48 protein-coding genes and 2 tRNA genes (1 of these 50 only partly in view) are annotated in these 57,330 nt (G+C 69.3%); 25 read left to right on the top strand and 25 right to left on the bottom strand.

Features of this window, described 5'->3' with window-relative positions:
* The 5 genes from rng to FHR97_RS11800 form a co-directional block, all read right to left on the bottom strand.
* On the bottom strand, positions 1-566 hold the 5' end (the start) of the coding sequence (gene rng / locus FHR97_RS11820; protein WP_183384018.1) for a ribonuclease G. The gene continues 898 nt to the left of window position 1, outside the view; only the first 566 of its 1,464 coding nucleotides appear in the window; it begins with the start codon at positions 564-566; its stop codon lies beyond the left edge, outside the window.
* 33 nt (positions 567-599) lie between these two features.
* Complete coding sequence (locus FHR97_RS11815; RefSeq protein WP_183384017.1) at positions 600-1,208, bottom strand: Maf family protein; 609 nt, start codon at positions 1,206-1,208, stop codon at positions 600-602.
* 13 nt (positions 1,209-1,221) lie between these two features.
* Positions 1,222-1,710 (bottom strand): rod shape-determining protein MreD, encoded by a 489-nt coding sequence (gene mreD, locus FHR97_RS11810; protein WP_183384016.1) that lies wholly within the window; start codon positions 1,708-1,710, stop codon positions 1,222-1,224.
* Entirely contained in the window at positions 1,710-2,588 is an 879-nt protein-coding gene (gene mreC / locus FHR97_RS11805; RefSeq protein ID WP_183384015.1) for a rod shape-determining protein MreC, read from the bottom strand. Before mreC ends, mreD begins: the two co-directional genes overlap by 1 nt.
* A 279-nt stretch (positions 2,589-2,867) precedes the next feature.
* Positions 2,868-3,905 carry a rod shape-determining protein gene (locus FHR97_RS11800; protein ID WP_016854442.1) on the bottom strand — a complete coding sequence of 346 codons (1,038 nt, stop codon included), beginning with the start codon at positions 3,903-3,905 and terminating at the stop codon, positions 2,868-2,870.
* Between the two features lie 172 nt (positions 3,906-4,077).
* On the opposite strand from FHR97_RS11800, the gene gatC reads away from it, so the two are divergent.
* The 7 genes from gatC to FHR97_RS11765 all read left to right on the top strand — a co-directional run bounded on the left by gatC (position 4,078) and on the right by FHR97_RS11765 (position 10,912).
* Positions 4,078-4,365: an Asp-tRNA(Asn)/Glu-tRNA(Gln) amidotransferase subunit GatC gene (gatC, locus tag FHR97_RS11795; protein WP_183384014.1), complete on the top strand. Its 288-nt coding sequence runs from the start codon at positions 4,078-4,080 to the stop codon at positions 4,363-4,365.
* A 50-nt stretch (positions 4,366-4,415) separates the two neighbouring features.
* Positions 4,416-5,876 (top strand): Asp-tRNA(Asn)/Glu-tRNA(Gln) amidotransferase subunit GatA, encoded by a 1,461-nt coding sequence (gene gatA, locus FHR97_RS11790; protein ID WP_183384013.1) that lies wholly within the window; start codon positions 4,416-4,418, stop codon positions 5,874-5,876.
* Complete coding sequence (gene gatB / locus FHR97_RS11785) at positions 5,876-7,330, top strand: Asp-tRNA(Asn)/Glu-tRNA(Gln) amidotransferase subunit GatB (RefSeq protein ID WP_183384012.1); 1,455 nt, start codon at positions 5,876-5,878, stop codon at positions 7,328-7,330. The genes gatA and gatB overlap by 1 nt, the downstream gene beginning before the upstream one ends.
* Positions 7,331-7,553: 223 nt before the next feature.
* A complete protein-coding gene (locus FHR97_RS11780) occupies positions 7,554-8,105 on the top strand; it encodes a cupin domain-containing protein (protein WP_183384011.1) in 552 nt (183 codons plus the stop codon).
* Between the two features lie 173 nt (positions 8,106-8,278).
* A complete protein-coding gene (locus FHR97_RS11775) occupies positions 8,279-8,890 on the top strand; it encodes a hypothetical protein (RefSeq protein WP_183384148.1) in 612 nt (203 codons plus the stop codon).
* A gap of 110 nt (positions 8,891-9,000) precedes the next feature.
* Positions 9,001-9,201 (top strand): 2-hydroxymuconate tautomerase, encoded by a 201-nt coding sequence (locus FHR97_RS11770; protein WP_183384010.1) that lies wholly within the window; start codon positions 9,001-9,003, stop codon positions 9,199-9,201.
* Positions 9,202-9,472: 271 nt separating this feature from the next.
* Positions 9,473-10,912 (top strand): FAD-binding oxidoreductase, encoded by a 1,440-nt coding sequence (locus FHR97_RS11765; RefSeq protein ID WP_183384009.1) that lies wholly within the window; start codon positions 9,473-9,475, stop codon positions 10,910-10,912.
* An 83-nt stretch (positions 10,913-10,995) separates the two neighbouring features.
* On the opposite strand, the gene FHR97_RS11760 is transcribed toward FHR97_RS11765, so the two are convergent.
* Genes FHR97_RS11760 through FHR97_RS11750 form a run of 3 tightly spaced genes read right to left on the bottom strand, consistent with a single transcriptional unit; the run spans position 10,996 to position 14,721 of the window.
* Positions 10,996-12,510, bottom strand: a complete 1,515-nt coding sequence (locus FHR97_RS11760) for an aldehyde dehydrogenase (RefSeq protein ID WP_183384008.1) — start codon at positions 12,508-12,510, stop codon at positions 10,996-10,998.
* Positions 12,507-13,928, bottom strand: coding sequence for an aspartate aminotransferase family protein (locus tag FHR97_RS11755; protein WP_183384007.1), 1,422 nt, complete (start codon positions 13,926-13,928; stop codon positions 12,507-12,509). Before FHR97_RS11755 ends, FHR97_RS11760 begins: the two co-directional genes overlap by 4 nt.
* Positions 13,929-13,953: 25 nt before the next feature.
* The gene (locus FHR97_RS11750) at positions 13,954-14,721 is read right to left on the bottom strand and encodes a gamma-glutamyl-gamma-aminobutyrate hydrolase family protein (protein ID WP_183384006.1); all 768 of its coding nucleotides are present in this window, start codon (positions 14,719-14,721) and stop codon (positions 13,954-13,956) included.
* Positions 14,722-14,979: 258 nt separating this feature from the next.
* Here FHR97_RS11750 and FHR97_RS11745 point away from each other — a divergent pair, with 258 nt between their 5' ends.
* Together FHR97_RS11745 and FHR97_RS11740 are read left to right on the top strand one after the other, a co-directional pair.
* On the top strand, positions 14,980-16,356 hold the full coding sequence (locus FHR97_RS11745; RefSeq protein WP_183384005.1) for a glutamine synthetase family protein: 1,377 nt from the start codon (positions 14,980-14,982) through the stop codon (positions 16,354-16,356).
* Positions 16,357-16,567: 211 nt separating this feature from the next.
* On the top strand, positions 16,568-18,052 hold the full coding sequence (locus tag FHR97_RS11740) for a Na+/H+ antiporter NhaC family protein (RefSeq protein ID WP_183384004.1): 1,485 nt from the start codon (positions 16,568-16,570) through the stop codon (positions 18,050-18,052).
* 53 nt (positions 18,053-18,105) lie between these two features.
* Here FHR97_RS11740 and FHR97_RS11735 read toward each other — a convergent pair whose 3' ends face one another.
* Entirely contained in the window at positions 18,106-19,167 is a 1,062-nt protein-coding gene (locus FHR97_RS11735; RefSeq protein ID WP_183384003.1) for a substrate-binding domain-containing protein, read from the bottom strand.
* Between the two features lie 129 nt (positions 19,168-19,296).
* Between FHR97_RS11735 and FHR97_RS11730 the strand changes: the two genes are divergently transcribed.
* Genes FHR97_RS11730 through fdhD form a run of 4 tightly spaced genes read left to right on the top strand, consistent with a single transcriptional unit; the run spans position 19,297 to position 25,344 of the window.
* Positions 19,297-19,791 carry a formate dehydrogenase subunit gamma gene (locus FHR97_RS11730; RefSeq protein ID WP_183384002.1) on the top strand — a complete coding sequence of 165 codons (495 nt, stop codon included), beginning with the start codon at positions 19,297-19,299 and terminating at the stop codon, positions 19,789-19,791.
* Positions 19,788-21,344, top strand: coding sequence for a formate dehydrogenase beta subunit (locus tag FHR97_RS11725; RefSeq protein WP_183384001.1), 1,557 nt, complete (start codon positions 19,788-19,790; stop codon positions 21,342-21,344). The genes FHR97_RS11730 and FHR97_RS11725 overlap by 4 nt, the downstream gene beginning before the upstream one ends.
* Positions 21,341-24,223, top strand: coding sequence for a formate dehydrogenase subunit alpha (gene fdhF / locus FHR97_RS11720; protein ID WP_183384000.1), 2,883 nt, complete (start codon positions 21,341-21,343; stop codon positions 24,221-24,223). Before FHR97_RS11725 ends, fdhF begins: the two co-directional genes overlap by 4 nt.
* A 56-nt stretch (positions 24,224-24,279) precedes the next feature.
* Entirely contained in the window at positions 24,280-25,344 is a 1,065-nt protein-coding gene (gene fdhD / locus FHR97_RS11715; protein ID WP_246403969.1) for a formate dehydrogenase accessory sulfurtransferase FdhD, read from the top strand.
* Positions 25,345-25,446: 102 nt separating this feature from the next.
* Here the strand turns inward: fdhD and FHR97_RS11710 are convergent, their stop codons facing one another.
* Positions 25,447-25,989 (bottom strand): glycine zipper 2TM domain-containing protein, encoded by a 543-nt coding sequence (locus tag FHR97_RS11710; RefSeq protein ID WP_183383998.1) that lies wholly within the window; start codon positions 25,987-25,989, stop codon positions 25,447-25,449.
* Between the two features lie 369 nt (positions 25,990-26,358).
* Here FHR97_RS11710 and FHR97_RS11705 point away from each other — a divergent pair, with 369 nt between their 5' ends.
* Complete coding sequence (locus FHR97_RS11705; protein WP_183383997.1) at positions 26,359-28,926, top strand: GcvT family protein; 2,568 nt, start codon at positions 26,359-26,361, stop codon at positions 28,924-28,926.
* 21 nt (positions 28,927-28,947) lie between these two features.
* On the opposite strand, the gene FHR97_RS11700 is transcribed toward FHR97_RS11705, so the two are convergent.
* The 9 genes from FHR97_RS11700 to tdh all read right to left on the bottom strand — a co-directional run bounded on the left by FHR97_RS11700 (position 28,948) and on the right by tdh (position 40,223).
* Positions 28,948-30,240 (bottom strand): NAD(P)/FAD-dependent oxidoreductase, encoded by a 1,293-nt coding sequence (locus tag FHR97_RS11700; RefSeq protein WP_183383996.1) that lies wholly within the window; start codon positions 30,238-30,240, stop codon positions 28,948-28,950.
* A 222-nt stretch (positions 30,241-30,462) separates the two neighbouring features.
* Entirely contained in the window at positions 30,463-31,830 is a 1,368-nt protein-coding gene (locus FHR97_RS11695; RefSeq protein ID WP_183383995.1) for a glutamine synthetase family protein, read from the bottom strand.
* 56 nt (positions 31,831-31,886) lie between these two features.
* Positions 31,887-32,951: an ABC transporter substrate-binding protein gene (locus FHR97_RS11690; RefSeq protein WP_183383994.1), complete on the bottom strand. Its 1,065-nt coding sequence runs from the start codon at positions 32,949-32,951 to the stop codon at positions 31,887-31,889.
* Between the two features lie 38 nt (positions 32,952-32,989).
* A complete protein-coding gene (locus FHR97_RS11685; RefSeq protein ID WP_183383993.1) occupies positions 32,990-33,787 on the bottom strand; it encodes an ABC transporter permease in 798 nt (265 codons plus the stop codon).
* A complete protein-coding gene (locus tag FHR97_RS11680; RefSeq protein ID WP_183383992.1) occupies positions 33,784-34,707 on the bottom strand; it encodes an ABC transporter permease in 924 nt (307 codons plus the stop codon). Before FHR97_RS11680 ends, FHR97_RS11685 begins: the two co-directional genes overlap by 4 nt.
* A gap of 10 nt (positions 34,708-34,717) precedes the next feature.
* Entirely contained in the window at positions 34,718-35,848 is a 1,131-nt protein-coding gene (locus FHR97_RS11675) for an ABC transporter ATP-binding protein (RefSeq protein ID WP_183383991.1), read from the bottom strand.
* Positions 35,849-35,879: 31 nt separating this feature from the next.
* The gene (locus FHR97_RS11670; RefSeq protein ID WP_183383990.1) at positions 35,880-37,169 is read right to left on the bottom strand and encodes an NAD(P)/FAD-dependent oxidoreductase; all 1,290 of its coding nucleotides are present in this window, start codon (positions 37,167-37,169) and stop codon (positions 35,880-35,882) included.
* Positions 37,170-37,694: 525 nt separating this feature from the next.
* On the bottom strand, positions 37,695-38,891 hold the full coding sequence (locus tag FHR97_RS11665; RefSeq protein ID WP_183383989.1) for a glycine C-acetyltransferase: 1,197 nt from the start codon (positions 38,889-38,891) through the stop codon (positions 37,695-37,697).
* 306 nt (positions 38,892-39,197) lie between these two features.
* Positions 39,198-40,223, bottom strand: coding sequence for an L-threonine 3-dehydrogenase (gene tdh / locus FHR97_RS11660; protein ID WP_183383988.1), 1,026 nt, complete (start codon positions 40,221-40,223; stop codon positions 39,198-39,200).
* A 152-nt stretch (positions 40,224-40,375) separates the two neighbouring features.
* Here tdh and FHR97_RS11655 point away from each other — a divergent pair, with 152 nt between their 5' ends.
* Positions 40,376-40,951, top strand: a complete 576-nt coding sequence (locus tag FHR97_RS11655; RefSeq protein ID WP_183383987.1) for a helix-turn-helix domain-containing protein — start codon at positions 40,376-40,378, stop codon at positions 40,949-40,951.
* A 63-nt stretch (positions 40,952-41,014) separates the two neighbouring features.
* On the opposite strand, the gene FHR97_RS11650 is transcribed toward FHR97_RS11655, so the two are convergent.
* The 5 genes from FHR97_RS11650 to hemA form a co-directional block, all read right to left on the bottom strand.
* Positions 41,015-41,761: a HesA/MoeB/ThiF family protein gene (locus tag FHR97_RS11650; RefSeq protein ID WP_183383986.1), complete on the bottom strand. Its 747-nt coding sequence runs from the start codon at positions 41,759-41,761 to the stop codon at positions 41,015-41,017.
* A 5-nt stretch (positions 41,762-41,766) separates the two neighbouring features.
* Entirely contained in the window at positions 41,767-42,267 is a 501-nt protein-coding gene (locus FHR97_RS11645; RefSeq protein ID WP_183383985.1) for an Lrp/AsnC ligand binding domain-containing protein, read from the bottom strand.
* 180 nt (positions 42,268-42,447) lie between these two features.
* Positions 42,448-43,281, bottom strand: coding sequence for a peptide chain release factor N(5)-glutamine methyltransferase (prmC, locus tag FHR97_RS11640; protein ID WP_183383984.1), 834 nt, complete (start codon positions 43,279-43,281; stop codon positions 42,448-42,450).
* Positions 43,281-44,372, bottom strand: coding sequence for a peptide chain release factor 1 (gene prfA, locus FHR97_RS11635; protein ID WP_183383983.1), 1,092 nt, complete (start codon positions 44,370-44,372; stop codon positions 43,281-43,283). Before prfA ends, prmC begins: the two co-directional genes overlap by 1 nt.
* A 114-nt stretch (positions 44,373-44,486) precedes the next feature.
* On the bottom strand, positions 44,487-45,755 hold the full coding sequence (gene hemA / locus FHR97_RS11630) for a glutamyl-tRNA reductase (RefSeq protein ID WP_183383982.1): 1,269 nt from the start codon (positions 45,753-45,755) through the stop codon (positions 44,487-44,489).
* A gap of 217 nt (positions 45,756-45,972) precedes the next feature.
* On the opposite strand from hemA, the gene FHR97_RS11625 reads away from it, so the two are divergent.
* The 9 genes from FHR97_RS11625 to FHR97_RS11585 all read left to right on the top strand — a co-directional run bounded on the left by FHR97_RS11625 (position 45,973) and on the right by FHR97_RS11585 (position 53,327).
* Positions 45,973-47,691: a tetratricopeptide repeat protein gene (locus FHR97_RS11625; protein WP_246403966.1), complete on the top strand. Its 1,719-nt coding sequence runs from the start codon at positions 45,973-45,975 to the stop codon at positions 47,689-47,691.
* Positions 47,692-47,715: 24 nt separating this feature from the next.
* Positions 47,716-48,336 (top strand): lipoprotein insertase outer membrane protein LolB, encoded by a 621-nt coding sequence (gene lolB, locus FHR97_RS11620; protein ID WP_183383980.1) that lies wholly within the window; start codon positions 47,716-47,718, stop codon positions 48,334-48,336.
* On the top strand, positions 48,329-49,183 hold the full coding sequence (gene ispE / locus FHR97_RS11615; protein ID WP_183383979.1) for a 4-(cytidine 5'-diphospho)-2-C-methyl-D-erythritol kinase: 855 nt from the start codon (positions 48,329-48,331) through the stop codon (positions 49,181-49,183). The genes lolB and ispE overlap by 8 nt, the downstream gene beginning before the upstream one ends.
* Positions 49,184-49,241: 58 nt before the next feature.
* A tRNA-Gln gene (locus FHR97_RS11610) sits at positions 49,242-49,316 on the top strand.
* A 63-nt stretch (positions 49,317-49,379) separates the two neighbouring features.
* Positions 49,380-50,321 carry a ribose-phosphate pyrophosphokinase gene (locus FHR97_RS11605; protein WP_183383978.1) on the top strand — a complete coding sequence of 314 codons (942 nt, stop codon included), beginning with the start codon at positions 49,380-49,382 and terminating at the stop codon, positions 50,319-50,321.
* Between the two features lie 255 nt (positions 50,322-50,576).
* Positions 50,577-51,245: a 50S ribosomal protein L25/general stress protein Ctc gene (locus FHR97_RS11600; RefSeq protein ID WP_183383977.1), complete on the top strand. Its 669-nt coding sequence runs from the start codon at positions 50,577-50,579 to the stop codon at positions 51,243-51,245.
* A gap of 115 nt (positions 51,246-51,360) precedes the next feature.
* Positions 51,361-51,945: an aminoacyl-tRNA hydrolase gene (gene pth, locus FHR97_RS11595; protein ID WP_183383976.1), complete on the top strand. Its 585-nt coding sequence runs from the start codon at positions 51,361-51,363 to the stop codon at positions 51,943-51,945.
* A 158-nt stretch (positions 51,946-52,103) separates the two neighbouring features.
* A complete protein-coding gene (gene ychF / locus FHR97_RS11590; RefSeq protein WP_183383975.1) occupies positions 52,104-53,195 on the top strand; it encodes a redox-regulated ATPase YchF in 1,092 nt (363 codons plus the stop codon).
* 55 nt (positions 53,196-53,250) lie between these two features.
* A tRNA-Met gene (locus tag FHR97_RS11585) sits at positions 53,251-53,327 on the top strand.
* Between the two features lie 73 nt (positions 53,328-53,400).
* Here FHR97_RS11585 and FHR97_RS11580 read toward each other — a convergent pair.
* A complete protein-coding gene (locus tag FHR97_RS11580) occupies positions 53,401-54,699 on the bottom strand; it encodes a M18 family aminopeptidase (RefSeq protein WP_183383974.1) in 1,299 nt (432 codons plus the stop codon).
* Between the two features lie 141 nt (positions 54,700-54,840).
* On the opposite strand from FHR97_RS11580, the gene FHR97_RS11575 reads away from it, so the two are divergent.
* Positions 54,841-56,946: a carboxy terminal-processing peptidase gene (locus FHR97_RS11575; protein ID WP_183383973.1), complete on the top strand. Its 2,106-nt coding sequence runs from the start codon at positions 54,841-54,843 to the stop codon at positions 56,944-56,946.
* Positions 56,947-57,330: the final 384 nt, after the last annotated feature.

The raw sequence follows: 57,330 nt of genomic DNA, 5'->3' as shown, positions 1-57,330 counted from the left end.
CGCAGCAGGAAGTGCATGTCGCCGGCCAGCTCCTCGAGGCTGACCCCCTCGGCGGCCGTCCGCACGATGAAGCCCCCGGTGACCTCGAGGCTCTGCTCCCCGGTGGCCGCCTCGACCAGCGCCCGCAGCCGCTCTCGCTCGCCGTCGTCCTCGATGCGCTGGGAGACGCCATGGTGGGGCGAGTCGGGCATGTAGACCAGGTAGCGGGACGGCACCGAGAGGTGGGTGGTCAGCCGGGCGCCCTTGGAGCCGATCGGGTCCTTGGTGACCTGGACCACCAGGGCCTGGCCCTCGTGGAGCAGCTGAGCGATGGAGACCTGCTCGTCGGCGGGGGTGCCCGGCGGCATCACCTCATGGGCATGGATGAAGGCGGCGCGGTCGAGGCCGATGTCGACGAAGGCGGCCTGCATCCCCGGCAGGACGCGCACGACCCGACCCTTGTAGATGTTGCCGACGATGCCCCGGCGGCGGGCCCGCTCGATGAAGGCCTCCTGCAGCACGCCGTTCTCCACCACGGCGACGCGGGTCTCCATCGGCGTCAGGTTGATGAGTACTTCACCGCTCATGCGGAAATCCTTGTCCAGAGGAAACTCGAGCCATTATGACATAGCCGGCGCCGGCCGCGACCGGTTCCACAGGGGCACGCCCTGGCGCGACAGCAGCGCGGCCGTCTCGAACAGCGGCAGCCCCACCACCGCCGAATGACTGCCCTCCAGGCGCGCGACGAACACCGCGCCCCGCCCCTGGATGGCATAGCCGCCGGCCTTGTCGGCGGGCTCGCCGGTGGCCCAGTAGGCGGCGATCTCCTCCTCGGCGATCTCGCGCATGGTCACCCGGGTGACCACGCGGGTCGAGAGCAGCCCCGCCGGACCGGTGACCGCCACGGCGGTCAGCACCTCGTGGCGACGGCCCGACAGCGCGCGCAGCATGGCGGCGGCGTGTTCGCGGTCCCGGGGCTTGCCGAGGATCGTCCCGTCACACACCACGGCGGTGTCGGCCCCCAGGGTCGGCAAGGGGCCCAGGGCGGCGCCCGCCCGGGCCTTGTCCTCGGCCAGGCGCAGCACGTAGGCCTCGACGGCCTCGCCGGGCAACGGCGTCTCGTCGAGGTCCACCGGGCGCACCTCGACGGGCACGTCGATGGATCCCAGCAGCTCGCGACGCCTCGGCGAGGCCGAGGCCAGACAGATCAGCGGGGAAGCGGCGGGCATGGCGTCTCCGGGGTCAGTCGCCGTCGGTGCGGCGACGGAAGACCCGGAACAGCGTGGTCAGCCAGGGCCAGAGCACCGCCCCGATCAGCGAGGGCAAGAGGAAGGAAAGGTGGATCGAGAAGGGCCCGAGCAGGGTCCGCAGCCATTGCTCGACGAGCTGTACCGTGCCCAGCAGCACCAGGATCAGCACCGCCTGCTGGAGCAGGGAGTAGGCCCGGAAGCGGGGATAGACCAGGGCACAGAGGAAGGCCAGCAGCGACAGCAGCAAGGCGTTCTGGCCGAGCGGCGCCCCCTCGATCAGGTCGAGCAGGATCCCCAGCACGAAGCCATGGAAGACCCCCACCCGCTGTGGCGCCTTCATGCACCAGTAGATCAGCATCAGCCCCAGCCAGTCGGGACGCCAGATCTGCCAGCCGTCGGCCAGGGGCATCACCTGCAGGCACAGCGCCAGCAGTAGCGTCAGCCAGATCCACGGCAGGCTGGTGGTCTTCGTGGCGGCCATCAGGGCTCCTCCTCGCGGGGACCGGCGGCCTCCAGCGCGGCGCGGATGGCGACGGAATCGAGCCGTACGCTCCAGCCGCCCCGCCCGGGGGCCTCGGGGGGCTCCGGGGGAAACAGCAGCAGGAAGTGGCGCGAGCGCTGCAGCTGGGCCACGGGGCGCGCGTCGACCCGGGCGAAGGGCTCGCCGGGATCGTGCACCACCTGGGTGACCCGGGCGACCGGGTAGCCGGACGGGAACCGTCCCGCCAGCCCCGAGGTCACCAGCAGGTCCCCCTCGCGGATATCGGCGGTGTCGGGAACATGCAGCACGCTCAGGGCCTCGTACCGGCCGGTGCCCTGGATGATGAAGCGCAGGCCGTTGCGATTGACCTGGACCGGCAGCGCATGGCTGGCATCGGCCACCAGCAGCACCCGGCTGGAATAGGCCGACACGGCCGTGACCTGCCCCACCAGCCCCGCGGCATCCATGACCGGCTGGCCGACGAAGACGCCGTCGCGGCGACCGCGGTCGATCACCATGCGATGGGTGAAGGGGTCCGGATCCAGCGAGAGCAGCTCGGTGGTGATGAAGGGGATATCATGCTCCCGGGTGGCATCCAGCAGCTCGCGCAGGCGGACGTTCTCGGCGGTGAGGCTGGCCATGCGCTGCACCCGGTGGGACAGGGTCAGGATCTGCTCCCGCAGGCGCCGGTTCTCCTCCACCAGCGCTCGCTGGTCGGACAGCGCCAGGGCGCCCCAGTTGAGCACGTCGCTGGGCAGGCTGACGGCCCACTGGATCGGTGCCACCAGGGTGGAGAGCTGGGCCCGCACGGGCTCCATGCGAGTGAAGCGCAGGTCGACGAACATCAGTGCCGCGGCGAGGATCGCACACAGCAGCATGCGATAGCCCGGCACCGATCCGTGCGAGAACAGCGGTTTGATAGCGTTCTCTCCCTATACTCCCTGTGCGGCGGCAACCGCCACCATGCCATAGAACGTCTTTCCAAGCGTCCATGAAGATGAGCGCCGAGGGCCAGGTGACGCGAGGGTCTTTTGCCATGCCGGGCAAGAGTAGCCCCCGGACGGGTCTACGACGCCCTCGCGATGGTCCGACACTTCGGGGCTTGTCGCCGGGAAGCTCATCTCTCCCGCCGGGCTGCAACAGGAACGACTGGTCGCTCAATCGCTGGAGAGCAGCTCGAAGGTATGCTGGTCGATCATCTCCAGGGCCTTGCCGCCGCCGCGGGCCACGCAGGTCAGCGGGTCCTCGGCGACCACCACGGGCAAGCCGGTCTCCTCGGCGATCAGCTTGTCCAGGTCGCGCAGCAGGGCCCCGCCGCCGGTCAGTACCAGGCCGCGCTCGGCGATGTCGGAGGCCAGCTCGGGCGGCGACTGTTCCAGGGCGCTCTTCACCGCGGCGACGATGGAGCCCAGGGTCTCCTGCAGGGCATCGAGGATCTCGTGGGAATTCAGGGTGAAGCTGCGCGGGATGCCCTCGGCGAGGTTGCGGCCACGCACGTCGATCTCGCGCAGTTCGCCGCCGGGGTAGGCACAGCCGATCTCTTCCTTGATGCGCTCGGCGGTGGACTCGCCGATCAGGCTGCCGTAGTGGCGGCGCACGTAGGCGATGATGGCCTCGTCGAAGCGGTCGCCGCCGACGCGGATGGATTCCGAGTAGACCACGCCGTTGAGCGAGATGATGGCGATCTCGCTGGTGCCGCCGCCGATGTCGACGACCATCGAGCCCTGGGCCTCCTCGACCGGCAGCCCGGCGCCGATGGCCGCCGCCATGGGCTCCTCGATCAGGAACACCTCTCGGGCGCCGGCGCCCTCGGCCGACTCCTTGATGGCCCGGCGCTCCACCTGGGTCGACATGCAGGGCACGCACACCAGGACCCGTGGACTGGGTGTCAGGAAGGTGCTCTGATGGACCTTGCGGATGAAGTACTGGAGCATCTGCTCGGTAACGGTGAAGTCGGCGATGACACCGTCCTTCATCGGCCGGATGGCGGTGATGTTGCCGGGCGTGCGTCCCAGCATGCGCTTGGCGTCGGCGCCCACGGCCGCCACGCTGCGCATGTTGCCGGACTGGCGGATCGCCACGACCGACGGCTCGTCGAGCACGATGCCGCGCCCGCGGACGTAGATCAGCGTATTGGCGGTCCCCAGGTCGATCGACAGATCGCTGGAGAACAGCCCCCTCAAACGTTTGAACATGAAGTCGTTACCTAGTGCAGACCGGGAACCCTGTGCGGGGGCAAACGGTATCACTGCACCCCATAAGCGGCAAGCGAAACGCCCCTCGCCTGGATGCAACGGGCCTGCCAGCGCGGGCGCGAATGTGGTACCTTTTGCGGTCTTTTCCCCACCCCTTCGAGGACACCCGATCATGGCGCTTGAACACGCAGACGTTCTCAGGGCCGCCCACCTGGCCCGACTCGGCCTGGACGAGAGTGAGGCCGCCCACTACCTCGACGACCTGGGGCGCATCCTGGAGATGGTCGACCAGTTGCAGGGGCTCGACACCGAGGGCGTCGCCCCGCTGGCCCACCCGCTCGACGCCACCCAGCGCCTGCGCGCCGACGAGGTCACCGAGACCGACCAGCGCGAGACCTTCCAGCGCTGCGCGCCGGCGGTGGAAAACGGCCTCTACCTGGTGCCGCGGGTCGTCGAATGACCCCTTCGTCCCCCAACGTCAACGGCAAGTCTTCACGGAGCCACGGGTCCATGCACGACAAGACACTGACCGAGCTCGCCGCCGGCCTGGCCGCCGGCGAGTTCTCCAGCCGCGAGCTCACCCAGAGCCTGCTGGCACGTATCGAGCGCCTCGACGAACCGCTCAACAGCTTTATCACCGTCACCGCCGAGCAGGCCCTCGCGGCCGCCGATGCCGCCGATGCCGCCCGCGCCAACGGCGAGGCCGGCCCGCTCACCGGCCTGCCGCTGGCCCTCAAGGACATCTTCTGCACCCGTGGGGTGAAGACCAGCTGCGGCTCGCGGATGCTCGACACCTTCACCGCCCCCTACGACGCCACCGTGGTGGAGAAGCTCGCCGCCGCCGGCACCGTCAGCCTCGGCAAGACCAACATGGACGAGTTCGCCATGGGCTCGTCCAACGAGAACAGCTTCTATGGCCCGGTGAGGAACCCCTGGGACCTCGCGGCGGTCCCCGGCGGCTCCTCCGGCGGCAGCGCCGCCGCGGTCGCCGCGGGCCTGGTGCCGGCGGCCATGGGCACCGACACCGGCGGCTCGATCCGCCAGCCCGCCGCCTTCTGCGGCATCACCGGCCTCAAGCCCACCTATGGCCGGGTCTCCCGCTACGGCATGATCGCCTACGCCTCGAGCCTCGACCAGGCGGGGCCCATGGCGCGCTCGGCCGCGGACTGCGCCCACCTGCTCGGCGCCATCGCCGGCCACGACCTGCGCGACTCCACCTCGGTGGCCCGCGGCGTGCCGGACTACGTCGAGGGCCTGGACGCGCCGCTGACCGGCCTCAAGATCGGCCTGCCCCGGGAGTACTTCGGCGACGGCCTGGACGACGGGGTAGAGGCCGCGGTGCGCGAGGCGATCAAGACCTACGAGTCGCTGGGCGCCACGGTGCGCGAGGTCAGCCTGCCGCACACCCACTACGCCATCCCGGCCTACTACGTGATCGCCCCGGCCGAGGCCTCCTCCAACCTGTCGCGCTTCGATGGCGTGCGCTTCGGCCATCGCTGCGAGGCGCCCGCCGACCTCATCGACCTCTACAAGCGCAGCCGCGCCGAGGGCTTCGGCGAGGAGGTCAAGCGGCGTATCCTGATCGGCACCCATACCCTCTCCGAGGGCTTCTTCGATGCCTACTACAAGCAGGCCCAGAAGGTCCGCCGGCTGATCCGCCAGGACTTCCTCGACGCCTTCGAGGAGGTCGACGTGCTGATGGGCCCGGCCTCGCCGACCCCGGCCTTCGACCTGGGCGCCAACAAGGATCCGGTGTCGATGTACCTGCAGGACATCTACACCATCGCCGTCAACCTGGCCGGCATCCCCGGCATCAACGTGCCGGCCGGCTTCGCCGGCGGCCGCCCGGTGGGCCTGCAGATCCTCGGCACCCACTTCGCCGAGGCGCAATTGCTCAACGTCGCCCACCAGTTCCAGCAGGCCACCGACTGGCACCTGCGCCGTCCCGCCCTCGCCGAGGAGACCGCCTGATGCAATGGGAAACCGTGATCGGCCTGGAGGTCCACGTCCAGCTCGCCACCCGTTCCAAGATCTTCTCCGGCGCCTCCACCGCCTTCGGCGCCGAGCCCAACACCCAGGCCTGCGCCGTGGACCTGGGGCTGCCCGGGGTGCTGCCGGTGCTCAACGAGGCCGCGGTGGCCATGGCCGTACAGTTCGGCCTGGGCATCCACGCGGAGATTCCCGAGGTCTCGGTCTTCGATCGCAAGAACTACTTCTACCCGGACCTCCCCAAGGGCTACCAGACCAGCCAGATGTACCAGCCCATCGTCGGGCCCGGCGAGGTGGAGATCACCCTGGAGGACGGCAGCACCAAGCGCATCCGCGTACACCACGCGCACCTGGAGGAGGACGCCGGCAAGTCGCTCCACGAGGACTTCCACGGCATGACCGGCATCGACCTCAACCGTGCCGGCACGCCGCTGCTGGAGATCGTCTCCGAGCCGGACATGCGCTCGGCCAAGGAGGCCGCGGCCTACCTCAAGGCGATCCACTCGCTCGTCACCTACCTCGGCATCAGCGACGGCAACATGGCCGAGGGCTCGATGCGCTGTGACGTCAACGTCTCGGTGCGCCCCGCCGGCCAGGAGACCTTCGGCACCCGCGCCGAGATCAAGAACGTCAACTCCTTCCGCTTCGTCGAGCGCGCCATCGCCTTCGAGGTCGAGCGCCAGATCGAGCTGATCGAGGATGGCGGCGAGGTGGTCCAGGAGACCCGCCTCTTCGATCCCGAGGCCGACGAGACCCGCAGCATGCGGACCAAGGAGGAGGCCAACGACTACCGCTACTTCCCCTGCCCCGACCTGCTGCCGGTGGTGCTCGACCAGGCCTACGTCGATCACCTGCGCGACAACCTGCCGGAGCTGCCCGCCGAGAAGCGCGCCCGCTTCGAGAGCGAGCTGGGGCTGTCCGCCTACGACGCCGGCGTGCTCTCGGCGAGCCGCGCCATGGCCGAGTACTTCGAGGGAGTCAAGGACGTGTGCGGCGATGCCAAGCTGGCCGCCAACTGGGTCCAGGGCGAGCTCTCCGGCGCCCTCAACCGGGAGGGGCTGGCCATCGTCGACAGCCCCGTCTCGGCCGCCCAGCTCGGCGAGCTGGTCGCCCGGGTGAAGGACGAGACCATCAACGGCAAGGCCGCCAAGCAGGTCTTCCAGGCGCTGTGGCACGGCGAGGGCGACTCCGCGGACGCCATCATCGAGGCCAAGGGCCTCAAGCAGGTCACCGACAGCGGCGCCATCGAGGTGATGATCGATCAGGTCATCAATGACAGCCCGGCCCAGGTGGCCCAGTATCGCGACGCCGAACCCGACAAGCGCGGCAAGATGATCGGCTACTTCGTCGGCCAGGTGATGAAGGCCTCGCGGGGCACCGCCAACCCCCAGCAGGTCAACAAGCTACTCAAGGAAAAGCTCGACGCCTTGTGCTGAGCCATAGGCGGGCGCCCCGCGCCTGTCCGTCCAGGGCAATTGCCGTTGGCTATGACGAGAGGCGCCGAGGACAGGTCGAAGAGGAGGTCCTACGCCATGGATGGCATCGGTAGCGCCCAGGGAAGGGTTCACAGCGCCTCCTCGAAGACCTGTCCCCGGTCAGCCCCGAGCGGCCGGTTAACTGCAACAGTCCTGCCGACCCGTCGATTTCAGAGGATGATCCATGGCAGACGATGTCGGCGCGCGCCTGCGCGCCCTGCGTAACCTGAGGGGCATCTCCCAGCGCGAGCTGGCCAAGCGCTGCGGGGTGACCCACTCCAGCCTGTCGCTGATCGAGCAGGGCAAGGTCTCCCCGTCCGTCAGCTCGCTGAAGAAGATCCTCGACGCCATCCCCATGAGCGTTGGCGACTTCTTCACCATGGACCTGGAGAGCCGCGACCAGGTCTTCTATGCGGCGGACGAGCTGGCCGACGTGGGCACCGGTGACGTCATCTACAAGCTGGTCGGCGGCAACCGCGTGAGCCGCGCCCTGAACTTCATGATCGAGACCTACCCCGCCGGCGCCGACACCGGCCGCGAGATGATCGCTCACCAGGGCGAGGAAGCCGGCGTGGTGCTGGAAGGCGAGATCGAGATCACCATCGGCGCCGAGACCCGGGTATTGCAGGCCGGCGAGGCCTACTACTTCGACACCAACGTGCCCCACCGCTTCCGCAACGTCGGCGAGGCCGCCTGCCGACTGATCAGCTGCGCCACCCCCGCCCGCAGCTTCTGAGCCATCTCCTCCGACAGAAGTCGGCTTCTCGAGACACCGCGTCATGCCCGGCGTCGTCGCCGGGCGACGCTTTGTCAACGCTTCGCCTTTGGGCCAGGATGATGACCACGACACCAGGATGATCGCATCAGACCGGATGCGACTCCGATCATCCGAGCCCCAAGGAGACCGCCATGATGTCGCGACTGCTTCCCCTCGCCCTGGCCACCAGCCTGATCGCCCTGCCGACCTTCGCCCAGGAGGAAGACCCCGACGCCACGGCGCCCACCGTCGAGGAGAGCCAGGCCGTCGAAGTCGAGGCCGAAACCGATATCGAGGCGGACACGGAGCGCGAAACCGACGAGGACTCGATCGTCGTGGAGGACAGCGAGGCCTCCACGACCCTGGAAGGCCTCCAGGAGGACGAGACCATGCCGGACACTGCCCAGCCCGGGCTCGGCACCGCCTACGACGCGGTCACGACCGGCGGCGTCGGCGCCGATGGCCAGACCGTCAGCACCGAAGCCAGTGAAGGCCGTAGCCTCGAGGCGGGCGCGACCGCCGATGAGCGCGGCGCCACCGCCAGCGCGACGGGTGCCGACAATGCCGGTGGCGGCGCTGGAGGTGCCGGAGGCGGCGCTGGAGGTGGCGCTGGTGGTGCCGGTGGCGGCGCTGGAGGTGGCGCTGGTGGTGCCGGTGGCGGCGCTGGAGGTGGTGCCGGTGGTGCCGGTGGTGGCGCTGGAGGTGCCGGTGGTGCCGGTGGTGGCGCTGGAGGTGCCGGTGGTGCCGGCGGCGGAGGCCCCTGAGCCTCCCTCTCGAAGGCCGGCGCTCGCCGGCCTTCCTGCGTTGGCCCCTTTGACAGGCTCCTCACCCGATGCAATCATGTGGAAACTTTTTCCATTAACAGGAGCAGCCCATGCCGATCGTCAACATCCAGCTGATCGAAGGGCGCAGCGACGCCCAGAAGGAAGCCCTGATCGAGAAGGTGACCGCCGCCTGCGTGGAGACCGTCGACTGCACGCCGGAGAGTGTGCGGGTCGTGCTGGCCGACATCGCCCCCCAGGACTTCGGCGTCGCCGGCGCCTCGGTCAAGAAGCGCCGCGAGACGACCACCTGATCCCTCACCCCGGCCTCCCCTCGCCGGGCCTGCCGCGTCCCGGCTCCCTCATCGTGATCGCCCGGCCTGCCACCCCCTGGCGGGCCCCTCGCCCCGCCACCCGCCAGGCGCGCCGTCATGACAGCCGCATCGCTACTTTCCCCCTAGGAAATTTGAGCCGCTGCGCCGGCTGCCACCATCCAGACTAAGCAGACAAGGCACCGTGACGACCCGGCGGGATCCTGCCGGGCCCCGAACGCCGGTGATCCCATGGCAGACGAGGGAAAGCATCATGACAGCGCTCACCTATCGCACCCTGGACGGCGACCAGGCCGCCCTGCCGGCCGAGGCCGTCGACGACTTCGCGGCCCGCCTGAGGGGACACTTGATCACCCCGGCCGACGCGGATTACCCGCCGCTGCGACGCGTCTGGAACGGCATGGTCGACCGCCACCCGACCTTGATCGCCTGCTGTCAGGGCAATCAGGACATCGTGCAGGCCATCGACTTCGCCCGCGCCCGGCGCATGTGCCTGAGCGTGCGGGGCGGCGGCCACCATATCGCCGGCAACGCCATCGCCGAGGGCGGCCTGGTGATCGACCTCTCGGCCATGCGCTCGGTGCATGTGGATCCCCGACAAGCCACCGCCCGGGTGGCACCCGGCGCCCTGCTCGGCGACGTCGATGCCGAGACCCAGGCCTTCGGCCTGGCGACTCCCCTGGGCATCAACTCCACCACCGGCGTGGCCGGTCTCACCCTGGGCGGTGGCTTCGGCTGGCTGACCCGCAAGTTCGGCATGACCGCCGATAACCTGCTCTCGGCCGACGTGATCACCGCCGATGGTCAGCGGCACCGCGTCTCGGCCGAGGAGGAACCCGAGCTGTTCTGGGCCCTGCGCGGCGGCGGCGGCAACTTCGGCGTGGTGACCTCCTTCGAGTTCCGCCTTCATCCGGTGGGCCCGGAGGTCCATGCCGGGCTGGTGGTCTACCCCTTTGAGCAGGCCCGCCAGGTGCTGCATGCCTGGCGCGACTTCACCCGCCAGGCGCCCGATGAACTCAGCGTCTGGGCGATCCTGCGCGACGCCCCGCCCCTGCCCTTCCTCCCCGAGGCCGTGCATGGGCAGCGCGTGGTGGTCTTCGCCCTCCTGCATTGCGGCGATCCGGCCAACGCCGAGCGCGACCTGGCCCCGGTGCTGACGTTCGGCGAACCGGTCGGCCAGATGCTGGGCACCCAGCCGTATGCCGGCTTCCAGGCGGCCTTCGACCCCCTGCTCGCCCCGGGGGCCCGCAACTACTGGAAGTCCCACGACTTCGCCGAGCTCACCGACGAGGCCCTGGAGCAGGCCATCACGGCGGCCGAGATACTGCCGGGCCCGGAGTGCGAGATCTTCCTGGCCCAGCTGGGGGGCGCCATGTCGCGGGTCGACCCGACCGCCACCGCCTATGCCGGCCGCGACGCCCACTACGTGATGAACGTGCACGCCCGCTGGCAGGACGCCACCGAGGATGACCGCTGCCGCGACTGGGCACGCGACGTCTTCCGCGCCCTCGCCCCCTTCGCCACGGGCGGCGGCTACGTCAACTTCCTGACCGAGGACGAAGGCGACCGCGTCGCCAGCGCCTATGGCGTCAACTACGAACGCCTGCAGGCGGTGAAGCGCCGCTATGACCCGGACAACCTGTTCCGCGTGAACCTCAATATCCCGCCCGCCGGCGCCGAGGACGCCGCCTGACGTTGCCCCGAACGACGCCCGGCGCCCCTGAGGGGGCGACAGGCCGGCCGGGACCGCGTGGCGCGATCCCGGTCGTGGCGAACTCAAGGCGCGAGCGTCATCCACACGCTCTTGAGATCGGAATACTCCTCCAGCGAGTGGTGGGACTTGTCGCGGCCGTTGCCCGACTGCTTGACCCCGCCGAAGGGCACCGTCTGGTCCATGTCCGCCCAGTTGTTGACGAACACCTGGCCCGAGCGCAGCCGCCGGGTGACGCGCATGATGCGATCGATGTCCTGGCTCCACAGCCCCGCCGCCAGGCCGTAGTCGCTGTCGTTGGCCAGCCGCACGGCCTCCTCCTCGCTGTCGAAGCCGAACACCGACAGCACCGGGCCGAAGATCTCCTCGCGGCCGATGGCCATGGCGTCGGTGACGCCGTCGAACACCGTGGGCGGGATAAACAGCCCCGGGCCGTCCAGGGCGCGCCCGCCGGTGCGCAGGGTCGCGCCCTCCTCCACGCCGCGGCGGATATAGTCCAGGATGCGGGCATGCTGCGTTTCATCCACGATCGCGCCCATAAAGCTGTCCGGATCCAGCGGATCGCCGGGCTGCATGCGCTCGGCGGCGGCCAGCACCTTCTCGACGAAGGCCTCGCGGATCGCGTTCTCGACCAGCAGCCGGGAGCCGGCGATGCACACCTCGCCCTGGTTGTGGAAGATCGCCGCGGCGGCGTGCTCGGCCACCCGCTCCAGGTCCCGGCAATCGGCGAAGACGAGGTTCGGGCTCTTGCCGCCGCACTCCAGGAAGACCTTCTTGAGGTTCGACTGGCCGGCGTACTGCATCAGCTGCTTGCCGACCGCGGTGGAGCCGGTGAAGGCCAGGCAGTCGACACCCATCGACAGCGCCAGCGCCTTGCCCACGCTGTGGCCGAAGCCCGGCAGCACCTGGAAGACGCCCCGCGGCAGGCCGGCCTCGCGGGCCAGGCTCGCCAGACGCAGCGCGGAGAGCGGCGACTTCTCCGAGGGCTTGAGGATGACGCTGTTGCCGGCGGCCAAGGCCGGGGCGATCTTCCAGGCGGTCATCATCAGCGGGAAGTTCCACGGCACGATGGAGGCCACCACCCCCAGCGGCTCGCGCAGCACCAGGCCCAGGGCGTCGTCGCCGGTGGGCGCGACCTCGCCGTAGAGCTTGTCGATGGACTCGGCGTGGTGGCGCAGACAGCCGATGGCGCCGGCCATGTCGCCGAGCGAACTCGACACCGGCTTGCCCATGTCCAGGGTGTCGAGCAGCGCCAGCTCGTGGCGATGCGCCTCCATCAGCTCGGCCAGGCGCAGCAGCACGGCCTTGCGGCCCGCCGGGGCCAGGCGCGACCAGGCGCCGCCGTCGAAGGCGCGCCGCGCGGCCGATACCGCGGCCTCGGCATCGGCGGCGTCGCAGCTCACCACCTCGGCCAGCACCTCGCCGGTGGCCGGGTTGGTGGTGGTCAGGGTCGCGCCACCTTCGGCATCGACGAAGGCGTCGTCGATAAAGGCGCGGGTCTCGAACCCTTGCTCGAATTGCAGCGAGGCGGCCAGTGCCTGCCAGTCGTCGCGGGTCGCTGGATGGCGTGCGAGGCTCATGCGCGAATCTCCTCGGGTTGGGGGACGGCGGACGGGACCAGCGGGCATGGCTCGGCCAGGCGGCGCGCGGTCTCGTCCAGGGCCTGGCGCGCCAGGTGCACCAGTTCGTCGATCTCGTCACGGGTGATCACCAGCGGCGGGGCGATGATCATCGTATCGCCCACCGAGCGCATCACCAATCCGGTGGCGAAGCAGATGTCCCGGCACAGGCTGCCGGCGGCGAGCGACTTGTCGAAGCGCTCACCGGTGGCCTTGTCGGCGACCAGTTCCAGCGCGCCCATCAGGCCCAGCGAGCGTGCCTCGCCGACGATGGGGTGCTCGCCCAGTTCCGACCAGCGCTCGGCCAGGTAGGGCCCCAGGTCCTCGCGGACTCGCTCGACGATGCCCTCGGCCTCCAGCAGCTCCAGGTTCTTCAGGGCCACGGCCGCACAGGTCGGATGCCCCGAGTAGGTGAAGCCGTGGAAGAACTCGCCGCCCTCCTCGATCAGCGTCTCGGCCACGCGATCGCCCACCAGCACGCCGCCGATGGGCAGATAGCCCGAGGACAGCCCCTTGGCGATCGGCATCAGGTCCGGTTCGAGGTCGAAGTGCTGGCTGCCGAACCACTCGCCGAGGCGGCCGAAGCCGCAGATCACCTCGTCGGCCACCAGCAGGATGTCGTACCTGGCCAGCACCGCCTTGACCGCCGGCCAGTAGCTCGCCGGCGGCATGATGGCGCCGCCGGCCCCCTGCACCGGCTCAGCGATGAAGGCCGCCACCTTGTCTTCCCCGAGTTCGAGGATCTTCGCCTCCAGCGCCTCGGCGCAGGCGCGACCGAAGGCCTCCGGCGACGGGTCGTGGCCCTCGCCGAGCCGCCCTTCACCGAACCAGTAGGGCTGGCGGATATGAGTGATGCCCGGCACGCAGGGGCCGCCCTGGTCGTGCATGGGCGCCATGCCGCCCAGGCTCATGCCGGCCACGGTGGAGCCGTGGTAGCCGTTCTCGCGGCCGATGATCCACTGCTTCTCGGGCTTGCCCTCGAGAGACCAGTAGCGGCGCACCATGCGCAGCACGGTGTCGTTGGCCTCGGACCCGGACCCGGTGAAGAACACATGGTTGATGTGCGACGGCGCCAGATCGCAGAGCTTCTCGGCCAGGCGGGCCACGGGCGGGTGGGTGGTCTTGAAGAAGGTGTTGTAGTAGGGCAACTGCTCGAGTTGGGCGGTCGCCGCCTCCACCAGCTCCCGACGACCGTAGCCGAGGTTCACGCACCACAGTCCGGCCATGCCGTCGAGGATGCGATGGCCGTCACTGTCGTGGATATAGACGCCCCGGGCATGGGTGATGACGCGACTGCCCTCCTCGCCCAGCGCCTTGAAGTCGGTGAAGGGATGCAGGTGATGGGCCCGGTCCAGGGCCTGGCACGCTTGGGTCTGCATGAAGAGTCTCCGTTGTCATGGGCCCTCAGGCCGAAAGGGGCGAGATGCTGACCTGGTGCTGGGCGCAGGCCTGGGCGAAGGCGGTGAACAGGGCGTCATACAGCGGATGCGCCCGGGGGCGCCACTCGGGATGCCACTGCACCGCCAGGGTGAAGGCGGGTGCGTCGGTGACCGAGATGGCCTCGATCAGGCCGTCCGGCGCCACCGCCTCGGCGGTGAGGCCCTCGCCGAGGCGCTCGATGCCCTGCTGATGCAGGGAGTTCACCCGGGCCCGGCGCTCGGGGTAGAGCGCCGCCAGCCGCCCGCCCGGCAGGATCTCCAGGTCATGGCTGGGCGCGTACTGGGCCTCCCGGTCGCCGGCCGGCTCCCGGTGGTCGAGCCTGCCCGGCTGGTGCTGCACCGCCTGGTAGAGGCTGCCGCCGAAGGCCACGTTGAGTTCCTGGAAGCCCCGGCAGATGCCCAGCAGCGGCACCCCCTGGTCCAGGGCCACCGGCACCCAGGCCATGGCCGCGGCATCGCGGTCCCGGTCGTCTCGGGTGTTCTCGGGGGCGCGCTCGGCCCCGTAACGCTGTGGCGCCACATTGGTGTAGCTGCCGGTCAGCACCAGGCCGTCCAGGCGAGCCAGCAGGGACTTGATGGCCGCCCCCTCGACAGGCTCCCAGACCGGCAGCACCACCGGCTCGAGGCCATACTCCCGCAGGGCGCTCAGGTACTTGTCGGTGACCATATGGGCGGGATGGCCCTCCACCTCTCGGCGGCAGGCGATCACCCCCACCAGGGGTCGGGTCTGCATGGCAGCCTCCTCGATAAAGCGTGACAGCGTGGTTGTTATGCTTTGCTCAACATAGCGCGGTTGATTAATCTTGCCAACCCGAACATCATCACCAGCCGGCGAATCTTATTCAATTCCATGTTTTATAACGATTTATTGGAGTGATCGTCGAGCATCTACCACCAAGCCCCTCGCCAATAACGTAAAAGATTTGACAACAAGTACCGCTTTCACCAAAGATGGCCACAACGCCAATGTCCCAAGGAAACAGGTGTCATCATGCCGCCCCTCCCCGTCGACGAAGCCCGTGACTTCCTGGAACGTCACCCCGAAATTGCCAGCATCGACCTGCTGATCAGCGACCTCAACGGCGTGCTGCGCGGCAAGCGCATCCCCCGCGAGAACCTGGAGAAGGCCTGCCGCGACGGCGTCAACCTGCCGGCCTCGGTGTTCGCCCTGGACATCCTCGGCAACACCGTCGAGGCGACCGGCCTGGGGCTGTCGAGCGGCGATGGCGACCGGGTCTGCCGCCCCGTGCCGGGCACGCTGATGCCGAGCCCCTGGCTGCGCAACGGTCGCCAGGCCCAGCTGCTGATGACCATGCACGATGTCGACGAGACCCCCTACTTCGCCGATCCGCGCCAGGTGCTGTCCCGGGTCCTCGAGCGCTTCCGCCTGGCGGGCCTGACGCCGGTGGTCGCCGTGGAGATGGAGTTCTACCTGGTCGACCGCCAGCGTGACGCCCTGGGCATGATCCAGCCGCCCTGCTCGCCGGCCAGTGGCGAGCGCGCCAGTCACAGCCAGCTCTACTCGATCAGCGAGCTCGACGAGTACGCCGACTTCCTCGAGGACATCCACGCGGCGGCGCGCACCCAGGGCCTGCCGCTGGACACCGCCCTCAAGGAGTGCGCCCCGGGCCAGTTCGAGATCAACCTGATCCACTGCGACGATGCGCTGGCGGCCTGCGACAGCGCCGTCCTGCTCAAGCGACTGATCAAGGGCGTGGCGCTCCAGCACGGCTTCGAGGCCACCTTCATGGCCAAGCCCTACGGCGACGAGGCCGGCAACGGCACCCACGTGCATATCAGCCTGCTCGACGAGGCGGGCCGCAATGTCTTCGCGGCCGAGGACGGCGACCCCCTGGGCACGCCTCGGCTGAAGCAGGCCGTGGCCGGGCTGCTGGAGCTGATGCCGGCCTCCATGGCGCTGTTCGCGCCCAACCTCAATTCGTTCCGCCGCTTCCAGCCGGGACTCTACGTGCCCATGGCCCCGACCTGGGGCTACGACAACCGCTCGGTGGCGGTGCGCATCCCGTCCGGCCCCAACGAGGCCCGGCGCATCGAGCACCGGGTCGCCGGCGCCGACGCCAACCCCTACCTGCTGATGGCCGCGCTGCTGGCGGCCATCGACCACGGCCTGCAGCGCCGGCCCACGCCGCCCCCGGCGATCACCGGCAATGCCTACGACCAGGTGGCGCCCAGCCTGACCAACAGCTGGCGCCAGGCGCTGGCCCTGTTGGAAGACAGCGACGCCCTCTGCGAGGCCCTCGGACGGGAGTTCATGGGCGTCTTCCTGGCCAATCGCCGCGCCGAGCGCGACCAGGCCATGCAGGCGGTCAGCAAGCTGGAATACGACTGGTACCTGCGCCACGTCTGAGCCGCAGCCGGCGCCGGGCCCCCCGGCCTTGCCCACCCGCGTCACCGATGCCCCCGGCGTCCTCCGCCGGGGGCCGTCCGGGGCGCCCCGTGCCGGTCCGATCCCCCCGTTCATCCATCCGCCACCAAGGGAGCCACGAAATGACAACCACAATCCCCCTTGCCCCGGTTCTTGCCGCCCGACCCACGACAGCGCATAAGGGAGGTCGCCCATGAGCCAGTCCACCCACCCCTTCGCCCCCTCCCTGCCGGCCCGACGCGGCACGGGACGGACCCTCCTGCTGGTGCTGGCCGTGCTGGGCTCGGTCGTCGGCCTGACGCTGGCCCATCGCCCCGGCACGGACTATGGCTGGATCAGCCTGGTGCCGTCGCTGATCGTGCTGGTGGTGGCCATCGCCACCCACCGCACCCTCGAGGCTCTGGCGGTCGGCGTGCTCGCCGGGCTGATCCTGCTCCAGCCCGACGACTTCGTCGGTGAACTCGCCGATATCTCGCTGTCGGTGATGATGAACGAGACCATCGCCTGGCTGATCCTGGTCTGCGGCCTGATGGGCGGCTTCATCGCCATGCTCGAGAAGTCGGGCTGCACCCTGAGCTTCAGCCACTTCATGACGCGGATGGTGAAGACCCGCCGCCAGTCGCTGCTCAGCACCGCCGCCCTGGGCGTGCTGATCTTCATCGACGACTACCTCAATGCCCTGGCCACCTCGGCGGCCATGAAGCGACTCACCGACCGCTTCGGCGTCTCCCGGGAGAAGCTGGCCTACATCGTCGACTCCACCGCGGCGCCGATCTGCATCCTGGTGCCCCTGTCCACCTGGGCGGTGTACTTCGCCGAACTGCTGGAGACCAACGCGGCCACCGACGGCCCCGGCATGTGGCTGTACATCCAGTCGATCCCCTTCATGCTCTACGGCTGGGTGGCCATGGGCCTGGTGCTGCTGGTCGCCGCGGGCAAGCTGCCCGACCTGGGGCCGATGCGGGCCGCCGAGGCTCGCGCCCGCGCCGGCCAGCCGATTCCCGATGGCGCCCCGGACCAGCTCCTCGGCGACGATGACACCCCGGCCATGCACCCCTGGCTCGGCGTGGTCAACTTCCTGGCCCCCATGGCCGTGCTGATCGGCGCCAGCGCCTGGTTCGAGATCGACCTGCTCAAGGGCGTGATCGTCGCCACCCTGTTCACCCTGGTGCTCTACCTGATCCAGCGCCTGGCCACCTTCAATACCCTGATGGACGCCATCATGGACGGCTTTCGCACCATGATGCTGCCGCTGGCCATCGTCGCCGTGGGCTTCGTGCTGCGCGAGGTCAACGACCAGCTGGGCATGACGGCCTTCATGATCGACGCCCTCTCGCCCTACCTGACGGTGGCCCTGCTGCCGGCCCTGGTGTTCGTCTCCATGGCCGTGGTGGTGTTCGCCACCGGCTCGTCCTGGGGCGTGTTCGTGATCTCGATTCCCATCGTGGTGCCCATGGCCCAGCACATGGGGGCCCCGATGCCGCTGGTGGTGGGCGCCCTGCTCTCCGCCTCGAGCTTCGGCAGCCACGCCTGCTTCTTCTCCGACTCCTCGGTGCTGTCCTCCCAGGGCAGCGGCTGCCTGCCGATGCAGCACGGCCTGACCCAGTTCCCCTATGCACTGCTCGGGGCCCTGCTGACCGCCGGCGGCTTCGTGGTGCTGGGCCATGCGATGACCTGACCGCTTTTCTCGTCCCCCGCTTCGCGGCGCCTCCGGGCGCCGCGCTTTTTTCCTCACTCCTGCAGCAGCGACTCCACCCCCTCCACCTCCCCGCAGCGATCCGGCGTATAGCCCGGCAGCGCCGCCACCGCGTCCTGGAAGGCCGCACCGCCCAGCACCTCGAGCAGTCGCTGGAGCTTGGGCTCGGCCAGGCTGCGGCGATGGCAGACCAGCAGGTAGTCCTCCAGCGCCAGCGGCACGAAGTCGAGGCCGAAACGCCGCGCCGCCGCCTCTACCCCGAACCCCGCATCCGCCATGTCGGCGGCGACGTAGGCCGCCACCGCCGAGTGGGTGTATTCCTCGAGTTCGTAGCCGCGGATCCGCCGCGCCGGGAGATCGGCCTCGGCCAGCAGTCCATCCAGCAGCGCCCGGGTGCCCGATGCCGCCTGGCGATTGATGAAACGCGCCTCGCCTCGCGCCAGATCGGCGAGCCCCCCGATGCCCAGTGGATTGCCCGGCGCCACCATCAGCCCCTGGCGCCGGGTGATAAAGCGCAGGACGCGATAGCTCCTGGGCTTCAGCAGATCGCGATACTCCCGGCTCACCCGACGGCCGACCTCGCCATGGGGCAGGTGGAAGCCGGCCAGGTCACAGGCCCCGCGATGCAGGGCGGCCAGCGCCTCCCGGGGACTGCAGTACTGCAGGTCGAGGCGCAGCTCGTCGAGCTGCTGCGGCAGCTGCTCGACGGCGTAGCCATGGCTGGCATGCAGCCGCAGCACCGGCCTGACGCCCTCCAGGGTCTGCTGGATGGCGAGGTTGAGCTCGGACCCCAGGCTCTCCAGTTGGGGGCCCAGCCGCGCGATCACCCGCTGCTCGGCCCACAGCAATTTCTCGCCCAGCGGTGACAGTCGCGCCCCGCGTCCCCGCTCGAGCTCGACCAGGGCGATGCCGAAGAACTCGCCCCACTTGTGGAGCAGGTTCCAGGCATGGCGGTAGGAGATGCCGACGGTCTCGGCGGCTCGGGTGAGCTTGCCGTGCCGATGCACCGCCTCGAGCAGCGCGAACAGCTTGGGGTCGAGCTGGTTGCCGGTCTCGTCGCTGAAGTACCAGGCCGGCGTGATGCGGATCCGCTTCATGTGAAGTAAGTTTCATATTTTGCCATGGAGACACCAATGCTAGCTTTATGGGCACCGTGACGCACGCCCTTTCCTATATATGAACAAGCGTGCATAACTAGCCAGCACCACAACAACCAGGGGGACTCGATGAGCGATTCCCGAGAGTGGACGCCCCAGGCGATCCAGGCCGAGATCGACGCCCTGAAGCACAAGCCCGGCGCCCTGCTGCCGATCCTGCATGCGATCCAGGACCGGGTCGGCTACGTCCCCGAAGGGGCGGTGCCGATCATCGCCGAGTCGCTGGGCCAGACCCGCGCCGAGGTGCACGGCGTGATCAGCTTCTACCATCACTTCCGCACCTCGCCGCCGGGTCGCCACGTGCTCCAGGTCTGCCGGGCCGAGGCCTGTCAGGCGGTGGGCGCCCGCGCCCTGGAGGCCCATGCCAGGGCCCGCCTCGGCGTCGACTACCACCAGACCACCAGGGATCGCGAGATCACCCTGGAGGCGGTCTACTGCCTGGGCAACTGCGCCTGCGGCCCCTCGATTCGCGTCGACGACGAGGTACGGGGCCGGGTCACGCCCGACGCCTTCGATGCCCTGGTCGACGAGCTGCGCACCCAGCCCCTGGAGGTGATCGGATGAGCGTTCGTGTCTTCGTGCCCCGCGATACCACCGCCCTCTCCCTGGGCGCCGACGCCGTCGCCGTCCGGCTCCAGCGCGAGGCCGAAAGCCGCGGCCTCGCGCCGACCCTGGTGCGCAACGGCTCCCGTGGCCTGGCCTGGCTGGAACCTCTGGTCGAGGTCGAGACCCCGACCGGTCGGGTCGCCTACGGCCCGGTGACGCCCGGCGACGTGCCGGCGCTGCTCGACGCCGGCCTGCTCGAGGGCCGCGACACCCATCCGCTGGCCCTGGGGCCGACCGAGGCGATCCCCTACCTGGAGCGCCAGCAGCGCCTGACCTTCGCCCGCATCGGCGTCACCGACCCGTTGTCGATCGCCGACTACCTGGCCCTCGACGGCTTCCGCGGCCTCGAGGCGGCGCTCGCCCGCGGGCCCCAGGACATCGTCGAGGAGGTCAAGGCCTCGGGGCTGCGCGGCCGCGGCGGCGCGGCCTTCCCCACCGGCATCAAGTGGCAGACGGTGCTCGATACCCCGGCGGACCAGAAGTACATCGTCTGCAACGCCGACGAGGGCGACTCCGGCACCTTCGCCGATCGCCTGGTGATGGAATGCGACCCCTACATGCTGATCGAGGGCATGGCCATCGCCGGGCTCGCCGTGGGCGCCACCCAGGGCTACATCTACCTGCGCTCCGAGTACCCGCTGGCCAAGCAGATCCTCGACAACGCCATCGCCCGCGCCGAGGCCGCCGGCTACCTGGGCGGGGATATCCGCGGCAGCGGCCGCGCCTTCCACCTGGAGGTGCGCCTGGGCGCCGGCGCCTACATCTGCGGCGAGGAGACCTCGCTGCTCGAGAGCCTCGAGGGCAAGCGCGGCCTGGTGCGCTTCAAGCCGCCGCTGCCGGCCATCGAGGGGCTGTTCGGCCGCCCCACCGTGGTCAACAACGTGCTGTCGCTGGCCGCCGTGCCCTTCATCCTCGCCGAGGGGGCCGCGGCCTACGCCAACCACGGCATGGGCCGCTCCCGCGGCACCCTGGCGCTGCAGCTGGCCGGCAACGTCAAGCGCGGCGGGCTCATCGAGCTGGCCTTCGGCACCACCCTGCGCACCCTGATGGAGGACTTCGGCGGCGGCACCGCCAGTGGCCGCCCGCTGCGCGCGGTGCAGGTCGGCGGCCCGCTGTGCGCCTACCTGCCCGAGAGCCAGTGGGATATGCCGCTGGACTACGAGACCTTCGCCGAGGTCGGCGCGGGCGTCGGTCACGGCGGCGTGGTGATGTTCGACGACAGCGTCGACATGGCCGAGCAGGCGCGCTTCTCGATGGAGTTCTGCAAGGTGGAATCCTGCGGCAAGTGCACGCCCTGCCGCATCGGCTCGACCCGCGGCGTGGAGGTCATCGACCGCATCCGCGCGAACGACAACCGCGAGGCCAATCTCGAACTGCTCGGCGAGCTCTGCGAGACCATGGAGGACGGCTCGCTGTGCGCCATGGGCGGCATGACCCCCTTCCCGGTACAGAGTGCCCTGAAACACTTCCCCGACGACTTCCACCGCGCGCCGGAAGGAGACCGCTCATGATTCAGCACTTCGACCCCCAGCACGACAAGGCGCTTTCCAAGGACCTGGGCACGCCGGCACCCGCCGCCGATGCGGCCTCGGTGAGCGTCGAGATCGACGGCGTGGCGATCAGCGTGCCCGAGGGTACCTCGGTGCTGCGCGCCGCGGCGCTCGCCGACATCAATATCCCCAAGCTGTGCGCCACCGACAGCCTCGAGGCCTTCGGCTCCTGCCGGCTGTGCGCCGTCCAGGTGGAGGGCAAGCGCGGCACCCCCGCGGCCTGCACCACCCCGGTCGCCGAGGGCATGAGGGTCACCACCCAGAACGAGCGCCTGGCCCGGCTGCGCCGCAACGTCATGGAGCTCTACATCTCCGACCACCCGCTGGACTGCCTGACCTGCCCGGCCAACGGCGACTGCGAGCTGCAGGACATGGCCGGCGCGGTGGGCCTGCGCGAGGTGCGCTACGGCTTCGAGGGCGAGAACCACCTGGCCGCCGAGCAGGATCACTCCAACCCCTACTTCAGCTTCGATCCCAGCAAGTGCATCGTCTGCTCGCGCTGCGTACGGGCCTGCGAGGAGGTGCAGGGCACCTTCGCGCTGACCATCGACGGAAGAGGGTTCGACTCCAAGGTGTCGGCCGGCCAGGACGAAGCCTTCATGGACTCCGAGTGCGTCTCCTGCGGCGCCTGCGTCCAGGCCTGCCCGACCTCGACGCTGATGGAGAAGAGCGTCATCGACGCCGGCCAGCCCGAGCACAGCGTGATCACCACCTGCGCCTACTGCGGCGTGGGCTGCTCCTTCGAGGCCCAGATGAAGGGCGACCAGCTGGTGCGCATGGTGCCCTACAAGGGCGGCGACGCGAACCACGGCCACTCCTGCGTCAAGGGGCGCTTCGCCTTCGGCTACGCGACCCATCCGGACCGCATCACCACGCCGATGATCCGCGATTCCATCGACCAGCCCTGGCGGCCGGTCGAGTGGGAGGAGGCGATCGCCTTCGCCGCGGGGCGCCTCCAAGCGATCCAGGCCGAGCACGGCCGCGAGAGCATCGGCGGCATCACCTCCTCGCGCTGCACCAACGAGGAGACCTACCTGGTTCAGAAGCTGATCCGCGCGGCCTTCGGCAACAACAACACCGACACCTGCGCCCGGGTCTGCCACTCGCCCACCGGCTACGGCCTCAAGACCACCCTGGGCGAGTCCGCCGGCACCCAGACCTTCGACTCGGTGATGCAGGCCGACGCCATCATCGTGATCGGCGCCAACCCCACCGACGCCCACCCCGTGTTCGGCTCGCTGATGCGCAAGCGGCTGCGTCAGGGCGCGTCGTTGATCGTCGCCGACCCGCGGCGTATCGACCTGCTCAAGACCCCCCATCTCGAGGACGCCCAGCATCTGCCGCTGCGCCCGGGCACCAACGTGGCGCTGGTCAACGCCCTGGCCCATGTGGTGGTCACCGAAGGCCTGGAAGACCAGGAATTCATTGCGGCCCGCTGCGACACCGAGGCCTACCGCGCCTGGCGCGACTTCATCGCCGAGGAACGCCACTCCCCCGAGGCCAGCGAGGCGACCACCGGAGTGGCCGCCGAGGCGGTTCGCCATGCCGCGCGCACCTATGCCACCGCCGGCAACGGCGCCATCTACTATGGCCTGGGGGTGACCGAGCACAGCCAGGGCTCGACCATGGTGATGGGCATCGCCAACCTGGCGCTGGCCACCGGCAACATCGGCCGCGAGGGCGTGGGCGTCAACCCGCTGCGCGGCCAGAACAACGTCCAGGGCTCCTGCGACATGGGTTCCTTCCCCCATGAGCTGCCGGGCTACCAGCACGTCGCCGATATCGCGGCCCGCGGCCGCTTCGAAGCCGCCTGGGGCGTCGAACTGGACGACGAGCCGGGGCTGCGCATCCCCAACATGTTCGATGCCGCCATCGAGGGCAGCTTCAAGGCGCTCTACGTCCAGGGCGAGGACATCGCCCAGTCCGACCCCAACACCCAGCACGTGGAAGCAGCGCTGTCCTCGCTGGAATGCCTGATCGTCCAGGACATCTTCCTCAACGAGACCGCCAAGTACGCCCATGTGCTGCTGCCGGGCTCGAGCTTCCTGGAGAAGGACGGCACCTTCACCAACGCCGAGCGGCGTATCAACCGCGTGCGCAAGGTGATGCCGCCGCTGGCCGGCAAGGCCGACTGGGAGGTCACCGTCGAGCTGTCCCGCGCCCTGGGCTACCCCATGGACTACACTCACCCGTCCGAGATCATGGACGAGATCGCCCGGCTGACGCCGAGCTTTGCCGGGGTCAGCTACGCCAAGCTCGACGAGCGCGGCAGCCTGCAGTGGCCCTGCAACGCCGAGCATCCGCTGGGTATGCCGACCATGCACGAGATCGACTTCCCGATCGGCAAGGGGCGCTTCGCAATCACCGAGTACGTAGCCACCGAGGAGCGCGCCAACCGCCGCTTCCCGCTGCTACTGACCACCGGGCGCATCCTCTCCCAGTACAACGTCGGCGCCCAGACCCGGCGCACCGACAACCAGGTCTGGCACGATGAGGACGTGCTCGAGCTGCACCCCTCCGACGCCGAGGTGCGCGGCATCCGCGACGGCGACTGGCTGGGCATCACCAGCCGCGCCGGCCAGACGGTACTGCGGGCCCGGCTCAGCGAGCGCATGCAACCCGGCGTGGTCTACACCACCTTCCACCATCCGGGCAGCGGCGCCAACGTCATCACCACCGACAGCTCCGACTGGGCCACCAACTGCCCCGAGTACAAGGTCACCGCGGTGCAGGTGGAGAAGGTCAGCCGGCCCTCCGAGTGGCAGCGGCGCTTCGATACCTTCGACCAGGCCCAGCGCGGCTATCTGCCCGAGGCGGCGCAGCGGGCCGCCACCTCATGAGCGCGCAGCGGAAGACGGTGCCACCGGCTGGCGATGCGTCCCGCCCGGACGCCGCCTTGACGCACCACCCGGTAGAGGTGCGCCGCGGCGCCACCGGCTGGTACGCCGAGGAGCTCGAGGATGCCCTGGCCCGGGAGGTGCCGGTGGCGCTGGTCTACAACGGCATCTCCCATGCGGTGATGATGGCCACGCCCGAGGCGCTCGAGGACTTCGCCCTGGGCTTCAGCCTCTCCGAGGGGATCCTGGCGCACCCTCACGAGTGCTACGACCTCGAGGTCCGCGAGGAAGCGCGGGGACTGGCCGTGCACCTGGAGATCGCCGGCCGGCGGCTGGCGGAACTCAAGACCCGCCGGCGCAACCTGGCCGGGCGCACCGGCTGCGGGCTGTGCGGCACCGAGGCGCTCGATCAAGCGATCCGGCCCATTCCGGCGGTGCAGGCGCCGGCCCTGGCCGATGCCACCATCCAGCGTGCCCTGGCCGGACTGGCCGATCACCAGGCGCTGCAGGCGGCCACCGGGGCCACGCACGGCGCGGCCTGGTGCGACGGGCTCGGGCGCATCCGGCTGGTGCGCGAGGACGTGGGCCGCCACAACGCCCTGGACAAGCTGATCGGCGCCCTGGCTCGCCGCGGCGGCCCGGACGACGAGGGCTTCGCCCTGGTCTCCAGCCGCGCCAGCTACGAGATGGTGCACAAGAGCGCGAGTGCCGGCATCGGCGCCCTGGTGGCCGTCTCGGCGGCCACCGCCCTGGCGGTGGAGCAGGCCCGGGCGGCCGGCCTGCTGCTGGTCGGCTTCGCCCGCCCCGGCCGCCACCTGGTCTATCACCGCCCCGTCGGCGCCCGTCGGCGCGGGCCTACGGTTGTTGAGGAAGAGAGCATGTCGCACGATCAAGGCGAGACCCTGGTGCATATGGTCAACCAGATCGCCACCAACCTGAGCGGCGGCCGCGAGGAAGCCGAGGCCGTGGAAGGCGTCTGTACCCACCTGGAGAAGTTCTGGGCCAGGGCCATGAAACAGCGCATCGTCGCCTGTCTCGACGAGCCGGACTCCGGCGGCCTGGAGCCCCTGGCTCGCCAGGCCGTGGTGCGGCTGGGCGAACGTCAGGCCCCAAAGGCCGGCTGACGCCAGACGCGCCGATCGACACCCGCAGGCAGAACGCAGAAGGGCCGCCCCGTCGGGAGCGGCCCTTCTCGTTGTCGAGGACACCTCGTAGGCACGATGGGCCTAGGCCTGGGGCTCCCGCCACTGCGGCTCGCCGTTGACCACCCGCACCGTCTCGCCCTCGGGACGTTGATCCAGTTGGGTGGTGTGCTCCTGGCCGTCGTAGCGCCAGCTCACCTCGTAGCCCACCGTCTCCTGGTGGCTGTCGGTCACCGTGTGGCACTGGCGCTGGGTGGTGGCGACCGTCTGACCGGATTCGATGCGCTTCTGCACCTCGCGACCGGCGAAGCCGCCGCCCACGGCCCCGGCCACGGTGGCGATCTTCTTGCCGCTGCCACCGCCGACCTGGTTGCCCAGCAGGCCGCCGACGATGGCGCCGGCGGCGGTGCCAACCACGCTGTGCGGATCGCGGGTCGGCGCCTGACGCTGGACCACCACGTCCTCGCAGACTTCCCGCGGCGTCTCCACGGTGCGGGTCAGGGTCTCCACGCCGGTGATATCGGCGAACTGCGGCTGACGGCTTTCCTGGATCTGCCAGGCACCGAAGGCCATGCCCCCCAGTCCCAGCACGGCCAGGGTGCTCCCCACCACGATCGACTTGCTCATCTGTCACCTCCTCCAATGGCTCTACCTCGGCTCCGCGACAGGCGTGAGGCTGACGAGCGACGAGAGCGGGACGACGCCTCCTGCGACGCCCGTGTATCGGACAGCATAACGTCTCGGCGCGACGGCGTTGGTGCCCGAGGCGACGTTCCATAATTGCTGACCGGGCGTCGGCGGAGGGCGACACCGAGCGGGACGGCGGGTGCGACGGGCCACCTCGCCCCGCCATGTCAAGCCTCGAGCGGCATCGACGCTCGCCACCTGTCGTCACGGAACATGCCGGGGTCGCCTCCGAGCAGCCCGCGGCGACGAGGTGCATTACGTTGACAGGGGGGCCACACTTTCCGGGCGGGTGAGCAAAGGAGAACGACCATGGCGACACTCCCCAAGCAGGCGGATGCGGTGATCATCGGCCAGGGCGGCATCGTCGGGGCTTCCGTGGCCCACCACCTGATCGAGCTGGGCTGGGACAACCTGGTGGGGCTCGACAAGTCCTCCATCCCCTCGGACATCGGGTCCACGGCTCACGCCTCGGACTTCTGCTTCATGACCGCCCACGACAAGATGTCGTGCTACACGACCACCTACAGCCAACGGTTCTACGAGAACCTGGGCCACTACGCGCGGATCGGCGGCCTGGAGGTGGCCCGGGTCGGGGACGACGCGCGCATGGCGGAACTGGCCCGCAAGGTCGACTCGGGCAAGGCCTTCGGCACCCGGGCCCGGCTGATCGACCCGGACGAGGCCGCCGAGCGCTTCCCCCTGCTGGACAAGACGCTGATCCAGGGCGCCCTCTGGGATCCCGACGCCGGCCTGGTGGTGCCGCGCTCCCAGCAGGTCGCCGGCGAGCTGATCGAGCAGGCGAAGGCCTCCGGCAGGCTCACCACCTTCGCCGACACCCCGGCGCTGGACATCGACGTCCGCGACGGCCGGGTCTGCGGGGTCGAGACCCCCAGGGGCTATATCGAGACCTCGGTGGTCATCGTCACCTCCGGCATCTGGGGGCCGATCCCCGCGGCCCTGGGCGGCGCCGCCCTGCCGCTGATGCCCGTCGAGCACCCGCTGCTGTTCTTCGGCCCCTTCGACACCTTCACCGGCACCGGCAAGGAAATCGGCTACCCGCTGCTGCGCGACCAGGGCAACTCGGCCTACCTGCGCGACACCGGCGATCCCGCCACTACCGAGGGCGGCCAGATCGAATGGGGCTACTACGAGACCACCACGCCGAGGCTGGTGCGCCCCACCGAGATCCTGGAGCGCCATCAGGCGCGGCTTTCGCCCTCCATGCGCGACCTGGAGCTCGACCAGGTCATGACCGCCTTCGAGCGGGCCATCGAGCTCACTCCGATCCTCGGCGACCTGGGCTGGGACGAGAAGCATTCCTTCAACGGCCTGCTCTCGGTGACCAACGACGGCGGCTCGCTGATCGGCGAGTCCCCGGAGACCCGCGGCCTGTGGCTCTGCGAGGCGGTATGGGTCAAGGACGGCCCGGGGATGGGCAAGGTGCTGGCCGATTGGCTGACCATCGGGCGGCCCGAGCTCGACCCCCACGGCATCGACATCGCCCGCTTCTACCCGGTGCAGAAGACTCCGGACTACGTCTACGGCCGCTGCCAGGAGATCGCCCGCAAGATCTACGACCCGGCAGTCCATCCCCGCGAGCCCTTCGAATCCGGCCGCAACCTGCGCCGCGGCCCCTTCTGGCCCCGCGAGGTGGAGCTCGGCGGCCACTTCATGGAGACGGCGGGCTGGGAGCGCGCCCACGGCTATGCCGCCAACGACCATCTGCTGGAACGCTATGGGGAGCGAATCCCCGAGCGCCCCGTGGAATGGGACGCGCGGCACTTCTGGCGGGTCTCCAACGCCGAGCACCTGGCGCTCTCCGAGGACGTGGGCATGATCAACCTGTCCCACTTCGCCATCTACGACCTGATCGGCCCCGATGCCGAGGCCCTGCTCGAGTACCTCTCGGTGGCCCGGGTCGGCGGCGCGACGCCCGTCGGCAAGGGGGTCTACACCCACTTTCTCGACGACGTCGGCGGCGTGCACTCCGACCTGACCATCGTGCGCCTGGCCGCCGACGCCTTCCGGGTGATCTGCGGCGGCGACACCGGTCCCCGCGACCGGGTGTGGATCACCCGCCTGGCCGAGGCCCGGGGCCTGACCCGCTGGCGCCTGGAGGACCGCAGCGACGGCCTGGCCACCCTGGGGGTCTGGGGGCCCAATGCCCGCACGACCCTGCAGCGGGTGGCCGACGATCCCGCAGCGCTCGACGCGGAGCGCTTCCCCTTCGCCACGGCCCGGGAGATCCGCCTGCGCGGCCTGCCGGTGTGGGCCTTCCGCATCTCCTACGTGGGCGAGCAGGGCTGGGAGCTCTACGTGCCCTTCAGCTACGGCCTGGCGCTCTGGGACCTGCTCTACGAGCAGGGCGTCACCCCGGTGGGAATCGAGACCTACGCCAACAGCCGGCGCCTGGAGAAGAGCCTGCGGCTGCAGAACGCCGACCTGCTCACCGAGTACAACCTCTATGAGGCCGGACTCGCCCGGCCCAAGGTCAAGGCGGAGGACTTCCACGGCAAGGCGGCCTACCTGGAACAGCGCGACCGCGAGCGACAGCCGGCCTATCTCTGCACCCTGACCCTGGAGGACCACCACGACCCCCGCGGCCAGCCCCGTTACCCGGTGGGCCATGCGCCGCTCCTCGACCCCGAGAGCGGCGAGGTGCTGGTGGATGCCCTGGGGCGGCGCTCCTACGTGACCAGCTTCGCCTTCGGCCCTTCGCTGGGCAAGAACATCGCCCTGGGCTACCTGCCGGCGGAGGTCGCCCGGGAAGGCGGCCGGGTGTTCATGGAGTACTTCGGCGAACGCTACCCGCTGCGCATCGAGGCGGTAGGCTACAAGCCGCTCTACGATCCCGAGAACCTGCGACCCAAGAGCTGAGCCGAGGTCCCGAGGCACGGCTCAGATGCCCAGTCGGTCGCGGGTCTCGTAGTACCAGGCGCCCAGGGCCGAGAGCGGCACCCGCAGCATCCGCCCGCCCGGGAACGGCAGGTGCGGCAGCCCGGCGAAGGCGTCGAAGCGCGCCTCGCGGCCGGTCATGGCCTCGGCGATCAGGCGCCCGGCCAGGTGGGTGCAGGTCACGCCGTGACCGGAATAGCCCTGGGCATAGTAGACGTTGTCGTTGAGCACCCCGAACTGCGGCAGCCGGTTGAGCGTCATCAGGAAGGTGCCGCTCCAGGCGTAGTCGACCCGCACGTCGCCGAGGCCCGGGAAGGTCTTCTCCATCTTGGGCCGGATGACCGCCTCGATGTCGGCGGGATCCTGGCCGCCGTAGTTGACGCCGCCGCCATAGATCAGGCGGTGGTCGGCGGTCAGCCGGAAGTAGTCCAGCAGGTAGTTGCAGTCCTCGACGGCGAAGTTGTTGGGCAGCAGCGCCCGGGCCCGCTCCTCGCCCAGCGGCTCGGTGGTGATGATCTGGGTGCCACAGGGCATGGACTTGCCTTCCAGCGCCGGCATGATGCCTTGGTGGTAGGCGTTGCCGGCCATCACCACCCGCGCGGCCCGCACCTCGCCGCGGGGCGTGGCGAGGCGTACCGGCTGGCCGTGCTCGACGGCCGTCACCGGTGTCCGCTCGTGGATCACGCCCCCCAGGGACTCGACCGCCGCGGCCTGGCCCAGCACCAGGTTGAGCGGATGGAGGTGACCGCCGGAGTGGTCCACCAGCGCGCCCACGTAGCGCTCGGAGGTCACCTCGCGCTTGACCGCCTCCCCCTCCAGCAGCTCGAGCTCGCGGTGGCCGTAGCGTTCCCAGAGCGCCTTGTGCTCGACCAGCCCCTTCATCTGCCTGGCGTTGCAGGCGGCGAACAGGTTGCCGTCGCGCAGGTCGCAGTCGATGCCGTAGCGGGCGATGCGCTCGCGGATGATGCGATTGCCCTCGAACGCCATGTCGCCCAGCGCCCGGGCCGTGTCGGCGCCGTACTTGGTCTCGATGACGTCCATGTCGCGGCTGTAGCTGTTGACGATCTGGCCGCCGTTGCGGCCGGAGGCCCCGAAGCCCACCCGGGCCGCCTCCAGCACCACCACTCGGTGGCCTCGCTCGGCCAGGTGCAGGGCCGCGGAGAGGCCGGTGAAGCCGGCCCCCACCACGCAGACGTCGCAGCTCACCTCGCCCTCCAGGGCCGGCCGGGCCGGCGCCGGATTCGCGGTGGCCGCGTACCAGGACGCGACGTGTTCGGTATCGTTCGAGACGCGCATAAGGCCTCCATAGTGGTTATTTTATTTAACACATATGCCCAATGATACGGCGCATGGCCCGAAAAAACCAAGGATAAAGCCATGCTTTTCTTTCCACCCACTTGGCTCTCCACCATGCAAAAGGGCGCCGGCATGGCCGGCGCCCCTGGCGAGCGAATCGAACGGCATCCTAGCCCCGGAGCAGCAGGTGCTCGCGCTCCCAGGAGCCGATCACCTGGAAGCCTAAACCCGCAGCAGCAGGTGCTCGCGCTCCCAGGAGCTGATCACCTGGAAGTATTCCCGATGCTCGGCACGCTTCACCGCCAGGTAGCTGTTGGTGAAGCGCTCGCCGAGGATATCGGCCAGCGGCTTGCAGTCGTGCAGCAGGTCCAGGGCCGGGCCGATGTCGTCGGGCAGCTTGCTGCCGCTGGACCAGGCCGAGCCGACCATCGGCGGACGCGGCTCGAGCTGGCCGAGCATGCCCAGGTAGCCGCAGGCGAGCGAGGCCGCCATGACCAGGTAGGGGTTGGCGTCGGCCCCGGCCAGGCGGTTCTCGACCCGGGTCGCCTCGGCGGGCGAGACCGGCACCCGCAGGCCCACGGTGCGGTTGTCGGTGCCCCACTCGACGTTGATCGGCGCCGAGCCGCTGGTCTCGCTGCGCATCAGGCGCCGATAGGAGTTGACGTTGGGCGCCAGCAGCGGCATGGCGGCCGGCAGGTAGCGCTGCAGGCCGCCGATGAAGTGATGGAAGAGCTTGCTGGGCGTGTCGTCCTCGCCGGCGAAGACGTTGCGCCCGCTCTCCACGTCCACCAGGCTCTGATGGATATGCATCGAGCTGCCCGGTTCGCCCGCCATCGGCTTGGCCATGAAGGTGGCGTACATGCCGTGGCGCAGCGCCGTCTCGCGCAGGGTGCGCTTGAACATCACCACCTGGTCGGCCAGCTGCAGCGGATCGCCATGCTGGAAGTTGACCTCCATCTGGCCGGCGCCTTCCTCGTGGATCAGGGTGTCCAGGTCCAGGTTCATGGCCTCGCAGTAGTCGTACATCTCCTCGAACAGCGGATCGAACTCGTTGACCGCGTCGATGGAGAACGACTGCCGGCTGCTCTCCTGACGGCCGGTGCGGCCGATCGGCGGCTCCAGGGGATAGTCCGAGTCGGTGTTGGTCTTGACCAGGAAGAACTCGACCTCGGGGGCCACCACCGGCTTCCAGCCGCGCGCCTCGTAGAGCGCCAGCACCCGCTTGAGCACGTAGCGCGGGGCCAGCTCGACCGGCTCGCCGGTCAGGTAGTGGCAGTCGTGGATGATCTGGGCGGTGGGATCCTCCGCCCAGGGCACCAGGTAGATGGCCCCCGGGTCCGGCACCAGTTCCATGTCGCGCTCGGCAGGGTTCCAGAAGTGGATGTCCTCGTCGTCGGGATAGCCACCGGTGACGGTCTGGATGAAGATCGAGTCCGGCAGCCGGGGGCGCCCGCCGCCGAGGTACTTGCTCGCGGGCATGATCTTGCCCTTGAGGATGCCGGTGAGGTCGGTGACCAGGCACTCGACCTCGGTGATGCCGCGTGTCTGGAACCAGTCGTTGAAGAGCGGCTGCTCCTGGCGGTTACTCATGGGATATTCCTTCGCTCTGGGGATGGGGCCCCGGCCGGCCGCCGGGACCCTGGGTCTCACCGCGCCTGGACCTCGGCCCACAGCTGCTGGAAGGTCTGCAGTTGCTGGCCTTCCAGGCTGGGGGTGAAGCGCAGGCGCTCCATGTCGGCATCACTGGGCTGCACCGGCGGCTGGGTCAGCACCTCGTCGAGATGCGGCACGGCCGCGGCATTGGGACTGGCGTAGTAGTTGTAGTTGGAGAGCTGGGCGCCGATCTCGGCATCCAGGATGAAGTCGATGAACTGGTGGGCCAGGTCCGGGTTGGGCGCCTCGGCGGGGATCATCATGGCATCCACCCACTTCTCGGCCCCCTCGTCGGGGATCATGAAGGCCAGGTTGGCGAAGGAATCCGGGTTCTCCTCCTTGAAGTAGAGGAAGTCGCCGTTGTAGGAGAGGCCGGCATGGGTCACGCCGCGGGCCAGTTGCTGCAGCGCCGGGGTGCCGTCGGAGAAGCCGCTGAAGGTGTCGCGGTTCTTGGTCTCGATCAGCAGCCGGGCGGCCTCCTTCCAGGCGTCCATGCCGGTGCAGTCGTAGCCGTGGCCGAGGAAGGCGCAGGCCCCGCCCATGGTCACCTGGCCATCACCCATCAGCGCGAAAGGATGCTGCGGGTTGACCTCGGGGTCGAACAGCAGCGACCAGCTCTTGGGCGCGTCGGGGAAGGTCTCGGCATTGTAGATGATGCCCGTGGTGCCCCACTGGTAGGGCGCACTGTACTGGCCGCCGGGGTCGTAGCTCGGGTCCTGGAACTGCTCCATGACGTTGTCCAGGTTGTCGAGCTTCGTCTTGTCGAGCTTCTGCACCAGGCCGGTCTCGATCAGCCGCGGGATGTAGTAGTTGGACGGCACGATGATGTCGTACTGGGAGACGCCCCCGGCGTTGAGCTTGGCGAACATCTCGGGCAGCGAGTTGAAGTAGTTCTGCACCACCTCGACATCGTACTCCTCCTCGAAGGCCTCGATGATCGCGGGGTCCATGTACTCGGTCCAGTTGAACAGGTAGAGCTTGCCCTCCTCGGCCTGAGCCTGGCCGGCCAGAGCCAGCCCGCCCAGCGACAGGGCCAGTGCGATCTTGTTGATTTTCATGGTGCTCTCCTCGTTTCCCTTGGGGATGGTGGTGCCGGTCAGGTTAGCCGGCGACGACTGAACGCAAGACTGATGGTGGCGGCGACGGCCACGGCGCCGATCATCAGCGCGGCGATGGCGTTGATCTCCGGCGAGACCCCCTTCTTGATGGCGCCCCAGATGTAGATCGGCAGGGTCGCGCTCTCCGGTCCCGAGGTGAAGAAGCTGATGACGAAGTCATCGATGGACAGGGTAAAGGAGAGGAAGAAGGCGGAAATCAACGCGGGCTTGATGGTCGGCAGCATGAAGTGCACCACCCGCCTGACCGGCGTCGCATAGAGGTCCTTGGCGGCCTCGAACAGCGTCGGGTCAAGGCCCACGAAGCGCGAGTAGACGATCAGCGCCACGAAGGGGATCTGGAAGGTGACGTGGGCGATGATCATGGTGCCGAGCCCCGGCTGCAGCAGACCGGTCCAGTCGTGGATCTGCACGAAGAAGGCCATCTCGGAGATGCCGAAGACGATGTCGGGCAGCACGATCGGCAGGTAGATCAACACGATCAGCCAGCCGAGCTTGCGATGCCGGTGCCGGTACATGCCGTAGCCGATCAGGCAGCCGATGGCCAGTGCGATCACCGAGGAAGTGATGGCCAGCACCATGCTGTTGGCGAAGGCCGAGAGGATCTCCTCGTTGCCCATCAGCCGCCGGTACCAGCGCAGGGAGAGGCCGGAGAAGCTGGCCGCGCTGTTGGAGGCGTTGAAGGAGAACAGCACCACCACCGCCAGCGGTAGGTAGAGGAAGGCCACGGTCAGCCACCAGAAGCCGGTCAGGCCGCGTTGCAGGGTCCGCTTTCTCATATCACCACCTCCTCGCCGCCACCCAGGCGCTTGCCGATGCGACGCATGGCGAACAGCCCCACGAAGGTGGCGATCAGCATCAGGATCGCGCCGGCCGCGCCCAGCGGCCAGTTGGCGCCGCCGGAGAACTGCGTGGCCACCAGGTTGCCGAGCATCATGCCCTTGCCGCCGCCGAGCAGCTCCGGGATCACGTACATGCCGAAGGCCGGGATGGCCACCAGCACGATGCCCGCCAGCAGGCCCGGCAGGGTCTGGGGGAAGACCGCGTGCCAGAAGGCCCGGACCGGCGAGGCATAGAGGTCCTGGGCGGCCTCCACCTGGGCGGTGTCGAGCTTCTCGAAGGCCGCATACAGCGGCAGCACCATGAACGGCAGGAAGTTGTAGACCAGCCCCAGGGTGACCGCGAAGTTGGAGGGGTAGAGCCCCATGTTGGGGGCGATCAGCCCGAGGCTCTCGGCGAGGCCGGACAGCGGCGTGCCCGGGGCCAGCAGGTTCATCCAGCCGAAGGTGCGGATGACCTGGTTGGTCCAGGACGGCACCACCACCAGCAGCAGCATGATCGGCCGCCACCTCTCGCGACAGGTGGTGATGTAGTAGGCGATCGGATAGGCCACCAGCACCACCAGCCCGGTGGAGATCAGGGTCTGCCACAGCGAGCGGATCAGGGTATAGAGGTTGCCCGGGCTCCAGCCCAGGAAGCCGAAGCCGGCCAGCCGCTTGAACGACTCCAGCGACAGCGGCATCTCCGGCAGCCCGTAGGGACCGTTGCTCATGAAGGCCACGCCCATCAGGTAGGCACTGGGCAGGACCAGGAAGACGATGATCCAGGAGGCGCCGGGGGCCACGGTGAACAGCAGGTGCCGGGCCTCGCGGACCATGGCACGGCTGCGTGCGGTAGGCGTTACGCCGGTATAGGACATGTCCGCCTCCTCACTCGCTCAGGGTGACCAGGTCTTCCGGCGCCACCACCACCGTGACCCGGTCGCCCATGTCGGGCAGGTGCCGGCCGCGGTTGTTCACCGTGGCCTGCAGGGTGGTCTCGCCGATCTCCAGGCGGAACTCGGCATGGCTGCCACGATAGAGGCGCTCGGCCACTGTCGCCTGCAGGTGATTGCGTCCCTCGACCTCGCCCGGCAGCACATCCAGGGTCTCCGGGCGAATCAGCAGCAGCTCGCCCTCGCCGCCCTCCTCGGCGGTCAGCTCGCCCAGCGCGGTGGTCAGGCGGTCGCCATGACGGGCGGTGATCGGGTAGAGGTTGTCGTGGCCCATGAAGCGCGCCACGAAGGCATTGACCGGCCGCTCGTAGACCTCCCGCGGCGCGCCGACCTGCTGGATGTTGCCGCCGTTGAGCACGGCGATGCGGTCGGACATGACCATCGCCTCCTGCTGGTCATGGGTGACGAAGACGAAGGTCATGCCGAGGCGCTTCTGCACCCGCAGCAGCTCCACCTGCAGCTGGCTGCGCAGGCCGGCATCCAGCGCCGACAGCGGCTCGTCGAGCAACAGCACGTCGGGCTCGCAGACCAGGGCCCGGGCCAGGGCGATGCGCTGGCGCTGCCCGCCGGAGAGCTGGTCGACACGCCGCTCGACGAGATCGCCGAGCTTGATGAAGCCGGCGATCTCGTCGACCTTGGCGTTGCGCCTGGCCGCCGGCAGGCCGCGCATCTTCAGCCCGAAGGCCAGGTTCTCGCGCACCGACAGGTGCGGGAAGAGCGCATAGGACTGGAAGACGGTATTGACGCTGCGGCGGTGCGGCGGCACCTCGGTGACGGTCTTGCCGCCCACCACCAGGGAACCGGCATCGGGCTCCTCGAGGCCCGCGAGGATGCGCAGCAGGGTGGTCTTGCCGCAGCCGGACGGCCCCAGCAGGGTGAAGAACTCGCCGGCCTGGATGTCCAGGTCGACACCATCGAGCGCCACGGTGTCGCGCCCGAATCGCTTGTGCAGTCCCTGCATCTCGATCGATGACGCCTTGCGGGTCGCGGCCTCCTGTTGCCGCTCCGCGGTGACCGGGGTCGCACCCGGCTGGTCGGCGACATCCGCCGTGATGGTCTCGCTCATGAGGGGCCCTCTTCGGTTGTCGGCTCGGCTCTCAGAGCCTGTCACGCAGTTTGTAGAAATGGGTGGCCAGCACCAGCAGCGGCTTGCGCAGGGCGCGCCCCCCGGGAAACTGGCGGTGCGGCATGGCGGCGAAGACGTCGAACCGCTCGCTCTGGCCGGCGATGGCCTCGGCCAGCAGCTTGCCGGCCAGCCCCGCCAGGGCCATGCCGTGGCCGGAATATCCCTGGGCATAGAAGAGATTCGCGCCCAGGCGACCGAAGTCCGGCGCCCGGTTCAGGGTAATGGCCACGTCGCCACCCCAGCGGTAGTCGATGGGCACGCCCTCGAGCACCGGGAAGAGTCGCGCAATCTTGACGTCCATGCGGGCCTGCAGACGCGGCGGTTCCCGTCCATCGTAGCTGACCTCCCCCCCGTAGATGAGGCGGCGATCCGCGGACAGGCGGTAGTAGTCGAGCACGAAGTTGGCGTCCGACAGGGCGTCGTTGCGCGGCAGCACCCGGGCCGCCTGGTCGGCGCCGAGGGGGGCGGTGGCGATCATGTAGTTGGCGGCGCGCATCACCCGACCCGACAGCTCCGGCACCAGGCCGCCGTGATAGGCGTTGGTCGCCAGCACCAGGAAGTCCGCGGTGACACGGCCGCCGTCGGTGACGACGGTGGCCGGCGTGCCGCGCTGGATGTCCCGGGCGGCACTGCGGGAGTGCAGCCGCACCCCGGCGCGCTGGGCGGCCCGGGCCAGGCCCAGGGTATAGTTGAGGGGATGCAGGTGGCCGCCCTCCCGGTCGCGCAGGGCCGCGGGATAGGCATCGGTGACCACGTGTTCGCGCAGGGCGTCGCCCTCCAGCCACTCCAGGGCCGGGTAGGCGTAGTCACGGGCCAGATGCTCGCGGAATGTCTCGAGCTCCCTGACGTGGCGCGGCTTGACCGCGGCATGCAGGTAGCCCCAGGCCAGCTCGCAGGGAATGGCGTGGCGTTCGATCAGCTCGGCGGTGAGACGCACGGCCTCGCGGCTCATCTCCCAGATCTCCCGGGCCCGGGTCAGGCCCAGGGCCTGCTCGACGGTACCGATATCGGTGCCGAGCCCGGGCAGGATCTGGCCACCGCTGCGGCCGGAGGCCCCGTGACCCACCTCGCCGGCTTCCAGCAGGATCACCGAATAACCGCGCTCGGCCAGGTGCAGGGCGGCCGAACAGCCGGTGACACCGCCGCCGATCACGCAGACATCGGCGCGGGCCTCGCCTTCCAGGGGGCCGCAGGGCTCGAGCTCGACGGCGATGGAATCGCGATACCAGGAAGCCGGATCGTCGCGGGAAGGGCTGCGCATAGGTCACTTCCGTTATTGTTGTTGAATACTTTGACCGCGAATCGCCTGCACGGAACCCACCCCCAGCCACGACCCGCTCACCCCTAGTCTGACACCATCTGCCGGCATGATGTCAAGTATTCAACACCTAAACGGGAAAGGAAAAGTAATAACATCCAATTATCATGGAGTTATAATAATCACGAAGGAAATATCGTCAAGAAAAAGCTGTCGCTGGATCGCATGAAAACCAGCCTCGCCGCCCCCATGAGAGGCACGGCCAAGGACCGGCAACGCCGTTGAATATACGATAACCCGATACGGCTTGACCCGAACCGGCCATCACTGGATAGACGCAGACAGTTGATTATATTCGCTGAATCGCGACGGGCCGATTCGCGGGGTCGGCGAGACAGCGACCGACGAGGCGGGACGGGAGGGGAATGGTCCTGCAAGGGAGGACCTCTCACTGGCATGGTGAGGGCGGGCGAGGCACGCTCAACAGGGGCGCCGGACCGGTGGCGCCCCGGGGATCATCGCGGTCTGCTAGATACCCAGTCCCAGGCGCGCCTTCACCCGGCCGAAGGCCGCCAGGGCGGCCTCCAGGTCCTCGCGGGTCAGGGCCGCCGAGACCTGGGTGCGGATGCGCGCCTTGCCCTTGGGCACCACCGGGTAGGAGAAGGCGATCACGTAGATACCCTCCGCCAGCATCTCCTCGGCGAAGCGCGCCGCCAGGACGGCGTCATGGAGCATCACCGGCACGATGGGATGCTCGCCGGGCAGCAGTTCGAAGCCCAGGTCCTCGAGCCCCTGGCGGAAGAAGGCGGTATTCGCCTTCAGGCGGTCGCGCAGCTCGCTGGACTCGCCGGCCAGCTCGAGGGCCTTGAGCGCGCCGGCGACCACCGGCGGCGCCACGGTGTTGGAGAACAGGTAGGGCCGCGAACGCTGGCGCAGCAGCGCGACGATCTCCCTGCGGGCGCTGGTGTAGCCCCCGCTGGCGCCGCCCAGCGCCTTGCCCAGGGTGCCGGTGAGGATATCCACCCGGTCCAGGCAGCCCCGGTACTCGTGGGTGCCGCGACCACCCTCCCCCAGAAAGCCGGTGGCGTGGCAGTCGTCGACGTGCACCAGGGCCTGGTAGCGCTCGGCCAGGTCACAGATCTCGTCGAGCCTGGCGATGTAGCCGTCCATCGAGAAGACACCGTCGGTGGTGATCAGCTTGAAGCGTGCGCCCGCGGCGTCGGCGGCCTGCAGCCGGGCCTCCAGGTCGGCCATGTCGCTGTTGCGGTAGCGGTAGCGGCTTGCCTTGCTCAGGCGCACCCCGTCGATGATGCTCGCGTGGTTGAGCTCGTCGGAAATCACCGCATCCTCGGGCCCCAGCAGGGTCTCGAACAGGCCGCCGTTGGCGTCGAAGCAGGACGGGTAGAGGATGGTGTCCTCGGTGCCCAGGAACTCGCTGAGCTTGGCCTCGAGGGACTTGTGCAGGGTCTGGGTGCCGCAGATGAAGCGCACCGAGGCCAGGCCGTAGCCCCACTCCTCCAGGCCGGCCATGGCGGCCGACTTGACCTCGGGGTGCTGGGCGAGCCCCAGGTAGTTGTTGGCACAGAGGTTGAGGACCTCCCCGTCGTTCGCCACGCCCACGTGGGCGCCCTGCGGGGTGGCCAGTTCGCGCTCGCGCTTGGTCAGGCCGGCCGCGTCGATGGCCGCGAGCTCGTCGCGCAGGTGTCGTTGAAAGTCGCCGTACATGGTGTCGTGTCCTTCTCGTTCCGTCGGCCCACCCCTAAGGTGGAGTGGTTTCCAGACCAGATGAGCGCCGGGGGCAAGGCGCAGCGAGGGTCTTTTGACCATGGGCGAGGCGGAAAGTGAAGAACGTCCAGAGAATGTTCTTCCCGCCGAGCGGGCTGGCCACGGATGGTCAGCCCAGGCCCTGCAAGCGACGCAGGATGCGTTAGCGATGCAGGGCAAAAGTAGCGCCCATGGAGGGGTTTACAGCGCCCTCGCGCAGGCTTGACGCCGGGACAGCTCATCACCTCCCTCAAGCAGAGAAGCCTCTCAGTCCCAGTTCAGGATCACCTTGCTGGCCTCCCCGGCCAGCATGGCCTGGAAGCCCTGCTCGAAGTCGCTATAGGGCAGGCGATGGGTGATCACCGGCGAGATGTCCATTCCCGACTCCACCAGCACCGACATCTTGTACCAGGTCTCGTACATCTCCCGGCCGTAGACGCCCTTGATGGTCAGCATGTTGAAGATCACGGTGTTCCAGTCGATGGCCAGTTCCTCGGTGGGAATGCCGAGCATCGCCACCCTGCCCCCGTGGCACATGTTGGCGAGCATGTCCTGGAAGGCCACGGGACTGCCGGACATCTCCAGGCCCACGTCGAAGCCCTCGGTCATGCCCAGCGAGCGCTGCACCTCGCCCAGGCTCTCCTCGGCGACATTGACGGTGCGCGTCGCCCCCAGGGTCTCGGCCAGGGCCAGCCGCCGGGGGTTGAGGTCGGTGATCACCACGTGACGCGCCCCGGCGTGGCGGCACACGGCCGCGGCCATGGCACCGATCGGCCCGGCCCCGGTGATCAGCACATCCTCGCCGAGCACGTCGAACTGCAGGGCGGTGTGCACGGCGTTGCCCAGGGGATCGAACAGCGCCGCCACGTCCAGGTCGATGCCCGGGCGGTGTTCCCAGACGTTGGACATGGGCAGGACCACGTACTCGGCGAAGGCGCCTGGCCGGTTGACCCCGATGCCGCGGGTATGGGCGCACAGGTGGCGTCGCCCCGCCAGGCAGTTGCGGCAGCGCCCGCAGACCACGTGCCCCTCCCCGGAGACGATCTGGCCGGGATGGAAGTCGTTGACGTTGGAGCCCACCTCGACGATCTCGCCGACGAACTCGTGGCCGACGACCATCGGCACCGGGATGGTCTGCTGCGCCCAGTGATCCCAGTTGTAGATGTGCAGGTCGGTGCCGCAGATGGCCGTGCGCTTGACCCGTACCAGCACGTCGTTGATGCCGACCTCCGGTGCGGGCACGTCTTCGAGCCATAGCCCCGGTGCCGCCTCTCGCTTGACCAGTGCCTTCATTTCGTCTCCTCGACGCCGGGAATGAGCCTCCTCCCTGGCAATCCTTGCCCGAATGCTTACCATGAAGGAATTCATTCCAGCATAGTGGATAATATCCATCATGCAAGAAACTGTTCCATCATAGTGGATTTTACGGGAGGGCTCACGCCCCCATGAAGAAACCGACAACGCCCGACGACGGCGGCCAGCTGCTCGGCGACCGCGTCGGCGAGCTGCGCAAGAAGCGCGGCCTGACCCTGGACCAGTTGGCCTCCGCCTGCGGGGTCAGCCGCTCGATGCTCAGCCAGATCGAACGCGGCCGCGCCAACCCGACCCTGGCGGTGACCCTGCGCATCGCCCAGGCCTTCGGCCTGAGCATCGGCGACCTGGTCGACCAGCCCTGGACGGCCTCCCGCATCGAGGTGGTACGCGGCGACGACGCCACCCACCTGTTCCGCGACGACCGGGAATGCCGCATCCGCACCCTGTCGCCGCTGCACCTCGAGAAGCATGTCGAGTTCTACGAGCTGCGCATCGCCCCCCGTGCCTGCCTGCGCAGCGCCCCCCACTTCGAGGGCACACGGGAATTATTGACCATTACCCGGGGCCGTGCCCGGGTGATTGCCGGCGACAACGAGTGCCGGCTGGCCGCGGGGGATTCGGCGCACTACCACGCCGACCAGGAGCACACCATCGAGAACGCCAGCGACGAGGAGCTGCTGGCCTTCCTGGTCGTCACCTATGAGTAGGGGGCCATCGCCGCGGAGTCCCGCGGCGAGGAGGCGACGATGCGGCACGGTAGCGGCCGGGTCTCAGCCGCTGCATACCGGGCAGGCCGGGTCCCGCGGCACGCGGAAATGCCGCCACTGGCCGACGAGGCCGTCGAAGGTGGAGAGGCCCCGGTGCACCCGGCCGGCGCCGCTGACCAGCTTGAGCGCCTCGAGCGCCTGGAAGCAGCCGACCAGCCCGACCAGCGGCGCCACCACGCCGTTCTCGGCACAGCGCAGCTCCTCGTCACCGCCCTCCCCCGGCGGATACAGGCAGGCATAGCAGGGGCCGTCCGGGTCACGGGGGTCGAAGACCGCGAGCTGGCCCGAGAAGCGGATGGCCGCCCCGGAGACCAGCGGCACGCCGGCCTCGCGGCAGGCGGCATTGATGGCATAGCGGCTCTCGAAGCGGTCGGTACAGTCGAGGACCACGTCGGCCTCGGCGACCGCGACCGCCAGGGCCTCGGCCTCGAGTCGTCTCGTGATGGCCCTGACGTCGCAGTCCGGGTTGACCGCCAGGGCGGCGTCCCGGGCCGACTCGGCCTTGGGCCGGTCCAGGTCGGCCATGCCGTGGGCGATCTGACGCTGCAGGTTGGACAGCTCCACCGCATCGTCATCGGCCAGGGTCAGCCGGCCCAGGCCCGCGGCGGCGAGATACAGGGCCACCGGCGAGCCCAGGCCCCCGGCGCCCACCACCAGCGCATGGCCGGCCAGCAGGCGTTCCTGGCCGGCGATGTCGATCTGCTCGAGCATGATCTGACGGCTGTAACGCAGCAGCGCCTCATCGTTCATGGGACTCACTTCTCGTCGAACTCGTCGATGTCCGGGACATGCAGCGTGAAGTCCTCCTTGACCTCCTCCATGACCACGTAGCTCTTGGACTCCTTGACCCCGGGAAGGGTCAAGACCACGTCGCCGAGCAGTTGACGATAGGCCGACATCTCGGGGATGCGGCACTTGAGGATATAATCGAACTGCCCCGACACCAGGTGGCACTCCTGGATCTGGGGCAGCTTGGCCACCGCCCGGCGGAACTCGTCGAACACCGAGGGGGACTGAGTCTCCAGGCTGATCTCGACGAACACCAGCAGGTTGGCGCGGAGAGCATGGGGATCGAGCAGCGCCTTGTAGCCGCGGATCACGCCGGAGCGCTCCAGGCGCTTGACGCGCTCCAGGCAGGGCGTGGTGGAGAGCCCCACCTGGGAGGCGAGGTCCACGTAGGAGATCCGGGCATTCTCCTGCAGGCAACGCAGGATCTTGAGGTCGATACGGTCGAGCGAGCGGGTCTTGGTTTTCATTGTCGTCCTGGCTGGCGCGCCGGAAAGCAGTGAGTATCCGGCCGCCGCGGCGGAGTCTTCGCCTGAAAATCACCTCAAAACGGATGATTGATGGTATTCAGTCACGAAAAGGCGGCGGCCAATGGCGTTTTTTACTGTTATCAGGTGTAACACAGCCTCCGGTCCGGCTCCAGCCCCGCCTCAACGACGTCCCAGGCTGACCCGCTCGTGGCCGGCGAGGTCGGTACGGCTGGCCACGGCCGCATAGCCGGCGGCGCACAGCGCCTCGCGCACCGCCGGCCCCTGGGTCGCGCCATGCTCCAGCAGCAGCCAGCCCCCGGGGACGAGGTGCGTACGAGCCGCCTCGATCAGGTGATAGAGGTCGGCGAGCCCCTCGTCGGCCGCCACCAGGGCGCTGCGCGGTTCGAACCGCAGGTCCCCCTGGCCCAGGTGGGGGTCGTCATCGGCCAGGTAGGGCGGGTTGGCGACGATCAGCGCGAAGCGCTCGCCGGGGAGCGCCGCGAACCAGTCGCTGGCCCGGAATTCGGCGTTGCCGATCCCCAGGCGCGTGGCGTTGTGCCGGGCCAGGGCCACCGCCTCGGGGCGCAGGTCGACGCCGACCACCGCCCAGGACGGCCGCTCGGAGGCGAAGGCCAGGGCCACCGCGCCGGTGCCGGTGCCCAGGTCGAGCAGACGCCCCGGGACGTCGGGCGCCAGGGCCAGCGCGGCCGCCACCAGCGTCTCGGTATCCGGACGCGGGATCAGCGTGCTCGGCGAGGTGGCCAGGGCCAGCCCCCAGAACTCCCGCCCCCCGGTGAGATGCGCCACCGGCCGCCCGTCCGCCCGCGCCGCGACCAGGGCCTCGAAGCGCGCCGCGGCGTCGGGCTCGGCGTCGCGGTCCCCCCAGGTATACAGCCAGGTCCGGTCGACGCCCAGCACGTGGCACAGCAGCACCTCGGCGTCGAGACGGGCACTGGGCGAGCCGGCGGCCGCGAGCCGGCGGCTGGCGTCCCGCAGGAGGTCGTCCAGGCGCATCAGGCCTCCTGCTGGAGGGCGGCCAGCTGCTCGGCCTGGTACTCGTGGATCAGCGGCTCGATGACCTCGTCGAGCTGCTCCCCGCCGATCACCTCGCCCAGCTTGTAGAGGGTCAGGTTGATGCGGTGGTCGGTGACCCGGCCCTGGGGGAAGTTGTAGGTGCGGATGCGCTCACTGCGATCGCCGGAACCGACCAGCGAGCGCCGCTCGTCGGCCTGCTGCCGGCGCTGGCTGTCCTGGGCCGCCTGCTTGAGACGGGCGGCGAGCAGCGACATGGCCTTGGCGCGGTTCTTGTGCTGGCTGCGCTCCTCCTGGCACTCCACCACCACCCCGGTGGGCAGGTGGGTGATGCGGATGGCCGAGTCGGTGGTGTTGACGTGCTGGCCGCCGGCCCCGCTGGAACGATAGGTGTCGACGCGCAGGTCGCCGGAGTTGATGTCGACCTCGCCGACCTCGGCGGCCTCGGGCATCACCGCCACGGTGCAGGCCGAGGTATGGATGCGCCCCTGGGACTCGGTGGCCGGAACCCGCTGCACCCGATGGGCGCCGGACTCGAACTTGAGCCGAGCGTAGACGCCCTCGCCCTTGACCCGCGAGATGATCTCCTTGTAGCCGCCCTGGTCGCCGTGGCTGGCACTGATGACCTCGACCTTCCAGCCACGCTGCTCGGCGTAGCGGGAATACATGCGGAAGAGGTCGCCGGCGAACAGCGCCGCCTCGTCGCCGCCGGTGCCGGCACGGATCTCCAGGAAGACGTTGCCGGCATCGTCCGGGTCGCGGGGCACCAGCAACTGCTTGAGCCGCACCTCCAGCGCCTCGAGGCGCTCGCGGCCCTCGTCCCGCTCCATCTCGGCCAGCTCGCGCATCTCGGCATCCGCATCGTCGGCCAGGGCCTCGGCGGCCTCGATGTCGCCCTCCACGCGCCGATACTCGCGCCAGGCCTCCACCAGGGCATCGAGCTCGGCGTACTCGCGGGAATAGTCGCGGAAGCGAGCCTGGTCGGTGATCACCTCGGGGTCGGCCAGCAGGGCGGCGAGCTCCTCGAAGCGCTCGGCGAAGGCGTCGAGACGCTGACGCAGGGAAGCTTTCATCAACGGAATCCTATCGGCAAGTGTCGGAATCGTAAGGCACGCCGGGCGGGAGCACGGCAGCACCGGGCACGGGCGTCGTGGCGCTGACGCAGGGAAGCCTTCATCGCCGGGGCCCTATCGGGAAGCCTTGGCGTCGTCGTCCAGCAGCAGCTCGGCGGCGGCGTCCAAGAGCTCCTGGCGCTCGTCGCTGGCGGCCTCGCGCAGCGCCACCGTGGGCCGGTGCAGCAGGCGATTGGTCAGCTGGTGGGCCAGGCGCTCCACCACCGCCGCGGGATCCTCGCCCCGAGCCAGCCGCGCCAGGGCCTGATCCCGGGCCTGGTCGCGCAGCGCCTCGCCCCGGGCGCGGACGTCGCGGATCAGCTCGCCGCCGCTGCGCAGGCGGCGCTCGTACAGCCAGCGGCCGACGCCATGCTCGATCAACGACTCGGCGTGGTCCGCGGCGACCTGGCGGTGGCGGCGGTTTTCCTCGATGACCTCCTCGAGGTCATCGACGGTATAGAGGAAGACATCGGAGAGTTCACCCACCTCGGGCTCGATGTCCCGGGGCACGGCGATATCGACCATGAACACCGGCCGATGGCGCCGGCGCTTGAGGGCCCGCTCCACCATGCCCTTGCCGAGGATCGGCAGCGGCGCCGCGGTAGAGGCGATGACGATGTCGGCCCGGACCAGCGCCTCGGGGATCTCGTCCAGGGTGATGGCCTCACCGCCCAGGGGGCCAGCCAGCTGCTCGGCGCGCTCCCGGGTGCGGTTGGCCACCGTCAGTTGCTTCACCCCGGCCTCGTGGAGGTGGCGCGCGACCAGCTCGATGGTCTCGCCGGCGCCGATCAGCAGCGCCCGGGAGCGCGAGAAGTCGTCGAAGATCCGGCTGGCCAGGCTGACCGCGGCATAGGCCACCGAGACGGGGTTGCGCCCGATGCCGGTCTCGGTGCGGACCTGCTTGGCCACGGCGAAAGTCTGCTGGAAGAGGCACTCCAGCTCGCCGCCCATCCCCCTGGCGCGCCGCGCCACCTGGTAGGCCTCCTTGAGCTGGCCAAGGATCTGCGGCTCGCCCAGCACCATGGAGTCCAGACCCACGGCCACCCGCATCAGGTGGCGGGCGGCATCGTCGTCCAGGAAATGGTAGGCACAGGACGTCAGCGCCTCGATCTCGAGGCCGTGGAAGCGGCCCAGCCACTCGAGGATCGCCCGCTCACCGGTCTCGCCGGTGACGCAATACAGCTCGGTGCGGTTGCAGGTGGAGAGCACGGCGGCCTCCTGCACCCCGGGCAGGACGCGCAGCTCGGCCAGCGCCGACTCCAGCTGAGTCGGCGTGAAGGCGACCTGTTCGCGCACCTCGACGGTCGCGGTCCGGTGGTTGATTCCCAGGGCAAGCAGCGTCATGCGTGTCGGCGTCTTCGGGTGGTGGTCCGGCATCTTCGGGATAGCCGTGGAGATGTCCCGGGCGGACAACCGCCTCGTCTCCACGGCGCAGCATTCTACCACAGGCCGACCCGGCGAGGCGCCCCGCCGAGGGCGTTGTCCTTTGCCCAACGGAACCAAGCCGTTATGCTGGCCTCTCGGCCTCCACCTCGAGACTCGCATGCCCCGCCGATCCCCCATGACACTCGCTCGCCGTTCGCTCGCCGCCGTCGGCCTGACCCTGTTGCTCGGCGGCTGCCAGAGCCTGACCGCCCAGCCGGTGACGGCGGACCCCATGGCCGGGGCGCCGCCCATCACCCAGGGCCTGGATGCCGAGGGGCTCTCCTCGCTGCTGGTGGCGGAACTCGCCGGGCAGCGTGGCGACTATCGACGCGCCACCCGCGGCTACCTCGAGACCGCCGAACGCTACGGGGACGCCACCCTGGCCGAGCGCGCCGCCCTGGCCGCCCGCTTCGACGAGGACCCGCAGCTGCTCGAGGAGGCGGCCCGCCGCTGGCAGGCCCTGGCGCCCGAGAGCGACGCCCCGGCCCGGCTGCTGGCCAGCCTCGCCATGCAGCGTGGCGACTGGGCCACGGCGCTGGACCAGCGGCTCGCCGTGATAGAGCGCGGCGGCGAGGGCGACCTGCTGGACTTCATCGAGGGGGCCCTCGAGGCCGGCGCCGATCCGCTCCCGCTACTGGCCCGCCTGCGACGCCACCTCGCCGGGACCACCACCGCCCCGCCGGATGCCGAGCTCGCCACCGCCCTGCTCGAGGCCGCGGCGGGCGAGTATCGGGCGGCGCGCCAGCGACTCGAGCGGCTGGTGGCTCGCGCCCCGGAACTGCCGGCGCTGTGGCGCATCCGTGCCGTGGTGGCCCTGGACAGCGAGTCCCCGCAGCGCGCCAAGGCGGCGGCCCGGCGCGGACTCGCGCTGGCCCCTGGCGACCCGCGGCTGATGCTGCTGACGGCCCAGGCGGAGATCCGGCTCGGCAACCTCGCCGCCGCCGAGGCCAACACCGACGCCCTGCTCGAGGACCACGGCGACACCCCGGAGCTGCGCCTGGCCCTGGCCCGGCTCTACCTGGAGGAGGGGCATCCGCAAGCGGCGCGCCGCCTGCTGCTGCCGCTGATCGACGACGATGCCGCGCCGCCCCTGGCCTACCTGCTGCTGGGCAGCATCGCCGAGGAGGAGGGCGAGGTGGACAACGCCCTCCTCTATTACCGCCAGGTCCCGGAGGGCGAGCGCTTCCTGATCTCCCGGGTCCGGGCCGCCCGCATGCTGGTGGAGAACGACCGCCTGCTCGATGCCCGGACCTTCCTGCGCATCGAGCGACTGCGCCATGAGGCCGCCGCCCCCGAGCTGGTGTCCCTGGAGGTGGAGCTGCTCGACGAGGCCGGCGCCCGCGCCCAGGCCGACGCCCTGCTCGTGCGCAGCATCGACCAGTACCCGGACGCCATCCGGCTGCGCTACCAGCGCGCCATGCGCGCCTACGAGGACGGCGACCTGGCCGCCATGGAGACCCACCTGCGCGCCATCATCGAACGGGAGCCCGACAACGCCAATGCCCTCAACGCCCTGGGCTACACCCTGGCCGACGAGAACCTGGCCGACCGGCTGGACGAGGCCCAGCGCCTGATCGAGCGCGCCCACCGGCTGGCACCGGACAACCCGGCCATCCTCGACAGCCTCGGCTGGGTGTATTATCGCCAGGGGGATCCCGAGGCCGCCCTGCCCTGGCTGGAACAGGCCTGGGCGGCCATGCCCGACCAGGAGGTCGCCGCCCACCTGATCGAGGTCCTCTGGCAACTGGGCGAGCGCGAGCGCGCCCGGGACCTGCTCGAGACGGCGCAGGAGCGCTTCGCCCCCCGCCCGGCTATCGAGGCACTGCGCGACCGCCTCCCCGAGCTCACCCCCTGAACCACCCCGCGAAGGGAATCGACCATGCGACGCCATCGACCGAGACACCTGTTATGGCTGGCCCTGAGCCTGACCCTGCTGGCCGGCTGCGCCACCCGCCCCCCCACGGGGGAGATGGAGCGCAGCGCCGGCCAGTGGGAGGCCCAGCGCGAACGTCTGGAAGCCCTCCAGGCCTGGGAGCTGACCGGCAAGGCCGGGCTGCGCACGCCCGAGGACTCGACCAGCGCCAACCTGGACTGGCGCCAGACCCCCTACCATTACCGCATCCTGCTCAGCGGCCCCTTCGGCAGCGGGCGCAGCGTGCTCGAGGGACGCCAGGGCCGGGTGTCGCTGACCACCGGGGAAGGCCGTTTCGAGGCCGACAATCCCGAGGCCCTGATGCAGCAACAGCTGGGCTGGTCGCTGCCGGTCTCGGCACTGACCGACTGGATTCGCGGCCTCCCCGCCGCGGAGCGCCCTCACCGCCTCGAGCGCGACCCTCGCGGCTTCCCCCAGGCGCTCCACCAGGACGGCTGGCGCATCGACTACCGGGCCTGGACCCGGGCCGCGGACCTGTGGCTGCCGCGCCGCATGACCATGACCTACGAAGAGCTCCGGGTCACCCTGGTGGTGACCCGCTGGCAGCCGGGACCCGGCGATGCCTGAGACGCGCCTGGTGTTGCCGGCCCCGGCCAAGCTCAACCGGCTGCTGCACATCACCGGACGCCGCGCCGACGGCTACCATGAGCTGCAGACGCTGTTCCAGTTCCTCGATCACGGCGACACCCTGACGCTTGGCCGCCGCGACGACGACACCCTGCGCCTGAGCCCGGCGCTGGCCGGCGTCGCCGACGACGACAACCTGATCCGGCGGGCGGCCCGACTGCTGCGGGAGGCCACGGGCACCCGCCAGGGCGCCGACCTGCACCTGGACAAGCGCCTGCCGCTGGGCGGCGGGCTGGGCGGCGGCAGCAGCGATGCCGCCACCACCCTGCTGGGACTGGACCGGCTGTGGGGGCTCGGCCTGTCCCTCGACACCCTGGCCGAGCTGGGCCTGGCCCTCGGCGCCGACGTGCCGGTCTTCGTCCGCGGTCACGCCGCCTGGGCCGAAGGGGTCGGCGAGCGGCTGACTGCCGTGACGCTCGACACCCCCTGGTTCGTGGTCATCCACCCCGGCGTCACGGTCGCCACCCCGGCGGTGTTCCAGGCCCCGGAATTGACACGGGATACCCCCCCGATTACCATGGCGCGCGCACTGCAGGGGGGAGCGGCGAGCTGGCGCAACGACTGCGAGCCCACGGTCCGGACACTGTATCCCGAGGTCGCCCGCGTTCTCGACTGGCTGCATGACCGGGCACCGTCGATGCTGACGGGCACCGGGGCCTGTGTCTTTGCCAGCCTGGATCGCGAGGTCGACGCCGATGCGCTGCTGGCCGAGATCCCGGCGGGCTGGCATGCCTTCAAGGCGCGCGGCCTGAACCGTTCTCCTCTTCACGATGCCCTGGATCGATGACCGCCCCCTTCCCCTGGGCACGGCGGCACATGGGTCGATCCGGCACGGTTAAGGTTGCTGGGGTATAGCCAAGCGGTAAGGCAGCGGTTTTTGGTATCGCCATGCGCAGGTTCGAATCCTGCTACCCCAGCCATTTCCACCCCGGAACGGCATCGATCCGAATCCTGAAGACCCAACACTGCAAAGGTGGCTGCGCGTGTCAAAATTGATGGTTTTCGCCGGGAACGCCAATCCCGAACTCGCCCAGAAAGTGGCCGAGAGCCTGGACAACCGGTTGGGCAACGCCACGGTCGGCCAGTTCAGTGACGGCGAAGTCGCGGTCGAGATCAACGAGAACGTGCGCGGCAAGGATGTGTTCATCCTGCAACCCACCTGTGCACCGACCAACGACAACCTGATGGAAATGATCCTGATGGTGGACGCCCTGCGCCGGGCCTCCGCCAGCCGGGTCACGGCGGTGGTGCCCTACTTCGGCTACGCCCGTCAGGACCGTCGCGTCCGCTCCGCCCGGGTGCCGATCTCCGCCAAGATCGTCGCCGACATGATGGTCAAGGCCGGCGTCGACCGGGTGATGACCATGGATCTGCACGCCGACCAGATCCAGGGCTTCTTCGACGTGCCGGTGGACAACGTCTACGGCTCGCCGATCCTGCTCGACGACATCGAGCGCCAGAACTACGACGACCTGGTCGTGGTCTCCCCGGACGTCGGCGGCGTGGTGCGGGCCCGGGCCATCGCCAAGCAGCTCAACGCCGACCTGGCGATCATCGACAAGCGCCGTCCCCAGGCCAACCAGGCCCAGGTGATGCATATCATCGGCGAGATCCAGGACCGCACCTGCGTGGTGGTGGACGACATGATCGATACCGCCGGCACCCTGTGCAAGGCCGGCGAGGCGCTCAAGGAGCATGGCGCCCGCCGCGTGGTGGCCTATGCTACCCACCCGATCCTGTCCGGCCCCGCCGTCGACAACATCACCGGATCGGTGCTGGACGAGGTGGTGGTCACCGACACCATCCCGCTGTCCGAGACCGCCCGTCGCAGCGGGCGCATCCGCCAGCTCAGCGTGGCCGGCCTGATCGCCGAGGCGATCCGGCGGGTCAGCAACGAGGAATCCGTCAGCGCCATGTTCCACTGAGGCCGACTCAGCGGGACACGGCGCCGGAACGTGCCCTCCGGGGCGTCCGGAAGCGTCGAGAGGATGTTCAAGATCTCGCGAGCTAGGGGCAGACAAGGCGAAATCGTGTGAAGAAGCGCAGTTTACGTGTTGTAAATGAGCAGTCTGAACACGCTTTCAACGACGTATGCCCGACGCGCAGCAGATCTTGGGCAGGCTCGAAGGGTCTGGTCGCGGACCCCGGCGTCTTCCTTACTTCTAGCAAGAGGCAATATCATGTCCGATTTCAAACTCAACGCCAGCGTTCGCAACGACCTGGGGAAAGGTGCGAGCCGCCGCCTGCGTCGTGCGAACGAGCAAGTGCCGGCCATCATCTATGGTGGTGAGCAGGCCCCCCAGGCCATCGCCGTCGACAAGACCGCCTTCTACAAGGCGATCGAGGACGAGGCCTTCTTCTCGTCCGTGATCAACCTGACGGTGGACGGCAAGGCCCAGCAGGTGGTGGTGCGTGACCTGCAGCGTCACCCCTACAAGGCGCTGCTGACCCACGCCGACTTCATGCGCGTCGATGCCACCCACGAACTGACCCTGAGCGTGCCGCTGCACGTGGTCGGCGAAGATACTTGCAAGGCCATCAAGGATCAGGACGGCGAGCTGCATATCCTGGCCTCCGACGTCGAGATCAGCTGCCTGCCGAAGGATCTGCCGGAGTACCTGGAAGTCGACATCAGCAACATCGAGCTGGGCACCACCCTGCACCTCTCCGACCTCACGGTGCCGGCCGGCGTGACCCTGGTCGCGCTGACCCACGGCGAAGACCACGACAACGCCCTGGTGAGCGTCACCAAGGCCAAGGTCCGCGCCGCGGCTGAGGAAGAAGGCGAGGAGGCCGCCGGCGAGGAAGCCAAGGGCGAAGAGCCCAAGGGCGAGGGCGACACCGAGTAATCGGCCGTTGCCGGCGGACATGCCGATCCCTCGGCATGTCCGCCCCGTCCCCACGGATCAAGCGCCTCGGCGCTTGATTTTTTTTGGCCATCACGCCGCACGCGAGGACACCGGCATGAGCCAGTTGAAAGCGATCATCGGCCTGGGCAACCCCGGCGCCGAGTACGACGCCACCCGCCACAACGCCGGCGCCTGGCTGCTCCACGCCCTGGCCCGGGACGCCGGCGGCGAGTTGCGCCCGGACCGGAAGTTCCTGGGACGCTACGCCCGCGTCCGCGTCGCCGACCGGGACCTGCACCTGCTCGAACCCACCACCTTCATGAACCGCAGCGGCGGTGCCGTGGCCGCGCTGGCGCAGTTCTACAAGCTTGCCCCCGACGAGTTGCTGGTGGCCCACGACGAATTGGACATGCCCCCCGGCACGGCCCGCTACAAGCAGGGCGGCGGGCACGGTGGCCACAACGGCCTGCGCGACATCATCCGTGCGCTGGGCAACGACAAGTCCTTTCACCGCCTGCGCATCGGCATCGGCCACCCCGGGGAGGCCCGCCAGGTGACCCACTATGTGCTGGGCCGCCCGGGCAAGGCCGAGCGCGCCGCCATCGACGCCGCCATCGACGAGTGCCTGGCCACCCTGCCCCAGGCCATCGCCGGCGACTGGCCGCGCGCCATGCAGCGGCTGCACAGCTTTTCCGCCTGAGGCGGAAAAGCTAGCCGTAAGCTCGAAGCCATAAGCTGAAAGCCCCCCCTTACTGGCCGGGACGGGTTTTCTTACGGCTTACAGCTTAAGGCTTACGGCTCGGTCGAGTAGAATACCGGCCAATCGCCTCTCACGAACTCTCTTTCCAGGAAGATCCCATGGGTTTCAACTGCGGTATCGTCGGCCTGCCCAACGTCGGCAAGTCCACCCTCTTCAATGCCTTGACCAAGTCGGGCATCGACGCCGAGAACTTCCCCTTCTGCACCATCGAGCCCAATGTCGGCATCGTGCCGATGCCGGACCCGCGCCTCGACCGCCTGGCCGAGATCGTGGGTCCGCAGAAGGTGCTGCCCACCACCATGGAGTTCGTCGACATCGCCGGCCTGGTGGCCGGCGCCTCCAAGGGGGAGGGACTCGGCAACCAGTTCCTGGCCAATATCCGCGAGACCCAGGCCATTGCCCATGTGGTGCGCTGCTTCGACAACGACAACGTCATCCACGTGGCCAACGAGATCGATCCGCGCACCGATATCGAGACCATCAACCTGGAGCTGGCGCTGGCCGACCTCGACACCGTCGACCGTGCCCTCCAGCGCCTCGTTCGCGTCGTCAAGGGCGGCGACAAGGAGGCCATCGCCACCAAGGCGATCCTCGACCGCATCCAGCCTCACCTGGCCGAGGGCCAGCCGCTGAGAAGCTTCGGCCTCGACGACGACGAGAAGCGCCAGCTGAAGAGCTTCGGCTTTTTGACGCTCAAGCCGACCATGTACATCGCCAACGTCAACGAGGACGGCTTCGAGAACAACCCCTACCTCGAGGTGGTCAGGGAGATTGCCGCCGCCGAGGAGGCCGTGGTGGTGCCGGTGTGCAACCAGATCGAGGCCGAGATCGCCGAGCTCGACGACGAGGAACGCGCCATGTTCCTCGACGAGATGGGCATGGCGGAGCCGGGGCTGGACCGGGTGATCCGCGCCGGCTACGCCCTGCTCGGCCTGCAGACCTACTTCACCGCCGGGGTGAAGGAGGTCCGCGCCTGGACCGTCAGGGTCGGCGCCACCGCGCCGGAGGCGGCCGGGGTGATCCACACCGACTTCCAGAAGGGCTTCATCCGCGCCGAGGTCGTGGCCTATGACGATTTCGTGGCGCTGGGCGGCGAGCAGGGCGCCAAGGATGCCGGCAAGTGGCGCCTGGAAGGCAAGGACTACGTCGTCCAGGATGGCGACGTCATCCACTTCCGCTTCAACGTCTAAGGACGCGACGCTTGACGCAACGGGGCGGCCCGGGTAGTATTCGCCCCCGTTGCACGGCTACGTAGCTCAGCTGGTTAGAGCACATCACTCATAATGATGGGGTCCCCTGTTCGAATCAGGGCGTAGCCACCAGATACCGAAAGGCCCGCCTGGTTCGCCAGGCGGGCCTTTTGCGTTTGGAGGGTCGAGGGTCAGCCCCCTGGCGTCAGGACAGCTCGGCACGGTCGAAGAAGGCGGTGAGCACCCGGGTCAGGTGGGCCACGTCCTGGCTGCCCGCCGTCTCGCGGATCGAGTGCATGGCCCACTGGGGCACCCCCACATCGAGGGTCGGCACCCCGAGTTCGGTGGCGGTGATCGGCCCGATGGTACTGCCGCAGCCCATGTCGGCCCGGGTGACGAAGGTCTGCACCGGCACCTCGGCCTCGCGACACAGCTCCCGGAACAGCGCCGCGGTGGCACTGTTGGTGGCATAGCGCTGGTTGGCGTTGACCTTGATCACCGGTCCGGCGTTGAGCGCCGGCCCGTGGGCGGCGTCGTGCTTGTCCCGGAAGTTGGGATGCAGGGCATGGGCGTTGTCGCAGGAGATCATCCTCGAGGCCTGGATCAGGCGGATCAGGCCCTCCTCGCCGCCCTCCCCCAACTGGGCGTTCACCCGCCGCAGCACGTCGCCCAGGAAGGGCCCCTGGGCGCCGCAGGCACTGGCGCTGCCGACCTCCTCGTGATCGTTGGCCACCAGCAGCGCGCCTTGCGTCCCATCGGATGCCAGGAGGGCTTCGAGGCCGATAAAGCAGGACAGCAGGTTGTCGAGCCGGGCGCCGGCGATCAGCTCGCCCTCGACGCCCACCCGGGCCGGCGGCTGCACGTCGCAGAGGGCCAGCTCGAAGTCGAGCACCTCGTGCCCCTCGACACCATGCTGCTCGGCCAGCCAGTCACGCAGCAGGCGTTCGAGGTCGGCGTGCCCGCCGCCCTGCAGCAGCACGGGCGGCATCTCGGTCTGGGCATTCATGGCGCGGCCGTTGTTGGCCTCGCGGTCGAGATGGATCGCCAGGCTGGGGATGATCGCCACCGGGCGGTCGACATCCAGCAGGAGGCCTTCCAGGCGGCCATCCGGGTGGCGCACCTGGACGCGACCGGCGAGCCCCAGGTCGCGATCGAACCAGGGTGCCAGCAGGGCACCGCCGTAGACCTCGACGCCGAGCTGCAGCCAGCCGGCGGCGGTCTGGGCGGCATTGGGCTTGAGGCGCAGGCCCGGGCTGTCGGTGTGGGCGCCGATCATGCGCAGGGCCACCAGAGGCGAGGCGGGCAGCTGCAGGGCGATGATCGAGGAGTCGTTGCGGGTCACATAGACCCTGTCGCCCGGCGAGAGGCGCCAGGCCTCGGTCTCCTCGAGGCGCCGATAGCCGGCCTGCTCGAGACGCTCGGCCATGTTGGCGGTGGCGTGCCAGGGGGTGGGTGAGCGGCGCAGGAAGTCGAGCAGCCGCTCGAGTCGGGCATCCTGGGGCATGGAATTCCTCTGTATCGCGGGACGTTCGGGGGTCATGGGATCTCGACCGAGCTGCTACAATGGCCGCTCGGTCCATGCAACTCGCGAGCCGAATCGCAGTCTGGACTGAAGAGTGTACATGAATCCGGGAGTGCTTCATCGATGAGCCTGTTTGTCACCCTGGGGCGCGCGGCGACCCTGGCCCTGCTGCTGGTCGCCGGTCCCGCCCTGGCGGAGCTCGCCCCCAGTGACGCCCAACGCAAGGCGGCCGTGGAAGTGGCCGAATCTCTCCGCTACGGCCACTATGCGGATGTCAGCCTCGACGACGAGTGGTCGCGCCAGGCCTTCGATCGCTACCTGGACATCCTCGACGGCCAGCGCGCCTACCTGCTGCGCCGCGATGTCGAGGCCTTCGACGACCTGGCCACCACCCTGGACGACGCCGTCCTGGACGGTGACCTCTCGCGGCCCTTCGCCCTCTACCGCCGCTATCACGAACGCGCCGAGGCCCGCCTGACCTGGCTGCTGGCGCGCCTCGACGAGGGCCTGGACTTCAGTTTCGACGGCGATCAGCGCATGGTCCTGGACCGCGAGGACACGCCCTGGCCCGGCAATGAGGCGGCCCTCGACGCGCTGTGGACCAAGCGCCTCCAGAACGCCGCCCTGACCCTGTCGATCAGCGACCAGTCCCCCGAGCAGGTGGAGGACACCCTGCGCCAGCGTTACGAGGGCCAGCTGACCCGCCTGCGGCAGACCAACGAGGAGGACGTCTTCGGCCTCTTCATGGCCGCGGTCACCGGCAGCATCGACCCCCACAGCGAGTACCTGTCGCCGCGCCAGAGCGAGTCCTTCGACATCCAGATGCGGCTGTCCCTGGAAGGCATCGGCGCCCTGCTCCAGGCCGACGGCGAGTACGTCAAGGTGGCCAGCCTGGTGCCCGGCGGCCCGGCGGAGCGCGCCGGGGTGCTCCAGCCCGCCGACCGCATCGTCGGCGTCGGCCAGGAGGGCGAGGAGATCGTCAACGTGGTAGGCATGCGCCTGGACGACGTGGTCGACATGATCCGCGGCCCCAAGGGCTCGGTGGTGCGCCTCGACGTGGTGCCCGCCCAGGCCGTGGACATGACGCGCTCCAAGGTGGTCGAGATCACCCGCGACACCGTCAACCTCGAGGATCAGGCCGCCAAGGGCGAGGTCATCGAGGTGGAACGCGACGGCGAGATGCACCGACTGGGCATGATCGATGTGCCGACCTTCTATGTCGACTTCGATGCCTGGCAGGCCGGCGAGGAGGACTACCGCAGTACCACCCGGGACGTGGCCAAGGAGATCGAGCGCCTCAAGGCCGAGGGGGTCGAGGGCATCGTGCTTGACCTGCGCGACAACGGCGGCGGCGCCCTGCAGGAGGCCAACTCGCTGATCGGCCTGTTCATCGACCGCGGCCCCACCGTCCAGGTGCGCGACGCCCGGGGACGCATCAGCCTGTATGGCGACACCGACAGCGGCACCCTCTATGACGGCCCCCTGGTGGTGCTGGTCAACCGGCTCTCGGCCTCGGCCTCGGAGATCTTCGCCGGTGCCATCCAGGACTATGGCCGCGGCCTGGTAGTGGGCAACGACACCTTCGGCAAGGGCACGGTGCAGACCCTCGACGAACTGAGCCATGGCCAGATCAAGCTGACCCGCGCCAAGTTCTACCGCATCTCCGGCGAGAGCACCCAGCACCGTGGCGTGACCCCCGACATCCAGTTCCCGAGCCTGATCGACCCCGAGCTCATCGGCGAGAGCAGCCTCGACAACGCCCTGGGCTGGGACACCGTGCGCCAGGTCCAGTACCGCCAGTACGGCGAGCCGCAGCGCTACCTCGAGACCCTGCGCGAGCGCCACCGCCGGCGGGCCGAGGACCACCCCAACTTCCACTACCTGGAGCGCCAGGCCAAGCTGGCCGAGCGCCTGCGCGAGCAGCACACCAGCGTCAGCCTCAACCGCGAGCAGCGCCGCCGGGAAGTGGAGGCCCAGGAGACCGAGCAGCTGGCGCTGGAGAACCAGCGCCGCGAGGCGCTGGGCCTGGAGCCCCTGGAGGAGTGGATCGACGCCCGCGATACCCCGCAGGCCGGGGTCGATGCCGAGCCCGACACAAGCACCGATACCGGCACCGGCACGGATGCCGACGCGGAGCCGATCGATCGGGCCCAGGTGGTGGAGGCCGCCGAGATCCTGCTCGACTTCGCCCGCCTCGACAGCGGCCTGCGCCTCGCCGAGTACGATTGACCCTCCCCCTTCTCCAACCATGACGCCGGGCCCCAGTGGCCCGGCGCTGTGTTTGGGGCGTCACGTCGGCGGCCCGATGCAGCGCTCCGGAGCACCAGCAGCACGCCAGGGGACGTCGAGACAGGACGTCCTGCGGCAACAGGCGGCAGGACCGAGACAGAGGCACGAACAGACGACGACCCGCGGCGACACGGCCCGGCAGGCAACGCAAGGATCAGGATGGAGCGAGGATCGCGGCGATAGCGGCACTGGCTCCCCGAGCAGGACTCGAACCTGCGACCCAGTGATTCCTGGATTCATAGAATAACCGCAGCACTTTGGACCGCACGGTAGAGGCAGGAGGGCCAGCGCCGGTACCCTCCCTGCTTTACCGACCAAAGTGAA

The sequence above is a fragment of the Halomonas stenophila genome (assembly GCF_014192275.1).
Lineage (GTDB): Bacteria > Pseudomonadota > Gammaproteobacteria > Pseudomonadales > Halomonadaceae > Halomonas > Halomonas stenophila.
The sequence above is the reverse complement of the archived record's forward strand: the minus strand, read 5'-3'. Positions and strand labels throughout refer to the sequence as shown.

Coding starts and splice junctions, on each gene's coding strand:
- FHR97_RS11815 (WP_183384017.1), bottom strand. CDS start 1,208: ATGCCCGCCGCTTCCCCGCTGATCTGTCTGGCCTCGGCCTCGCCGAGG.
- mreD (WP_183384016.1), bottom strand. CDS start 1,710: ATGGCCGCCACGAAGACCACCAGCCTGCCGTGGATCTGGCTGACGCTA.
- mreC (WP_183384015.1), bottom strand. CDS start 2,588: ATGCTGCTGTGTGCGATCCTCGCCGCGGCACTGATGTTCGTCGACCTG.
- FHR97_RS11800 (WP_016854442.1), bottom strand. CDS start 3,905: ATGTTCAAACGTTTGAGGGGGCTGTTCTCCAGCGATCTGTCGATCGAC.
- gatC (WP_183384014.1), top strand. CDS start 4,078: ATGGCGCTTGAACACGCAGACGTTCTCAGGGCCGCCCACCTGGCCCGA.
- gatA (WP_183384013.1), top strand. CDS start 4,416: ATGCACGACAAGACACTGACCGAGCTCGCCGCCGGCCTGGCCGCCGGC.
- gatB (WP_183384012.1), top strand. CDS start 5,876: ATGCAATGGGAAACCGTGATCGGCCTGGAGGTCCACGTCCAGCTCGCC.
- FHR97_RS11780 (WP_183384011.1), top strand. CDS start 7,554: ATGGCAGACGATGTCGGCGCGCGCCTGCGCGCCCTGCGTAACCTGAGG.
- FHR97_RS11775 (WP_183384148.1), top strand. CDS start 8,279: ATGATGTCGCGACTGCTTCCCCTCGCCCTGGCCACCAGCCTGATCGCC.
- FHR97_RS11770 (WP_183384010.1), top strand. CDS start 9,001: ATGCCGATCGTCAACATCCAGCTGATCGAAGGGCGCAGCGACGCCCAG.
- FHR97_RS11765 (WP_183384009.1), top strand. CDS start 9,473: ATGACAGCGCTCACCTATCGCACCCTGGACGGCGACCAGGCCGCCCTG.
- FHR97_RS11760 (WP_183384008.1), bottom strand. CDS start 12,510: ATGAGCCTCGCACGCCATCCAGCGACCCGCGACGACTGGCAGGCACTG.
- FHR97_RS11755 (WP_183384007.1), bottom strand. CDS start 13,928: ATGCAGACCCAAGCGTGCCAGGCCCTGGACCGGGCCCATCACCTGCAT.
- FHR97_RS11750 (WP_183384006.1), bottom strand. CDS start 14,721: ATGCAGACCCGACCCCTGGTGGGGGTGATCGCCTGCCGCCGAGAGGTG.
- FHR97_RS11745 (WP_183384005.1), top strand. CDS start 14,980: ATGCCGCCCCTCCCCGTCGACGAAGCCCGTGACTTCCTGGAACGTCAC.
- FHR97_RS11740 (WP_183384004.1), top strand. CDS start 16,568: ATGAGCCAGTCCACCCACCCCTTCGCCCCCTCCCTGCCGGCCCGACGC.
- FHR97_RS11735 (WP_183384003.1), bottom strand. CDS start 19,167: ATGAAGCGGATCCGCATCACGCCGGCCTGGTACTTCAGCGACGAGACC.
- FHR97_RS11730 (WP_183384002.1), top strand. CDS start 19,297: ATGAGCGATTCCCGAGAGTGGACGCCCCAGGCGATCCAGGCCGAGATC.
- FHR97_RS11725 (WP_183384001.1), top strand. CDS start 19,788: ATGAGCGTTCGTGTCTTCGTGCCCCGCGATACCACCGCCCTCTCCCTG.
- fdhF (WP_183384000.1), top strand. CDS start 21,341: ATGATTCAGCACTTCGACCCCCAGCACGACAAGGCGCTTTCCAAGGAC.
- FHR97_RS11710 (WP_183383998.1), bottom strand. CDS start 25,989: ATGAGCAAGTCGATCGTGGTGGGGAGCACCCTGGCCGTGCTGGGACTG.
- FHR97_RS11705 (WP_183383997.1), top strand. CDS start 26,359: ATGGCGACACTCCCCAAGCAGGCGGATGCGGTGATCATCGGCCAGGGC.
- FHR97_RS11700 (WP_183383996.1), bottom strand. CDS start 30,240: ATGCGCGTCTCGAACGATACCGAACACGTCGCGTCCTGGTACGCGGCC.
- FHR97_RS11695 (WP_183383995.1), bottom strand. CDS start 31,830: ATGAGTAACCGCCAGGAGCAGCCGCTCTTCAACGACTGGTTCCAGACA.
- FHR97_RS11690 (WP_183383994.1), bottom strand. CDS start 32,951: ATGAAAATCAACAAGATCGCACTGGCCCTGTCGCTGGGCGGGCTGGCT.
- FHR97_RS11685 (WP_183383993.1), bottom strand. CDS start 33,787: ATGAGAAAGCGGACCCTGCAACGCGGCCTGACCGGCTTCTGGTGGCTG.
- FHR97_RS11680 (WP_183383992.1), bottom strand. CDS start 34,707: ATGTCCTATACCGGCGTAACGCCTACCGCACGCAGCCGTGCCATGGTC.
- FHR97_RS11675 (WP_183383991.1), bottom strand. CDS start 35,848: ATGAGCGAGACCATCACGGCGGATGTCGCCGACCAGCCGGGTGCGACC.
- FHR97_RS11670 (WP_183383990.1), bottom strand. CDS start 37,169: ATGCGCAGCCCTTCCCGCGACGATCCGGCTTCCTGGTATCGCGATTCC.
- FHR97_RS11665 (WP_183383989.1), bottom strand. CDS start 38,891: ATGTACGGCGACTTTCAACGACACCTGCGCGACGAGCTCGCGGCCATC.
- tdh (WP_183383988.1), bottom strand. CDS start 40,223: ATGAAGGCACTGGTCAAGCGAGAGGCGGCACCGGGGCTATGGCTCGAA.
- FHR97_RS11655 (WP_183383987.1), top strand. CDS start 40,376: ATGAAGAAACCGACAACGCCCGACGACGGCGGCCAGCTGCTCGGCGAC.
- FHR97_RS11650 (WP_183383986.1), bottom strand. CDS start 41,761: ATGAACGATGAGGCGCTGCTGCGTTACAGCCGTCAGATCATGCTCGAG.
- FHR97_RS11645 (WP_183383985.1), bottom strand. CDS start 42,267: ATGAAAACCAAGACCCGCTCGCTCGACCGTATCGACCTCAAGATCCTG.
- prmC (WP_183383984.1), bottom strand. CDS start 43,281: ATGCGCCTGGACGACCTCCTGCGGGACGCCAGCCGCCGGCTCGCGGCC.
- prfA (WP_183383983.1), bottom strand. CDS start 44,372: ATGAAAGCTTCCCTGCGTCAGCGTCTCGACGCCTTCGCCGAGCGCTTC.
- hemA (WP_183383982.1), bottom strand. CDS start 45,755: ATGACGCTGCTTGCCCTGGGAATCAACCACCGGACCGCGACCGTCGAG.
- FHR97_RS11625 (WP_246403966.1), top strand. CDS start 45,973: ATGACACTCGCTCGCCGTTCGCTCGCCGCCGTCGGCCTGACCCTGTTG.
- lolB (WP_183383980.1), top strand. CDS start 47,716: ATGCGACGCCATCGACCGAGACACCTGTTATGGCTGGCCCTGAGCCTG.
- ispE (WP_183383979.1), top strand. CDS start 48,329: ATGCCTGAGACGCGCCTGGTGTTGCCGGCCCCGGCCAAGCTCAACCGG.
- FHR97_RS11600 (WP_183383977.1), top strand. CDS start 50,577: ATGTCCGATTTCAAACTCAACGCCAGCGTTCGCAACGACCTGGGGAAA.
- pth (WP_183383976.1), top strand. CDS start 51,361: ATGAGCCAGTTGAAAGCGATCATCGGCCTGGGCAACCCCGGCGCCGAG.
- ychF (WP_183383975.1), top strand. CDS start 52,104: ATGGGTTTCAACTGCGGTATCGTCGGCCTGCCCAACGTCGGCAAGTCC.
- FHR97_RS11580 (WP_183383974.1), bottom strand. CDS start 54,699: ATGCCCCAGGATGCCCGACTCGAGCGGCTGCTCGACTTCCTGCGCCGC.
- FHR97_RS11575 (WP_183383973.1), top strand. CDS start 54,841: ATGAGCCTGTTTGTCACCCTGGGGCGCGCGGCGACCCTGGCCCTGCTG.